This window comes from Mesorhizobium sp. P171375 (genome assembly GCF_057786075.1).
The window spans coordinates 5234805-5291473 of record NZ_JBYNWF010000001.1 but is presented as its reverse complement, the minus strand read 5'-3'; the positions used below and the strand labels follow the sequence as shown (position 1 = coordinate 5291473).

The 56669-nt window shown below is 63.1% G+C and carries 53 protein-coding genes, 1 pseudogene and 1 riboswitch (2 of these 55 cut by a window edge); of the genes and pseudogenes, 26 read left to right on the top strand and 28 right to left on the bottom strand.

The features are described from left to right. Together ACYHH6_RS25780 and ACYHH6_RS25775 are read left to right on the top strand one after the other, a co-directional pair. Positions 1–96: the final stretch of a GNAT family N-acetyltransferase gene (locus ACYHH6_RS25780; protein ID WP_352584259.1), read on the top strand. Its footprint begins 336 nt before the window's first position; the window shows 96 of its 432 coding nt (coding positions 337–432); the start codon falls outside the window, past its left edge; it ends in the stop codon at positions 94–96. A 256-nt stretch (positions 97–352) separates the two neighbouring features. Further along, positions 353–763, top strand: a complete 411-nt coding sequence (locus tag ACYHH6_RS25775) for a DUF427 domain-containing protein (protein ID WP_352584261.1) — start codon at positions 353–355, stop codon at positions 761–763. Between the two features lie 148 nt (positions 764–911). On the opposite strand, the gene ACYHH6_RS25770 is transcribed toward ACYHH6_RS25775, so the two are convergent. Then, entirely contained in the window at positions 912–1331 is a 420-nt protein-coding gene (locus tag ACYHH6_RS25770) for an HD domain-containing protein (protein ID WP_352584263.1), read from the bottom strand. A gap of 127 nt (positions 1332–1458) precedes the next feature. Continuing rightward, positions 1459–1911: a GFA family protein gene (locus tag ACYHH6_RS25765; protein ID WP_352584264.1), complete on the bottom strand. Its 453-nt coding sequence runs from the start codon at positions 1909–1911 to the stop codon at positions 1459–1461. A gap of 93 nt (positions 1912–2004) precedes the next feature. Here ACYHH6_RS25765 and ACYHH6_RS25760 point away from each other — a divergent pair. After that, positions 2005–2221, top strand: a pseudogene (locus ACYHH6_RS25760) (cysteine hydrolase family protein); the annotation flags it as partial. Between the two features lie 118 nt (positions 2222–2339). On the opposite strand, the gene ACYHH6_RS25755 reads toward ACYHH6_RS25760, so the two are convergent. The 3 genes from ACYHH6_RS25755 to ACYHH6_RS25745 all read right to left on the bottom strand — a co-directional run bounded on the left by ACYHH6_RS25755 (position 2340) and on the right by ACYHH6_RS25745 (position 3856). Then, positions 2340–2783, bottom strand: coding sequence for a PPC domain-containing DNA-binding protein (locus ACYHH6_RS25755; protein WP_352584266.1), 444 nt, complete (start codon positions 2781–2783; stop codon positions 2340–2342). A gap of 29 nt (positions 2784–2812) precedes the next feature. Then, positions 2813–3130: a plasmid stabilization protein gene (locus ACYHH6_RS25750; RefSeq protein ID WP_352584267.1), complete on the bottom strand. Its 318-nt coding sequence runs from the start codon at positions 3128–3130 to the stop codon at positions 2813–2815. A gap of 552 nt (positions 3131–3682) precedes the next feature. Further along, positions 3683–3856, bottom strand: a complete 174-nt coding sequence (locus tag ACYHH6_RS25745) for a hypothetical protein (RefSeq protein ID WP_352584269.1) — start codon at positions 3854–3856, stop codon at positions 3683–3685. 164 nt (positions 3857–4020) lie between these two features. Between ACYHH6_RS25745 and ACYHH6_RS25740 the strand changes: the two genes are divergently transcribed. Genes ACYHH6_RS25740 through ACYHH6_RS25730 form a run of 3 tightly spaced genes read left to right on the top strand, consistent with a single transcriptional unit; the run spans position 4021 to position 7945 of the window. Continuing rightward, on the top strand, positions 4021–4638 hold the full coding sequence (locus ACYHH6_RS25740) for a (2Fe-2S)-binding protein (RefSeq protein ID WP_352584270.1): 618 nt from the start codon (positions 4021–4023) through the stop codon (positions 4636–4638). A gap of 1 nt (position 4639) precedes the next feature. Continuing rightward, positions 4640–5662, top strand: coding sequence for an FAD binding domain-containing protein (locus tag ACYHH6_RS25735; protein ID WP_352584272.1), 1023 nt, complete (start codon positions 4640–4642; stop codon positions 5660–5662). Between the two features lie 3 nt (positions 5663–5665). Next, a complete protein-coding gene (locus ACYHH6_RS25730; RefSeq protein WP_352584274.1) occupies positions 5666–7945 on the top strand; it encodes a xanthine dehydrogenase family protein molybdopterin-binding subunit in 2280 nt (759 codons plus the stop codon). A gap of 45 nt (positions 7946–7990) precedes the next feature. On the opposite strand, the gene ACYHH6_RS25725 is transcribed toward ACYHH6_RS25730, so the two are convergent. Continuing rightward, on the bottom strand, positions 7991–9700 hold the full coding sequence (locus tag ACYHH6_RS25725; RefSeq protein ID WP_352584275.1) for an HAD family hydrolase: 1710 nt from the start codon (positions 9698–9700) through the stop codon (positions 7991–7993). 314 nt (positions 9701–10014) lie between these two features. On the opposite strand from ACYHH6_RS25725, the gene ACYHH6_RS25720 reads away from it, so the two are divergent. The 3 genes from ACYHH6_RS25720 (at position 10015) to ACYHH6_RS25710 (ending at position 15231) form a co-directional block, all read left to right on the top strand. Beyond that, complete coding sequence (locus ACYHH6_RS25720) at positions 10015–10521, top strand: YciE/YciF ferroxidase family protein (protein ID WP_352584277.1); 507 nt, start codon at positions 10015–10017, stop codon at positions 10519–10521. A gap of 1111 nt (positions 10522–11632) precedes the next feature. Then, a complete protein-coding gene (locus ACYHH6_RS25715) occupies positions 11633–12565 on the top strand; it encodes a TauD/TfdA dioxygenase family protein (RefSeq protein WP_352584279.1) in 933 nt (310 codons plus the stop codon). A gap of 227 nt (positions 12566–12792) precedes the next feature. Beyond that, positions 12793–15231 carry a GcvT family protein gene (locus ACYHH6_RS25710; RefSeq protein ID WP_352584281.1) on the top strand — a complete coding sequence of 813 codons (2439 nt, stop codon included), beginning with the start codon at positions 12793–12795 and terminating at the stop codon, positions 15229–15231. A gap of 147 nt (positions 15232–15378) precedes the next feature. Here ACYHH6_RS25710 and ACYHH6_RS25705 read toward each other — a convergent pair whose 3' ends face one another. From ACYHH6_RS25705 to ACYHH6_RS25675, 7 genes are all read right to left on the bottom strand, one after another. Further along, on the bottom strand, positions 15379–18054 hold the full coding sequence (locus tag ACYHH6_RS25705) for a phosphoenolpyruvate carboxylase (RefSeq protein WP_352584283.1): 2676 nt from the start codon (positions 18052–18054) through the stop codon (positions 15379–15381). 37 nt (positions 18055–18091) lie between these two features. Then, a complete protein-coding gene (locus ACYHH6_RS25700; RefSeq protein ID WP_352584285.1) occupies positions 18092–19060 on the bottom strand; it encodes a 2-hydroxyacid dehydrogenase in 969 nt (322 codons plus the stop codon). A gap of 87 nt (positions 19061–19147) precedes the next feature. Beyond that, the gene (gene sucD / locus ACYHH6_RS25695; protein ID WP_352584287.1) at positions 19148–20047 is read right to left on the bottom strand and encodes a succinate--CoA ligase subunit alpha; all 900 of its coding nucleotides are present in this window, start codon (positions 20045–20047) and stop codon (positions 19148–19150) included. Between the two features lie 14 nt (positions 20048–20061). Continuing rightward, on the bottom strand, positions 20062–21246 hold the full coding sequence (locus ACYHH6_RS25690) for a malate--CoA ligase subunit beta (RefSeq protein ID WP_352560151.1): 1185 nt from the start codon (positions 21244–21246) through the stop codon (positions 20062–20064). A 76-nt stretch (positions 21247–21322) separates the two neighbouring features. After that, the gene (locus ACYHH6_RS25685; protein ID WP_112565161.1) at positions 21323–22288 is read right to left on the bottom strand and encodes an HpcH/HpaI aldolase/citrate lyase family protein; all 966 of its coding nucleotides are present in this window, start codon (positions 22286–22288) and stop codon (positions 21323–21325) included. Between the two features lie 10 nt (positions 22289–22298). Next, positions 22299–23489, bottom strand: coding sequence for an aminotransferase class V-fold PLP-dependent enzyme (locus ACYHH6_RS25680; protein ID WP_352584289.1), 1191 nt, complete (start codon positions 23487–23489; stop codon positions 22299–22301). A 146-nt stretch (positions 23490–23635) separates the two neighbouring features. After that, positions 23636–24256 carry a LuxR C-terminal-related transcriptional regulator gene (locus ACYHH6_RS25675; RefSeq protein WP_488500482.1) on the bottom strand — a complete coding sequence of 207 codons (621 nt, stop codon included), beginning with the start codon at positions 24254–24256 and terminating at the stop codon, positions 23636–23638. A gap of 441 nt (positions 24257–24697) precedes the next feature. Between ACYHH6_RS25675 and mgtE the strand changes: the two genes are divergently transcribed. Together mgtE and ACYHH6_RS25665 are read left to right on the top strand one after the other, a co-directional pair. Next, entirely contained in the window at positions 24698–26116 is a 1419-nt protein-coding gene (gene mgtE / locus ACYHH6_RS25670) for a magnesium transporter (RefSeq protein WP_352584293.1), read from the top strand. A 158-nt stretch (positions 26117–26274) separates the two neighbouring features. Further along, positions 26275–26661, top strand: coding sequence for a MerR family transcriptional regulator (locus ACYHH6_RS25665; protein ID WP_112565167.1), 387 nt, complete (start codon positions 26275–26277; stop codon positions 26659–26661). Between the two features lie 285 nt (positions 26662–26946). On the opposite strand, the gene ACYHH6_RS25660 is transcribed toward ACYHH6_RS25665, so the two are convergent. The 3 genes from ACYHH6_RS25660 to ACYHH6_RS25650 form a co-directional block, all read right to left on the bottom strand. Beyond that, a complete protein-coding gene (locus tag ACYHH6_RS25660) occupies positions 26947–27441 on the bottom strand; it encodes a methyltransferase family protein (protein WP_192257611.1) in 495 nt (164 codons plus the stop codon). Further along, the gene (locus ACYHH6_RS25655) at positions 27438–28439 is read right to left on the bottom strand and encodes an acetyltransferase domain-containing protein (protein ID WP_352584295.1); all 1002 of its coding nucleotides are present in this window, start codon (positions 28437–28439) and stop codon (positions 27438–27440) included. The genes ACYHH6_RS25660 and ACYHH6_RS25655 overlap by 4 nt, the downstream gene beginning before the upstream one ends. Positions 28440–28714: 275 nt before the next feature. Then, positions 28715–29878: an aromatic ring-hydroxylating oxygenase subunit alpha gene (locus tag ACYHH6_RS25650; protein WP_352584297.1), complete on the bottom strand. Its 1164-nt coding sequence runs from the start codon at positions 29876–29878 to the stop codon at positions 28715–28717. Positions 29879–29997: 119 nt separating this feature from the next. Here ACYHH6_RS25650 and ACYHH6_RS25645 point away from each other — a divergent pair, with 119 nt between their 5' ends. The 5 genes from ACYHH6_RS25645 to cobO all read left to right on the top strand — a co-directional run bounded on the left by ACYHH6_RS25645 (position 29998) and on the right by cobO (position 33082). Next, complete coding sequence (locus ACYHH6_RS25645; protein ID WP_352584299.1) at positions 29998–30690, top strand: gamma-glutamylcyclotransferase; 693 nt, start codon at positions 29998–30000, stop codon at positions 30688–30690. Positions 30691–30757: 67 nt separating this feature from the next. After that, positions 30758–30952, top strand: a riboswitch (cobalamin riboswitch). Between the two features lie 36 nt (positions 30953–30988). Then, the gene (locus ACYHH6_RS25640) at positions 30989–31168 is read left to right on the top strand and encodes a CbtB domain-containing protein (protein ID WP_112565177.1); all 180 of its coding nucleotides are present in this window, start codon (positions 30989–30991) and stop codon (positions 31166–31168) included. Positions 31169–31183: 15 nt separating this feature from the next. Further along, complete coding sequence (locus tag ACYHH6_RS25635; RefSeq protein ID WP_352584300.1) at positions 31184–31963, top strand: CbtA family protein; 780 nt, start codon at positions 31184–31186, stop codon at positions 31961–31963. Further along, entirely contained in the window at positions 31956–32468 is a 513-nt protein-coding gene (gene cobU / locus ACYHH6_RS25630) for a bifunctional adenosylcobinamide kinase/adenosylcobinamide-phosphate guanylyltransferase (protein WP_488500481.1), read from the top strand. The genes ACYHH6_RS25635 and cobU overlap by 8 nt, the downstream gene beginning before the upstream one ends. Continuing rightward, positions 32468–33082 (top strand): cob(I)yrinic acid a,c-diamide adenosyltransferase, encoded by a 615-nt coding sequence (gene cobO, locus ACYHH6_RS25625; protein ID WP_352593314.1) that lies wholly within the window; start codon positions 32468–32470, stop codon positions 33080–33082. Before cobU ends, cobO begins: the two co-directional genes overlap by 1 nt. A gap of 167 nt (positions 33083–33249) precedes the next feature. Here cobO and cbiB read toward each other — a convergent pair whose 3' ends face one another. Continuing rightward, on the bottom strand, positions 33250–34227 hold the full coding sequence (gene cbiB / locus ACYHH6_RS25620) for an adenosylcobinamide-phosphate synthase CbiB (protein WP_352593317.1): 978 nt from the start codon (positions 34225–34227) through the stop codon (positions 33250–33252). Here cbiB and cobD point away from each other — a divergent pair. Both cobD and ACYHH6_RS25610 read left to right on the top strand, forming a co-directional pair. Further along, positions 34226–35281 (top strand): threonine-phosphate decarboxylase CobD, encoded by a 1056-nt coding sequence (cobD, locus tag ACYHH6_RS25615; RefSeq protein ID WP_352593367.1) that lies wholly within the window; start codon positions 34226–34228, stop codon positions 35279–35281. The genes cbiB and cobD overlap by 2 nt on opposite strands. Beyond that, positions 35278–35787 (top strand): tyrosine phosphatase family protein, encoded by a 510-nt coding sequence (locus tag ACYHH6_RS25610; RefSeq protein ID WP_352593320.1) that lies wholly within the window; start codon positions 35278–35280, stop codon positions 35785–35787. Before cobD ends, ACYHH6_RS25610 begins: the two co-directional genes overlap by 4 nt. Positions 35788–35796: 9 nt before the next feature. On the opposite strand, the gene ACYHH6_RS25605 is transcribed toward ACYHH6_RS25610, so the two are convergent. Both ACYHH6_RS25605 and ACYHH6_RS25600 read right to left on the bottom strand, forming a co-directional pair. Next, entirely contained in the window at positions 35797–36600 is an 804-nt protein-coding gene (locus tag ACYHH6_RS25605) for a creatininase family protein (protein WP_352593323.1), read from the bottom strand. Between the two features lie 216 nt (positions 36601–36816). Continuing rightward, positions 36817–37200, bottom strand: a complete 384-nt coding sequence (locus ACYHH6_RS25600; RefSeq protein ID WP_352593326.1) for a RidA family protein — start codon at positions 37198–37200, stop codon at positions 36817–36819. Between the two features lie 254 nt (positions 37201–37454). On the opposite strand from ACYHH6_RS25600, the gene ACYHH6_RS25595 reads away from it, so the two are divergent. The 7 genes from ACYHH6_RS25595 to ACYHH6_RS25565 all read left to right on the top strand — a co-directional run bounded on the left by ACYHH6_RS25595 (position 37455) and on the right by ACYHH6_RS25565 (position 44419). Continuing rightward, positions 37455–38459 (top strand): ABC transporter substrate-binding protein, encoded by a 1005-nt coding sequence (locus ACYHH6_RS25595; protein WP_352560181.1) that lies wholly within the window; start codon positions 37455–37457, stop codon positions 38457–38459. Between the two features lie 17 nt (positions 38460–38476). Continuing rightward, positions 38477–39286 (top strand): ABC transporter ATP-binding protein, encoded by an 810-nt coding sequence (locus tag ACYHH6_RS25590; RefSeq protein ID WP_435053493.1) that lies wholly within the window; start codon positions 38477–38479, stop codon positions 39284–39286. Beyond that, on the top strand, positions 39273–40124 hold the full coding sequence (locus ACYHH6_RS25585; RefSeq protein WP_352593331.1) for an ABC transporter permease: 852 nt from the start codon (positions 39273–39275) through the stop codon (positions 40122–40124). The genes ACYHH6_RS25590 and ACYHH6_RS25585 overlap by 14 nt, the downstream gene beginning before the upstream one ends. Before the next feature lie 195 nt (positions 40125–40319). Further along, the gene (locus ACYHH6_RS25580) at positions 40320–41621 is read left to right on the top strand and encodes a cytosine deaminase (RefSeq protein WP_352593334.1); all 1302 of its coding nucleotides are present in this window, start codon (positions 40320–40322) and stop codon (positions 41619–41621) included. Further along, positions 41621–43024 carry an FAD-binding oxidoreductase gene (locus tag ACYHH6_RS25575; protein WP_352593337.1) on the top strand — a complete coding sequence of 468 codons (1404 nt, stop codon included), beginning with the start codon at positions 41621–41623 and terminating at the stop codon, positions 43022–43024. The genes ACYHH6_RS25580 and ACYHH6_RS25575 overlap by 1 nt, the downstream gene beginning before the upstream one ends. Before the next feature lie 226 nt (positions 43025–43250). Continuing rightward, positions 43251–43832: an NAD(P)H-dependent oxidoreductase gene (locus ACYHH6_RS25570; RefSeq protein ID WP_352593340.1), complete on the top strand. Its 582-nt coding sequence runs from the start codon at positions 43251–43253 to the stop codon at positions 43830–43832. Next, entirely contained in the window at positions 43832–44419 is a 588-nt protein-coding gene (locus ACYHH6_RS25565) for an NAD(P)H-dependent oxidoreductase (RefSeq protein ID WP_352593343.1), read from the top strand. The genes ACYHH6_RS25570 and ACYHH6_RS25565 overlap by 1 nt, the downstream gene beginning before the upstream one ends. A gap of 64 nt (positions 44420–44483) precedes the next feature. On the opposite strand, the gene ACYHH6_RS25560 is transcribed toward ACYHH6_RS25565, so the two are convergent. The 6 genes from ACYHH6_RS25560 to ACYHH6_RS25535 form a co-directional block, all read right to left on the bottom strand. Next, positions 44484–45425 (bottom strand): IS110 family RNA-guided transposase, encoded by a 942-nt coding sequence (locus ACYHH6_RS25560; protein ID WP_352593346.1) that lies wholly within the window; start codon positions 45423–45425, stop codon positions 44484–44486. A 300-nt stretch (positions 45426–45725) separates the two neighbouring features. Continuing rightward, a complete protein-coding gene (locus ACYHH6_RS25555) occupies positions 45726–48173 on the bottom strand; it encodes a GcvT family protein (protein ID WP_352587895.1) in 2448 nt (815 codons plus the stop codon). Next, complete coding sequence (locus tag ACYHH6_RS25550) at positions 48170–49351, bottom strand: pyridoxal phosphate-dependent aminotransferase (protein WP_352587898.1); 1182 nt, start codon at positions 49349–49351, stop codon at positions 48170–48172. The genes ACYHH6_RS25555 and ACYHH6_RS25550 overlap by 4 nt, the downstream gene beginning before the upstream one ends. Further along, on the bottom strand, positions 49351–50250 hold the full coding sequence (locus ACYHH6_RS25545) for a homocysteine S-methyltransferase family protein (RefSeq protein ID WP_352587901.1): 900 nt from the start codon (positions 50248–50250) through the stop codon (positions 49351–49353). The genes ACYHH6_RS25550 and ACYHH6_RS25545 overlap by 1 nt, the downstream gene beginning before the upstream one ends. Beyond that, a complete protein-coding gene (locus tag ACYHH6_RS25540) occupies positions 50247–52700 on the bottom strand; it encodes a GcvT family protein (protein ID WP_352587904.1) in 2454 nt (817 codons plus the stop codon). Before ACYHH6_RS25540 ends, ACYHH6_RS25545 begins: the two co-directional genes overlap by 4 nt. A 19-nt stretch (positions 52701–52719) precedes the next feature. Further along, on the bottom strand, positions 52720–53262 hold the full coding sequence (locus tag ACYHH6_RS25535; RefSeq protein ID WP_435053389.1) for a helix-turn-helix domain-containing protein: 543 nt from the start codon (positions 53260–53262) through the stop codon (positions 52720–52722). 282 nt (positions 53263–53544) lie between these two features. Between ACYHH6_RS25535 and ACYHH6_RS25530 the strand changes: the two genes are divergently transcribed. Beyond that, entirely contained in the window at positions 53545–54249 is a 705-nt protein-coding gene (locus tag ACYHH6_RS25530) for a nitroreductase (RefSeq protein WP_192257567.1), read from the top strand. Positions 54250–54271: 22 nt separating this feature from the next. Here the strand turns inward: ACYHH6_RS25530 and ACYHH6_RS25525 are convergent, their stop codons facing one another. From ACYHH6_RS25525 to ACYHH6_RS25515, 3 genes are all read right to left on the bottom strand, one after another. Continuing rightward, positions 54272–55714 (bottom strand): MFS transporter, encoded by a 1443-nt coding sequence (locus ACYHH6_RS25525; protein WP_352587910.1) that lies wholly within the window; start codon positions 55712–55714, stop codon positions 54272–54274. Positions 55715–55872: 158 nt separating this feature from the next. Next, positions 55873–56475 carry a sarcosine oxidase subunit gamma gene (locus tag ACYHH6_RS25520; protein WP_352587913.1) on the bottom strand — a complete coding sequence of 201 codons (603 nt, stop codon included), beginning with the start codon at positions 56473–56475 and terminating at the stop codon, positions 55873–55875. Further along, positions 56468–56669 carry the 3' portion of a sarcosine oxidase subunit alpha gene (locus ACYHH6_RS25515; protein WP_352587916.1) on the bottom strand. Its footprint extends 2795 nt past the window's final position, so only the last 202 of its 2997 coding nucleotides appear in the window; its start codon lies off the right edge, out of view; it ends in the stop codon at positions 56468–56470. The genes ACYHH6_RS25520 and ACYHH6_RS25515 overlap by 8 nt, the downstream gene beginning before the upstream one ends.

Below are 56669 nucleotides of genomic sequence, written 5' to 3'. Positions count from 1 at the left end.
CAATTTTACATGCATCACGGGTTTGAGGAATTCGGCAAGGTCGAATTCGGAATTCCAGGACATGCCCGCATCTTCCTTCGCAAGGATTTGCCTTAATCGTTGCCGACCGACGCGGCAGTTGACGACGGCTCGAACAAGCTATCTCCAATCAGGCAACCAAATACGTGAGCCTCGTTTGCATTGCTGCGTATCGGCTTTCTCAGTGACGGGCCGCAGAATGGTGTGCTGCAGCCCTGTCGCCATCCGCTTCATCGGACAAGTCGGAACCTGAAGCACCGCTGTGCATTTCGTCTGCATGCATGACGGATCGAAACGGCGTTTTGCAGTCAATCGCCAGCTAGGGAGAATCTGAATGCAAACCTCAGGCGCAACTTCACAACACCACCTCGGCCGATTGGCCGTAGAGCGGTTTGCCGGCACGGTGACGGTGCGATTTTCCGACGCCATAGTCGCTGCCACGGAAAGAGCGAAGATATTGCGGGAAGATGGACACGAGCCCGTGTTCTATATCCCTTTCGAGGACATCTATTTCGATCTTTTCGAAAAGACCAACACGACAAGCAAGTCTGCGTTGAAGGGGACAGCGAGCTATTGGCGTGTCCATGCCGTCGGTAGCTCGGCCGACGACTTCATGTGGGCATACGAGACGCCGGATGCGGCGGCACGGGCCATCGCACGTCATGGCGCTTTTGATCCGGAAAAGGCGCGCATCGATGTCGACCCGTTGGAGGACAAACGGCACACGCCACATGTCATGGAATAGGGGCTGTCTTCGGACAGCTATATCATTGGATCTCTGGCAGCCATTCGCTAGAGCATGATCCCAAAAAGTGGGCACCGGTTTTTGGAAAAAGATCATGCTCCAACAAAGGGCTAGATCATGATGAGATTTCACGAAATCTCATCATGATCTAGCGCACGGAGAATTCCTCATCGAGAATGTGCAGGGCTTCTTCGTATTTGGCTGCCGAGGCCCCTAATTGCCGTGATTGCCAGATGTTGTCTTCGAGGTCGGCGCGCTTTACGGGCAGCGCCAAGGGGTTCGATGCAGCCCGCCGCACGAACGTGAAATAGTCCTCGCCATCTCTGCGCGACATGGCGTCGACTGCAGAGGCAATCGACGGTCCAAAGCCGCTCTCTTCAAGCTTGGTTCGAGACCAGCCGTCGCCTTTTTCCAGGACATCATGCAGATAGGCGACGACCTTCTGATCCATCGTCTCGACAGCGTCGACGACACGACGGCAATGCTCGATATAGGGCTGCCCGGTCTTGTCGAGCTGCGCTGCGTGAACCTCCTCCGCAATCTTGGCCGCTCGATAGAAAATGCTCATCGTTGCCATCCCGGCCGCTTGTCGAAATGCCAAGGAATGGCGGCCATCGGAACCTCCTTTCATTTCATCTCCAAGTCGCTGCCGAAGCTATTGTTCCTTGCCGCAAGGATTTCCTCACCATGGAGGTTCACCAGCGTTCTTCGGTATCGTGATGCGGCAGGTCTATCCCGCAGCAAACCCAGCCAAGCCGCTGCTTTGCCCCATAGTTGTATGCAGGCTCAAGGCGAGCTGGATCGTCGAAGGTTCCGACATGCAGCGCGATTTCGCCAGGCGATGCGTCATAGATGAGACTGAGAGGGGATCCGCAGTCCGAGCAGAAACCTCTTCGGGCAATTGGCGACGACCTGCGATAGGTTGGCGTCGCGGTGGTCCAGACGAGGGCCTGGGAAGGCACCCACGCCAGGACCGCGAATGCACTGCCGGTCGCTCGCCGGCACATATCACAATGGCAGTAATGCACTCTCGGTTCGCGTTCGACGCGAAAGCGGATTTTTCCACAAAGGCATCCGCCGCTTACCGTATTGGCCATGGCCATGCCGATTTTGCGGTCCGGTCGTGTTTCTGATGGCATCGGATCCATGAGGCGGAAACGCCGATGGCCGATCTCGGTTCCTGAAGCGATGAGGAGCGAGTGCCGGCACAAGACGTTCTGATCTATGCCTTTGAAGGCAAGGAAGGGCGGCTCAGGGCTTTTCTGGCGGTGCGCGAAATCGATACGCTGGTCATCACTGGTGGCGAAACCGACGTATGCGTTCTGGCCACGGTGCTCGGGGCGATCGATTTCGGCTATCCCGTGGTTCCCGTCACGGATGCACTTTGCAGTTCTTCCGACGCGACGCGTGACGCGCTTCTGACCGTTTTATCACCAGAGGTTTGGGCAGCAAGTGGAGATGAGAGGGTTCTCTCAAGCTGGAGTTGGTGTCGCCGGTCATCAGCCGGTCGGGAAGCATAATGCCTGCAATGCCTGCCGCGAAAATAGCAGAGTGGTAGAAATTCTGATGGCCAACTTCAAGCATCCAGATCGATCAAAGCGACACCGAGTTCCGGACGCTTGCTGCGACGCAGGTGACCGGGCGCTTCCACCAAGGTGACTTCGAGCGTCGGTCGCACGATGCCATCAAGCAGATGCCCGCCCCGCGTGGTGCCGTCGCTCAATCCCAGCACCGCATGGACATGAAGGCTGGGCTTGCCATTGTCGCCCAGCGCCACATCGCCGAGCGCACTCAGGACTTCGCATTGTTCGTCGATCGGAATCTTGCGACAGGTCTTCGCATTCGGATCAAACCAGCCCACGGTGGCTTTTTCGAAAGCCCCAATGGCGGTCACGGACGCACTGCCGACATTCTGGTCGACCGCGAAGGCGGTCAGCGTGGCGAACGCTTCTTCGCCGGGGTCGAGCACCACGACGAATGTCCTTTGTCCGCCGACCTCGCTGACCAGCTGCGACTTCATGCTTGTGCTCCGATCACTATTCTGATCAGTCAATGGGCGTGGTGTTCGGCATTCCGCTTGCGGGTTGCCGCGGCTTTCTTTGCCGATTCAGACCGGCTCGTGGCCGACCGTGAGGCCGATGCCTTGCCACCGCTTTTGCCGCCCTTGTGCGCCGCCGGGTTACCGGTGTGCTTACCGCGACCGGAGCCACCTTCTTTCTTGCCGCCGCCGTCGTCCTTGTTGACGGTCGCCCATGCCCGTCGTTCGGCCTCTTTGTCGGAGACGCCGCGCTTCTCGTAGCCTTCGGCGATGTGATCGGCTTTGCGTTCCTGCTTGTCGGTGTATTTCGTCTTCTCACCTCTCGGCATGATCGTTCCTCCTGTGGGATAGGGTCTGAACGAAAAGCTGGCGCGTGAGTTCCGCCCGAACTCCAGAAACAACCAGAGACAACCTGACCCGGCATTGGGATTTTGTTGGCAGGGAGCCGCTTTTTCGGCTGACCCTTGTCGGGCTTTGGAGATCGCAACAGCAAGGCGAGGGGGACAAACAAAGCGGTCACGATCGCGCAGTAGCGAAAGACGTCGACATAGGCGAGCAAGGAAGCCTGGCGTGCAATCAACTGCCCGATCCAGCAGATCGCCTGCTGCTTCGCTTCGACCATCGGTGAGCCTTGAGCGACGAACTGCTCGGTCACCTGACGCAACACCTGTTGATAGGTCGGTGATGGTTTGCCTGATGGAGCTGCGCGTTTTGAGCGATCACGGTTGTTGGACAATGACACGCCGATGCTGCCGCCGATGTTGCGGGCAAAGCGCCGACCGCTTTTACGAACCCGAGTCAACGACAGCTCTTCACAAAGGTTCCTGACGGACAGGCTGGCGGAGATAGTTCGCATCGTCAGGGATCGCAGCCAAAGTCATTCAGTGGAGGGTGAATCCGACCACCGCAATGAGGATCACGATGCCGACCAGGCCGACGATGAAGACGATCTGGTGCGTGCGGGTTCGAAGGACGATCTCACCTTGCCGCGCCTGCTCAGCCGAAAAGACAGCGCCTTCATCACCATTCTGATCGCTGCGCCGATCGCTGCTCATGATGGTCTCCTTCCTTGGAACCTCTCGAGGACAACCACAGCCTTGCGGCTGAAGTTCCGCATGGCTGCCATGCAAAAGAAGCGATCACAGCGATGTGAGGAGGGAACTTTGTTTCCCGCGAGCAGTTTGGTCCCCTTGAGACCCCAGCCAGCCGGAAGCCAGCCATGTCTAATTCCACAAGTCCCAACGGCCTGAGCAGACGCACCTTCATGACGGGCTCTGTTTCGGCAGCAGCGGCAATGCCGCTCATAGCCGCGTCGACAAAGGCCGCCGAGCCGCCGACTGCCAAAGCGGCCGAGCCGCGCGATCTGTCGACGATTTCGATGCGGATCAACAAGCAGGCCTACACCCTCGCGCTCGACAATCGCACGAGCCTGCTTGACGCACTGCGTGATCATGTTGGCCTGACCGGCACCAAGAAAGGTTGCGACCACGGTCAGTGCGGCGCCTGCACCGTTCTTGTCGATGGGAAGCGGGTGCTCTCCTGCCTGAGCTTCGCCGTCATGAACCAAGGCCGCGAGGTCACGACTGTGGAAGGCCTGGTTTCAGCTGACGGCGAGCTGCATCCGGTGCAGCAGGCCTTCGTCGACCATGATGGCTTTCAATGCGGCTACTGCACGCCGGGCCAGATCATGTCCGCCATCGGTTGCATCGATGAAGGCCATGCCGGGTCGGACGATGACATCCGCGAGTATATGAGCGGCAATCTGTGCCGATGCGCGGCCTATCCCAACATCGTCGCGGCGATCATCCAGGCGCGCGACGAGATCAGGAGGGCGTAGGATGCGTCCCTTCGTCTATGAAAGACCAACGAGCGTTTCCGTGGCGATCGCCATGGCGTCCCACCTTGACGCCAGGCATGTAGCGCCAACACAGGCCAATACCCAGTTCATCGCCGGCGGAACCAATCTGGCCGACTACATGAAGCTTGGCGTCGCGCAGCCTGAGCGACTGCTCGACCTCAACAATCTTGCCGAGCCTGCCCTTCGGCAGATCAGAGTAAGCGATGATACCATCCGGTTCGGTGCACTGGTCCGGATGGGCGAAGCAGCGGATAACAATGACGTCAGGCATCGTTGTCCGCTCCTGGCCGATAGCCTGAAATTTGCCGCCAGCGGCCAGCTTCGCAACATGGCGAGCCTTGCCGGCAACGTGTTGCAGCGAACGCGATGCGAATATTTTCGCGAAACCTCCTGGCCATGCAATAAGCGGGAGCCCGGTTCCGGCTGCGCCGCGATGGAAGGGTTCAACCGCCAGCATGCCGTGCTCGGCACCAGCGATGCCTGCATTGCTACCTATCACGGCGATTTCGCCCAAGCCCTGATTGCTCTCGATGCGGTCGTCGAAGTGGAGGGACGGCATGGTCCGCGCAAGATCCCGTTCGCCAGACTGCATCGGCTTCCCGGCGACACGCCCGACATCGAGACGGATTTGGCCGCCGATGAAGTCATCGTCGCCATCGATGTTCCGCTCGGAGTATGGAGCAAGCGCTCGCGCTACCTGAAGATACGCGATCGCGAATCCTATGCGTTCGCGCTGGCATCGGCGGCGGTTGCGCTGGATTTGGATGGGGAGACGGTCAGGCAAGCGCGCATAGGGCTGGGCGGCGTCGCGACCGTGCCATGGCGCGCACGGGTGGCGGAGGCGGCGCTCCAAGACAAGGTGCTCGACGAAGATGTGGCCGAAAAGGCCGCCGACGCCGCTTTCGCCGATGCCAAGCCGCGAGAGTACAACGCATTCAAGATACCGCTCGGCAAGCGCACGCTCGTGCGGGCTCTGCTCGAAACACGCGACATGAAGGTCTGAGCCATGAACCAAGCCGCGCCAGTTCCAAAGGAAAATCAAGGCGAACCGGTTGTCCGCATCGACGCCAGATTGAAAGTTACAGGACAGGCCAGCTATCCGGCCGACATCGCAACAGCCAACGTCGCTTATGGTGCTCTTGCCACCAGCAGCATCGCTCGGGGCAAGGTTTCCAAACTCCATACGGATGACGCCAGAGCCGTGCCCGGGGTGCTGGACATCTTGATCTACGGCGACATGGACAAGACCGATACGCCGAAATTTGGCAACACCGGTGCAAGCTCCGTCGCACCCCTGCACGACAAGACAATTTTCCACGACGGCCAGATCGTCGCACTGGTCGTTGCCGAGACATTCGAGGCGGCGGAAGAAGCGGCGATGCTGATTCGCGCCGACTACGAGCACGAAACGCCCAGCGCCAGCTTCGATTCCAAAGGCGTGAAGGCGGAGCCGGCGGCCGGCAAGAGCCCGATGTTGAAGGAAGATGTCAAAGCCGGCGATTTCGACACCGCCTATGCATCCGCTGCAGTGAAGATCGATCAGAAATACTCGACGCCGACCCAGCATCACAATCCGATCGAATTGTTTTCGACCACGGCGATATGGCAAGGCGATCAACTTACCGTGCATGAGCCAAGCCAGAACGTCACCGGGTGGAAAATCGAACTCGCCCGGCAGTTGAAGATCGATCCTGCCAATGTGCGGATTGTCAGCCCCTATGTCGGCGGCGCCTTCGGCTCCAAGGGACCTATGACCGCTCGCACGGCAATTGTCGCCGTTGCCGCGCGTCGTGTTGGACGGCCGGTGCGCTGCGTCGTCAGCCGCATGCAGGCTTTCAACACCCAGACGTATCGCGCCGAGACGCGACATCGAATCCGCATAGGCGCCGGCAAGGACGGCCGCATCACGGCGTTCGGACATGAGGGCTGGGAGGTCACATCACGCCCTGACCCTTATGTCGTCGGTGGCACGTCAGCGACGAGCCGCATGTACAACTATGGTTCGGTGCTCACTCACGTCTCGATCGTCCATGCCGATCGCAACACGCCGGGCTACATGCGCTCGCCGCCCGAGACGCCCTATGTCTACGCGCTCGAAAACGCCATGGACGAAATGGCCGTGGCGCTCGGGATGGATCCGGTCGAGTTCCGGCGTGTCAACGAGCCTGAAAAAGAGCCTATCGGCGGCAAGCGATTCTCCAGCCGGTCACTGGTCAAATGCTACGACCAGGCTGCGCAAGCGTTCGGTTGGTCGAAGCGCGATGCGGCGGTTGGGTCGATGCGCGATGGCGACTGGCTGGTCGGCATGGGTTGCGCGACGGCCATCTATCCAACGGCTAGCGCGCCATGCGCGGCCCGTGTCCGCCTGACCGCCGATGGCCAGGTTCGCGTTCAGTGCGGCTCGCATGAGATTGGCACCGGTGTGCGCACCGTGGCAGGGCAGATGGCGGCCGAACGTCTGGGAATAGGGATGGACAAGGTCAGCGTCGAGATGGGCGACAGCGCCCTGCCGCCGGCACCGGTCTCGGGCGGCTCGATTTCGACGGCGAGCGTTTGCTCGGCGGTTCTGAAGTCCTGTGACGCGGTGCGCGAGAAGCTGTTTGCAGCAGCGGCGGGCAAGGATGGTCCTCTTGCCGGTTCGGGCAATGCGAAGCTGGAAATGACGAACGAAAAAATCGTCACCGAAACCGGCAAATCGGCAAAGCTTGCCGATGTCTTCAAGGCGATGCAGATCGGCGCCATCGAAGAATATGCGGAGTTCACGCCGAAAGGTTCGTCGCCGGAAGCCCTCAAGAAACTTTACGCCGGACAGCCGGAATTCCATGGTGGAGAGAACGACGAGGATTCGGTGAAATATGCCTTTGGCGCCGAGTTCGTCGAAGTCCGCATCAACAGTTACACACGCGAAATCCGGGTCCCGCGCATCGTCGGCGCCTTTGCTGCGGGGCGCATCATGAACACCCGCACCGCGCGCAGCCAGCTGATGGGCGGCATGATCTGGGGTATTGGCCAAGCCCTTCACGAGGCGACGGAAATCGACCGGCGCTACGCCCGCTATGTCAATCGTGACCTGCAGGATTATCTGGTGCCGGTCAACGCGGACATCAAAGAGGTCGAGGTCATCCTAGTCCCAGAGGTCGATCTGGACGTCAATCCAGCCGGTGTCAAAGGATTGGGGGAACTTGGCAATGTCGGGACGGCGGCCGCCGTCGCGAGCGCCGTGTATCATGCCACTGGCAAGCGCATTCGCGATCTGCCGATCAGAATAGACGATTTGATAGCCTGACGATCGGGGGTGCAGCGCTTGCGCAAGCCGACATCGCGCTCCACCTCATTCCGGCGCCGTGGCGGGTGCCGTATATCGCCGCCGAACCGCGTCGATTACGCGCTTGCGGCTCTCCTCGGCTGAAAGCTTTTTATCCTTTTCCGCCTCGGCGGTTTCGCGCGCGAGATCCTTGTCGCGGATCTGATGGCGAAACCATTCGGAATAGTCGCCGGCGCGCAGATGGAACTCCCAGGTCTTGTCGTCGATACCTTCCGCGATCTGGGCGAAAATCATCAGATTGTGCGCCCTGAGGTTCATCGCATTGTCGGGACCTCGGAAATAGAAGCTGCCGGCCTCATCGAGTTGGCCCTCGGCATATTTGCGGCTGTGCCGTTTAAGCGACTGGCGCGGCTCGATCACCTTGACGGTTTTCAATTTCTTGCCTGCCTGCGGCCGCCAGAACAGCACCCGCGCGCCCTTCGGCGCGGGCATATCCTTGGGCGGCTCAATGCTGGTTTGACGGCAGAAGGCCTTCACGACATCCTTCGCCTTGGGGCCAAGGGCAATAATGGCCGTCACCAGCCGCAACGCGTCCGTCGAGATCGCCTCAGGGTGAACGGTGATCAGAATGGTGCCCGGCAATTCCAGTGACAGGATTGCGCGCGTATCGTCGCGCCGCTTGGGAAGAAGGTGGTGGGCTTCATCGATGATCAGCCAATGCGGTCTTGCCGTGCGGCGGCGGAAACTGCCGAGGCCCGGCAGCAGGTCGGCGAAGAAATCCGGCCGCTCGTGGACACGCAGCGCCAGTCCATTGATGACGACATTGCCGTCGGCCTTCTCGATCAGGTCAAGCACTTGCGCCTTCGTCGGTGCGCTGGAACCATCACCCAGCCGAACGGCGCCTTCGAGACCATCATAGTCGCCTTCAGGGTCGAAGACACAGAACTGAAACTGGCCTTCGACAAAGCGTTCCGTCAGCGCGGTGGCCAAGGTGGACTTGCCGATGCCCGAACTGCCGGCGATCAGCACCGTGTCGGTCGGCGATAGATAGATGTCATCGCCGCCGGCTGACCCCAGAACGACGCCGTCATGGCGCCTCGACACAATTCCATGATCGCGCTTGACCAATCTGTCGATCAATTGCTCGACACCTTTTCCGCGTGCGCCGCGCATGACCAGATCGGCGGTATCCTTGACGGCGGGAATTGCATTGTCCACGGCGACGCTGCAGCCGCAAACCTTGAGGAAGGCGTGGTCGTTCTCGGCGTCGCCGACACCGACGACATTGTGTGGCGACAGCCGAAGGTCCTGAAGTGCGGCAGTCAGTCCGGTGGCTTTGTTGATGCCGCTCGGCAGGATCATCACCGCGCCCTTGTTGAAGATGATTTCCAGCTCCAGCCCCAGTTTCTTGATGACTTCGAGCACGGTGGCCTGATGGGGCTCCCAGGTGGCGACAATCGACCGTCCAACCGACAACGGCTTGACGCGCTGTTTCTTCAGTCTGGCGACGAATTTTGGCTCAGGCGGTGGGGCAATCACCCGTTCTTCCTCACTCGCCGGCGTGTAGATCAGCGCTCCATTCTCGGCGACGACCTTGTCGAAGAGGCTAACCTTGGGAAAGACGCGCTTCAAATCGGGCAGTTCGCGACCGGTGACGAGAACCAGCTTGCGGCCACTTTTCTTGAACCGCTCAAGGGCGGCGAGCGTCTTCCTGGCGACGAACCCATCATGAGCCAGCGTGCCGTCATAGTCCGTCGCCAACGCAATGAAATACATTCTGCCGACCTTTCCTCGGTGACCAGTTCCCTTTGTGTCTGGGGCAGAACGTGTGATCGAGGCAAAGGCTCCCGATTGAGGTCTTCCGTTTGCCCGGTGGTTCGCATTGTTCGAGACATTGGGGACGGTGTCGCGGCGCAAGTGTGCAGGCTGGGGCCACCGATTTATCGCATCAGCATGCCGCCGTTGGAAAATTAGGAACCCCTCCGGCATCGGCACGTTGACCAAGCAAGCCGGGATCCAGTCCCGGCTCAAGCTGGTGACGGCCAATCCGCCCCCAAAATTCATCTTCAAGCACTATGAAAGGTAAGGCCATGGGTTTCTTTTCGAAGGACATCAAGACACTCGACGATCTCTTCGTGCACACGCTGCGCGACATCTACTATGCCGAAAAGCAGATCGAGAAAGCGCTGCCGAAGATGATCGACAAAGCAACCGACCCGCAACTGAAAGCCGGATTCGAGAAACACCTCGACCAGACCAAGGGCCATATCGAGCGCGTCGAGCAGGTGTTCGAGCTCCATGGCGTCAAGGCCAAGGAGGTGAACTGCCCGGCGATCGACGGCATTCTGGAGGAAGCAGACGACGTGAGCGGCGACGTCGACGACAAAGAGGTTCTCGACGCGGCGCTGATAGCCTCGGCACAGGCCGTCGAGCACTACGAGATGACCCGCTATGGCACGCTCATCGCCTGGGCCAAGCAGCTTGGCCGCACTGACTGCGCCAACGTGCTGGCCAAGAACCTGAAGGAAGAACAGGCGACCGATCGAAAGCTCACCGAAATGGCGGAAAGCAAGATCAACCTGCAGGCAGCCGAATAAGGCTACTCGGTTCGGCTGGCCGGCGCATTGGCCAGCCGGCCGAGCCGAACATCTCCGCAGCGGCATGATGCGCGGCGCAGCGTGTCGATCTCGGCATCGATCTCGGCGTCTCGCGCGCCACGGTCAGGTCTTGACTGCGATTGCGGTTGATGGATGGGACGGGGCTTTTCTCGAAGCCCTGGGATTCGTAGAAAGCCACGGACGCCTTCAGTTAGCGAGTGGTGCCTCTCGAAGACGGTTGACCGCCCGCAGACCGACATAGCATCTCAACTTTTTATCGCCAGCGCGGTCCTTAGGTTCGCCAGCCCAGACGACCGGGCCTACCATTTCGCTAGAGTGCCAAAGACAAGATGCGGCATAGTTTTCTCAAATCGCCACGATCAGCGAAATCGGTATCGGTGGTTGCGCGTCCGCGCAACCACCGACACTTGCAACACCTCAGGGGGCGATCTGAGAGGGTCGCGCCCCCCAGCTCGAAACGAGTCCGCCCTCAGGGAGGCCGCGCGGCGAGCGACATTGTACGTGGAATGCACTACAAATTGCACTACATACTGATCAAATACACTGCCATATATTGTTGATTTTATTGTATAAAATAGGATGATTGATGCATCTCGACCGCACCAAACATCCCGATCCATCGCGATCGGAATCGCCTAAATCCAAGTATGATCAGGTTGCGACGTCCTGCTGCTGGCGGCAGTCGTCGGTCGCTGTTGCGCGCCCTTTTGGGCTCGGCAGTGCGATAGGCGAGCACAGCGAAGCCTTGCCCGCAGCCCTCCCCAGCAACGTTCGCAAGATTAGCATCTGTCGTTGCCAACATGCTCCTCGCCGTCGACATCCCGGAGAACGAGCTCGGGCAGAAGTCATTTTTCCCCGCGTTGCCGAACTTTGAAACACTTTTTCTATGGAATTTGTAGAATTACGTTTTGAATGGGATCTCGGTAGTGCTCGCTAAGTCCTGGCGGCCTTCGCCTCCTGAGTTGCGATCAGCGCTTTCGTAAGCAAGCAAGACAGCTCCCTGTGAAGGGGGTGTTCCGCCGATCGCTGTGCGGCCAGTGACGGCGGAGCATTGCCAGCAGCCCGCGGTTCCAGAGGATAGAGGTTTTTCATGCCCAAACTTGCCCCAGTAGAGCAGATCATCCCGGAAGCCGACGTAGTCCCGCTTACGGGACGTGTCGGCGCAGAGATCCGGAACATACGGCTTTCCGGCGACCTGCCGCAGCAGACGGTAGCAGCGATCAATCAGATCCTGTTGCGGCACAAGGTGGTGTTCTTCCGCGACCAGGCGCATCTCGACGATGTCGAGCAGGAGCGCTTTGCGCATCGTCTCGGCGACCTTGTTCCGCATCCGACCCAGGGTCCCGTCAAGGGGACGGCGTCCATTCTCGAGCTCGATTCAAGCCGTGGCGGAGGTCGCGCCGATCAGTGGCATACCGACGTCACCTTCGTTGACGCCTATCCGAAATTCTCCGTTCTTCGCGGCGTCGTCATACCGCCGGCCGGCGGCGACACCATTTGGTCGAACACGGCCGCAGCCTACCAGGACCTGCCCGAGCCGTTGAAGCTGCTCGCGGACAATCTCTGGGCGGTTCACAGCAATGTCTACGACTATGCGGCGGTGAGGCCGCGTGCGAGCGCCGCGGAAAGGAAACACTTCGAGGAGGTCTTCACCTCGACGGTCTACGAGACCGAGCATCCCGTTGTCCGCGTCCATCCCGAAACAGGCGAACGCACGTTGCTGCTCGGCAATTTCGTGCAAAGGCTGGTCGGTCTTTCCAAAAGCGATTCAGCGCGGCTCTATGAGGTGTTCCAGTCCTATGTCACCGCGCCGGAGAACACCGTCCGGTGGCGCTGGAAAGCCGGCGATGTGGCGATCTGGGATAACCGGGCCACCCAGCACTACGCAGTCAACGACTATGGCGATCAACACCGGGTCGTGCGTCGCGCCACGGTCGACGGCGACGTTCCGGTCAGCGTCGACGGCCGCCGCAGCGCCACCCCCACCAAGGTTGCGAAGCCCGCGACCGACAAGGCTGCCTGAGGTCTGGGCTGCCTAAAGCCTGGGCTGCTTGACGTCTGGGCCGCCTGAGGCGCGGTTGAACTCGAGGGCCGCCGTTCAGGCGGCCTTCTTCATCCGCGACAGCGTATCGGCCACCACCCACCGAAGGAAGGATACCAACCGCCACGCTGGCGTCGCAAATGGCGTGACCGACGGTGTCGCGCTTACCTATAGTGCCCATGACAATTTCATCCAGGGGCATCGCGCGTATGTTGGGTAATTTTCGTGCGGTGGTCGTCGGTGGCGGCTGTGTCGGCGCAGGTATTCTTTACGGCTTGGCGAAGCGCGGCTGGAGCGATGTCGCGTTGCTCGAGCGGACGCAGCTCACTGCCGGGTCGACATGGCATGCGGCGGGGTTGATACCCTCCTACGCCCGCAGTCTCAACGTCGGCCGGATGATCGCCAAATCCATTGAGATCTATGAGGGTCTCGAAGCCGAAACCGGCCAGAAGGTCGGCTGGCACAAATGCGGCCAGCTGCGCATCGCCAACACGCGCGACCGGCTCGACGAATACCGCAGCTATATCGATGTCGCCGAAGTCCAGGGCGTAAGGGCGCGGATCGTATCGCCCGCCGAGGCGCGAGAAATCTGGCCGCTGCTCAACAATAGCGGCATGCTGGGCGCGCTCTATCATCCTGATGACGGTCACATCGCGCCCGCTGACGTAACCCAGGCCATGGCCAAGGGTGCACGCGACCTCCGCGCGAAGATCCATCTCGGCACCGAAGTGACGGGGTTCGAGCGGATGCCGGGCGGCGAGTGGAAGGTCAGAACCTCCCGCGGCGACATGATCTGCGAACACGTAATCCTCGCCACCGGCAATTATGCACGCCAGACCGGCGCCATGCTGGGCCTCGACATTCCGGCAATTCCGATCGTGCATCAGTACTGGATCACCGACGCGGTGCCCGAAGTGGTGGAGCGCAAGCGGCAGGGCCTTCCGGAAATGCCGATCCTGAGGGACGAGGGTTACGAGGGCTACCTGCGTGAAGAAGGGGACGGGTTGCTGTTCGGCCCCTACGAGCGCACCGAACAGCTCAAGCTGTTCGCCGAGAACGGCGTGCCGGAGTGGTTCGGCGCCGACCTGCTCGATGAGGATTTCGACGCCGTGTCCTGGAACTGGGAACGGGCGACGGAACTCGTGCCCGCGCTCGGGCGCGCCGGCATCAAGAGAAATGTACGCGGACCGTTCCAGATGACGGCCGATGAGCTGCCGTTGATGGGGCCGGCCTGGGGGCTCCAGAATGTCTGGCTCGCCGAAGGCGTTCCGGGCGGCATCCTGTGGGGCGGAACGATCGGCCATTACCTTTCCGAGCGGATTGTCGAAGGCGGCAACAGCATCGACACGGCGGAACTGGATCCGCGGCGCTTTGGCGACCATGCCAACAAGAACTGGACCCGGGAGAAGGTGCGGGAAGCCTGGGGCACCCATGCAACACAGCACTATCCGGGCCAGGACATGCCGGCGGCACGACCGCAGAAAACAGCTCCGTCCTACGAGCGTCTGAGTCAGCTCGGTGCTGTGTGGGATGTGCTGAACGGCTGGGAAATGCCAAGCTGGTTCGCACCTTCGGGCGTCGAGGCACGCAATTCATACAGCTGGCGCTGGACCGCCAAGGGCACCTATGTCGGCGAGGAGGTCCAGGCTGTCCGGCAAGCCGTCGGCCTGGTCGAAATGACGCCGATGACGAAGTTCGAGGTCGGCGGCCCGGGTGCCGAGCGCTGGCTCGACGGGATCCTCGCCAATCGCTTGCCGCGCCTCGGTCGCATCGCGCTCGCCCACCATCTCACGCCGGCCGGTGGTGTGCAGGCCGAGTATGTCGTGGCGCGGCTACGGAGCGACCTGTTCTACCTCGTCTCGACGCCGCGCGCCGAGCGCTGGAACTACGACGACCTCAACCGGCTGCTGCCGAAGGACGGCAGTGTGTACCTGCGCAATGTCACCAACGATCGCGGCAGCTTCACCATTGTCGGGCCCAAGGCGCGCGACGTTCTGCAGCCGCTGACGGAGGTCGATCTGTCGAACGAGGCTTTTCCCTGGTTCAGCGTGCAGTCGGCGACCGTCGGCCTGGCCAGCGACGTGCGACTGATGCGCGTCAACTATTCGGGCGAACTCGGCTGGGAGCTTTATCATCCGCTCTGCTACCAGCGGCATTTGCTGGACGCGCTTCTGGCATCAGGTGAGGCGCACGGGCTCAGGCTGGTCGGGCTGCAGGCGCTGGAATCGCTGCGTCTCGACAAGTCTTTTCGCGCCATGTACCGCGACATGAACGTCGAACTGTCGGCCTGGGAGAGCGGTCTCGACCGCTTCGTGAGGCTCGACAAGGGCGACTTCATCGGCAGCACCGCCTTGGCTGCGAAGCAGAAGCAGGGCCCGGCCCGCCGGATCGTGACGCTGTCCATCGACACGGACGGAGCGAGCGCCTTTGCCTATGAGGGCGTCTATCGCGACGGCAGCCTTGTCGGCCGCGTCACGTCAGCGGGCTACTCCTACACGTTTGGCCACGACCTAGCGTTGGCGCTGCTGCCGCTGGAGTTCGGCACGCCCGGGACGGTTCTGGAGGTTTCAGTTCTTGGCGAGCGGCGCCCGGCACGGGTGATCGCCGACTCCCCCTATGACCCGGAAGGCGCGCGCGGGCGCATGTGAGGGATCAGTGCGCAGTCGTTCAGGCCGCCTGCCGTCTGAAACTGACGACCGAGGCGCTGGGATCACGCCGCCTTCTCGTCCGGGCCGTGGTCGATCAGCCTCGGACGATGACGCCACGTGACGTCGACAGCTCGGCGAAAACGGAACCTATCCCGTCCACCCAAGGCCAGACGAGATGCAATTGATCGATACGAGCAGGGCGTCGGTCGCCCGCTTTTGATACGCCGCGCCGGATTTTGCCCTGACATCACGCAGCAGATCGACCTGCAGCCGGTGAATGTCGTCCATCTGACGCCGCAGACTGTCGAAACGCCGCTTGAACATCGGGAAGCGCACGGAGAGGTCGCCTCCGGTGAGGTCGCGGATCAGGCGTCGAGTCAGTTCGTATTCCGCCAGGATGCGGGTGTAGATGCGTTGCGACGCATCGCTGTCGGACACCAGGCCGGCATAGAGCCGGGCGACCTCCATGTCGGACTGGTAGAGCGTCTTTTCCGCCTCGTCGACGATCAGGCGGAAGAAGCGCGACTGTTCGAACATGCGCGCCAGAAGGTCTCGCCCGGCATCGCCACGCACCGTGACGAAGGAACTCAGCGCGCTGCCGATGCCATACCAGCCGGTCAGCAGATGGCGGTTCTGGCTCCAGGCGAACACCCATGGAATGGCGCGCAGGTCGGCAATGCCGTTGGCGCCGAAACGGCGCTCCGGCCGTGAGCCCATTTTCAGCAATCCCAGTTCCGCGACCGGGCTCGCCTGGTTGAAATAGTCGAGGAAGCCGGGCTCCGCCATCAGTCTGGCATAGGAAGCCTGCGACATGCCGGCCAGCGCTTCCAGCGCTTCGTCGAACTCGGGTGTCTGCCTGGTTTCGGCGTCGCCCGGCGCTCCGGCACTGTGAGCCAGCACGGCGGCGGCGAGGATTTCGAGCTGGTTGAGGCCGGTGCCGCGATTGGCGAATTTCGACGATACGACCTCGCCCTGTTCCGTCACCCGCATGGCTCCGGCGACAGTACCTGCCGGTTGTGCCGCGATCGCCCGGCCGGTCGGCGCGCCGCCACGGCTGACGGAGCCGCCACGGCCGTGAAAGAAGCTGATCCTGACCTTGTGCTTGCGGCCGACGGCAGCGAGGCGCTTTTGCGCCTTGGCCAGTTCCCAATTGGAGGCGAGGAAACCGCCGTCCTTGTTGGAATCCGAATAGCCGAGCATGATTTCCTGGCGCGCGCCGAAATCCCGCACCGTGCGCCGCACCAGGGCAATGTCGAGCAATGCGTTCAGGATGCCGGGGGCTGCTTGCAGGTCGGCGATGGTCTCGAACAAGGGCACGATCCGCAGCCTGATCGTGCCGTCGCCACCGGGCGCGGTCGAAAGCCCGCAATATTGCGCCAAGAGATAGACCGCGAGCAGATCGTCGGCCGAGCGCGTCATGCTGAGGATGAAACAGCCCACCGCATCGCTATCGGCGCCGGCGATCTGGTTCGCAATGACAGAGAATGTCGCAAGCAGTTCCCTTGCCTCGGGCGACAGCCGGTCCGCGTCGATCTGCAACCCCGCGCTTTGGCCAAGGGCCGCTCGGATGCGCGCCGACCATTGCGGCGTGCCTGGCATGATCGGGTCTTCCAGCGCAAAAAGCTCGGCCAGCACCCGGTTGACGACAGTCGAGTTCTGCCTGATGTCGAGCGAGACCGTACGGAAGCCGAAGCTTGCGACCTGCCAGAGCAGCGGCTGGACGAAACGTCGGGCTACCGCGCGCCCTCCGATCGCTTCGAGGACGAGAGCCAGTCCGCGGAGATCAGCACCAAACGCCTCCGCGGAGGGGTAGGCGGCGGCTCCGCCGTCGCGTGTGGCCACGAGTCTGGCCAACAAGGCCGAAGCGAACTGGCGAAGCGGCTCGTCAGGGTTGCGGGCGGCGATGTCGTGCCCCTGTCCACTTTTGTCGAGTGCCCTTTGCAGAATCGGCGCGAAGCTGGCCGGAAGGTCGACGACGTTCGAACTGGCGCTGAGCACCGTCACCAGCCGCTGCATTTGCGTCAGGTACCAGCCAATGGCGGTGTTTCGGTATTCGGCCAGGGCATGGGCGGTCATGGCGGCGGTCACGTTCGGATTGCCGTCGCGATCGCCGCCGATCCACGAGGCATAGCGCATGAAGGAGGGGATCCTGACCGGCTCTCCGGGATAGTGACGCTGGAAGGCGTCCTGCAGCTTGCCGTAGAGCTGCGGCGTCGCCTCGAAAATGACTTCACGGAAGAAATGCAGGCCCCAGGCGATTTCGCGTTCGACCGTTGGGCGCTCCAGCCTGAGCTCGCCCGTCATCCACAGAAGCTCGATCTCGCTTTCAAGATCGGCGACCAACAGCTCGCGTTCGCGCGGCGCCCAGCGCGGCTGGTCGAGCTCGGTCAGCTTGCGGTAGATGCGGCGGTGGATCTCCAGAACCGTGACGCGTTTGGCCTCCGTTGGGTGTGCGGTCATGGTCGGGCCGACGCAGAGTTCATTGAGCGCGGCCTGCGCGTCCGCTGCCGAGCGCCCGTTCGCCGCCATCTGCGCGATCACGCTGGCGAAGGAGCCCGGCACGTCGTTGACGCCCGCGCCCTGTTCGAGTTCGCGGCGCGTGCGCATGGCCAGCAACTCATCGGCTATCGCCAGCAACTGGAACCATACGCCGCTCGCCTGCAATGCCGGAATGCGCTGTTGCGGGGCAAGCGAGACAAGCGACCTGCGCCCGCTCAGAACGGCGGCGATTTCGGGCTCGCGCGCGCTGGCGACCTTGAGCAGCAGCCGCAACAGCAGGCTGCGCTCGTCCTCGCGAAACTTTATGGGTTTGCTCTGTTCCAAAACGCTTTCCTCCCGGGCCGAGGGCTGCGCCCGGCTTTCAAGCAACCCGGTTGGGGACCGGGCGACCCTCGAAGAAGGCGGTCAGGTTCTCCACCACCTTCATGCCCATCGCCACACGCGTTTCCTCGGTCGCGCTGCCGAGATGCGGCAAGAGCACGACGTTCTCCAACCGCTTCAGCGCCTCCGGAACGGCCGGTTCCTCGGCAAAGACGTCGAGGCCGGCGCCGGCGATCTCACGCCTTTCCAGCGCGCCGATCAGGGCGTCCTGGTCGACGACATCGCCGCGCGCCGTGTTGATCAGGAAGGCGCCTGGTTTCATCAACCGCAGGCTGCGGGCATCGATGAGATGGCGGTTTTCCGCGCCGCCCGGACAGTGCAGCGACACGAAGTCGGATGCGGTGAGCAGCCCTTCGAGCGTCTGCATCTGCACCGCGCCCATGGCGCGCGTTTCCTCATCGTCGACAGCTGAGCGATTGAAGAAAACGATCTTCATGCCGAAGCCGAAATGGGCGCGCCTGGCCGTTGCCTTGCCGATGCGGCCCATGCCGACAATGCCAAGAGTTTTGCCCGACACTTTCGCGCCGGCCATGTGCGTCGGCGACCAGCCGCGCCATTCTCCAGCCCGCAACTGGCGCTCGCCTTCACCGGTCCGGCGCGCGACAGCCAATATCAGGCTCAGCGCCAGATCGGCGGTGCAATCGGTCAGCACGCCCGGCGTGTTGGTCACCACGATGGAGCGGTTGCGGGCGGCCTCGACATCGATATGGCTGAAGCCGACGCCGAAATTGGCGATGATCCGGGTGCGGGCAGCACTGCCGGGGAACACCGCGTCAGGCAAGCGGTCGCTGACCGTCGCCAGGATCGCGTCATAATCGGCGAAGGCGGACGTCATCGCGGCCGGGCTCAATGGCGTATCGCTGGTGTTGAACGTCGTGTCGAAGCGTTCGGCAAGGACCGCTTCGACAGGGGCCGGCCATTTGCGGGTAACAATCAAACGCGGTTTCATCTGACATCCTGCCGATCGCTGGGCTGGCGATCCCTGACGCCAACCCCGATTTCACATTGCTCTGTGCGGGGTTAGCCCGGCCGAGTCTCAAGCTGCCTTCTTCATCCGCGACAGCGTGTCGGCCACCACCTCGCCGAAGGAGGAGGGTGTCGGCACGATGACGACGCCTGCGTCTTTCAGGATCTCCACCTTTTCCTGCGCCGACTCGCCGAAGGCCGAGATGATGGCGCCGGCGTGGCCCATGCGGCGGCCTTTCGGGGCGGAGAGGCCGGCGATATAGGCGATCAGCGGCTTCCTCATATTGTCGCGCGCCCAGATCGCGGCTTCGGCTTCCTGCGGGCCGCCGATCTCGCCGATCATGACAACGGCGTCAGTCTCATCGTCCTGTTCGAACAGCTTCAGCATGTCCTTGAACGAAGAGCCGTTGATCGGATCGCCGCCGATGCCAACGCTGGTCGACACGCCGATTCCGAGCGCCTTCATCTGCGAGGCCGCCTCGTAGCCGAGCGTGCCGGAGCGGCCGACAATGCCGACGCGGCCGGGGAGGTAGATGCTTCCGGGCATGATGCCCATCAGCGCCTGTCCCGGCGTGATGACGCCGGCGCAGTTCGGGCCGATCAGGCGCATGCGGTCTTCGTAGCGGTAGCGCATCATGTAGCGCTTGACCTGCATCATGTCCTGCGACGGGATGCCGTCGGTGATGCAGACGCAGAGTTTTATCCCGGCGTCCGCCGCTTCCATGATCGAATCGGCGGCAAAGGGCGGCGGCACGAAGACGATGCTTGCCTCGGCGCGGGTTTCGCGCACCGCGCCCTTGACCGTGTTGAAGACGGGCAGGCCGAGATGCTTCTGGCCGCCTTTGCCGGGGGTAACGCCGCCGACCAGCTTGGTGCCGTAGCGCTTCATGTCGTCGGCATGAAAACTGCCGATCTTGCCGGTGAACCCTTGCACGATCACGCGGGTGCTGCGGTTGAGCAGAATTGCCATTGTCTCGACCTCCCTCAGGCTGCTTTTTTCTTGGTGGCCGCGCGCCAGGCGGCGACGGCTTTTTCGGCGGCTTCGGCGAGCGTGTCGGCAACGATCACCGCCTCGCCGGAATCGGCCAGGATGCGGCGTCCTTCCTCGGCCTTGGTGCCGGAAAGCCGGACCACCAGCGGCACGTTGACACCGACCTCGCGGATCGCCTTGATGACGCCTTCGGCGACCCAGTCGCAGCGGTTGATGCCGGCAAAGATGTTGACCAGTATGGTCTCGACATTCTTGTCGCCGAGCACGGCGCGGAAGGATTTCGCCACCCGCTCGGGCGAGGCGCCGCCGCCGATGTCGAGGAAGTTGGCCGGCTCGCCGCCGGCGATCTTGATCATGTCCATGGTCGCCATGGCGAGACCGGCGCCATTGATGATGCAGCCTATATTGCCGTCGAGGCCGACATAGGAGAGGCCGCGGTCGCTTGCAAAAGTTTCGCGCGGGTCTTCCTGGCTCTTGTCGCGCAGTTCGGAAATTTCCGGCCGACGGAACAGCGCGTTTTCGTCGAACGACATTTTGGCGTCGAGCGCGATCAGGTTGCCGTCGCGGGTCACCACCAGCGGATTGATCTCAAGCATCGAGGCGTCGTAGTCGCGAAACACCTGGTAGCAACTGAAGATGGTTTCGGTCGCCTTGCCGATCAGATTGTGGTCGAGGCCGAGCCCGAAGGCGATTTCGCGCGCCTGAAAACGCTGCATGCCGACGCCGGGATCGACGGAGGTGCGCAGGATGGAATTGGGCGCCTTCTCGACGATGTCCTCGATCTCCATGCCGCCGGCGGCCGAGGCCACGATCATGACGCGCTCTTCCTTGCGGTCGAGGACGAAGCCGACATAGAGCTCCTGCGCGATGTCGACGGCTTCCTCGAGATAGAGCCTTGAGATCAGCTTGCCGCGCGGGCCGGTCTGCTGGGTCACCAGCTTGCGGCCGAGCATGGCTTCGGCGGCGTTGGAGATCTCCTCGTCATTGGCGCAGAGCTTTATGCCGCCGGCCTTGCCGCGCGCGCCGGAATGCACCTGCGCCTTCAGCACCCATTTGGCGCCGCCGATCTCGCGCGCTCTGTAAGTCGCCTGCTCGGGGCTGTAGGCCAGCCCGCCGCGCGGCACATGCACGCCGTGCCGTGCCAGCAGTTCCTTGGCCTGATATTCGTGGATGTCCATTTTGTCCTCCCGGTATTTCGCTTTGTTTTTCCGCAAGTCCGGACGGAAAACCGCTCACACTTTTCCTGGAATTGCTCTATTGCGCGGCGGCGACGTGCGCCTGGCCGGCGCGTTCGATGGCCTCGTTGACCACCAATACGTTCCTGGCCATGCGCTCCGATGCGGCGTCGATCATCTTGCCGTCGAGTGCCGCCGCTCCCTTGCCCTGCGCCTCGGCCTCCTTCAGCACTTCGAGGATGCGACGGGCGCGGGTGACCTCTTTTTCCGGTGGCGAGAAAACGTCGTTGGCGAGCGCGATCTGCGAGGGATGGATCGCCCATTTGCCTTCGATGCCGAGGGCCGCCGCGCGCCTGGCGCCGGCGATGTAGCCTTCCGGATCGGAGAAGTCGCCGAACGGCCCGTCAATGGCGCGCAAGCCGTAGGCGCGGCAGGCGACGGTCATGCGCGACAAAGCGAAGTGCCACTGGTCGCCGGGATAGTCGGGGTTCAGCCCGCCAATGTTGACGGTGCGCGCCTTGCAGCTTGCCGCATAGTCGGCGACGCCGAAATGCATGGCTTCCAGCCGGCCGGGGGTCGCGGCAATCGCCTCGACATTGGCCATGCCGAGCGCTGTCTCGATCAGCGCTTCGAGGCCGACGCGGGTCTTGAACCCCTTGGCCATCTCGATCTGGTTGACCATGGCCTCGACCATATAGAGATCGGCCGGCACGCCGACCTTCGGCACCAAAATCGTGTCCAGCCGGTCGCCGGCCTGTTCCATGACGTCGACCACGTCGCGGTACATGTAATGGGTGTCGAGGCCGTTGATGCGTACCGAGACGGTCTTGCCCTTGGCGCGCCAGTCAATGTCGTTCAGCGCCTGGATGATGTTCTTGCGGGCGCGTTCCTTGTCGGGCGGGGCGACCGCGTCCTCGATGTCGAGGAAGATGAAGTCGGCCGCGCTGTTGGCCGCCTTGTCGATCATCTCCGGGCTGGAGCCGGGAACGGCGAGTTCGCTGCGCTGCAGCCGCAGCTTCTTCAGATGGTTGATGGTGTGGCTCATCGTCGGTTCCTCACGCCGCTTCGGCGACCGGCACGGCGGCCGAGGCACGGAAATGCTGGATGGCGGCGCCGACGCCGGAGCCGGGCGCCAGCCTCACGCCGCAGTCGAGCAGCGTGAGTTCAGCCGCGGACAGCGAGGCCAGCACCATCACCTCGTTCAGCCAGCCGAGATGGCCTATGCGGAACACCTTGCCGGCCACCTTGTTGAGGCCGCCGCCGAGCGACGTCTGATAGGCCCCGTATGCGCGTTTGACGACATTGGCGCTGTCGATGCCTTCCGGCACCAGAATGGCGCTGACCGTATCGGAGTGCCATTTCGGCGCCTTGGCGCAGAGCTTCAGGCCCCAGGCGTCGACGGCCTTGCGCACGCCTTCAGCGAGGCGGTGGTGACGGGCGAAGATGTTCTCCAGCCCTTCCTCGGCGATCAGGTCGAGCGAGGCGCGCAGGCCGCGCAACAACTGTGTAGCCGGCGTATAAGGGAAATAGCCCGTGTCGTTGACGCGGATCATGTCCTCGAAGGAGAAGAAGCAACGCCGGTGCGTGGCAGTCTTCGAAGCTGCCAGCGCCTTCTGGCTGACGGAGAGGAAGCCGAGGCCGGCGGGCAGCATGAAGCCTTTCTGCGAGCCGCTGACGGCGCAGTCGACGCCCCATTCCTCCTGGCGGAAGTCGATCGAGCCGATCGACGACACGCCGTCGACGAACAGCAGAGCAGGGTGTTTGGCGTCGTCGAGCGCGGCGCGGCAGCCGGCGACGTCGCTGGTCACGCCGGTCGCCGTCTCGTTCTGGGTGCAGAAGACCGCCTTGATGCGGTGCGCCTTGTCGTCCCTAAGCCGCTCGGCATAGAGCTCCAGCGGCACGCCGGTTCCCCATTCGCAGTCGATGACATCGACCTCGAAGCCGAGGCGTTCGGCCATGTCGACCCACAGATGCGAGAACTGGCCGAAGCGCGACATCAGCACGCGGTCGCCGGGGCTGAGCACATTGGTCATCGCCGCTTCCCAGGCGCCGGTGCCGGAGGAGGGGTAGATGAAGACGCGGCCGGTCTCGTTCTTGAAGACCTTCTTGATGTCTTCGAACAGCGGCAGCGTGAGATCAGGGAAGGATGCGGCGCGCATATCCTCCATGGGCAGGTTCATCGCCTGCCGGACCTGTTCGGGAATGTTGGTCGGTCCGGGAATGAAAAGATGGGTGAAACCGGCCATGATGCGAACTCCTCCTGATCCAGCAAAGCGGTGATGGGGAGTTTCGTTTCGACGGTTAAAAGCAACAACACCTTGCCGGGTAACATCTCGCCGCGTGCGGGTGGGGGAAGCCTACCCGGTTGGCCTACCCGCGGCCTGTCGCTTGCCTACCCGAAAGGCTGTTTCTGGGTGCGCTTTTCCCTGGCATAGAGCGCCACGGCCATCGCCCGGTTGCGGACGTCAAGCTTGTCGTAGAGATTCTTGAGGTGGTATTTCACGGTGTTTTCGGAAATCCCCGTCCGCGTCGCGATCTGCAGGTTCGTCCAGCCATCGGACAGCACTGCCAGCAGCTCGCGCTCGCGCACGGTGAGCTGCGCCAAGGGCGTGTCGTTGACCTTGTTGATGTCGATATAGGGGATGCAGATGCGGCCATGCGCGACGGCCAGGATGGTCTCGAAGATGATCGACGGATCATCGAACTGGAAGCAGTAGCCCTGGGCTCCAAGCCGCACGCACTGCTTCAGGATGCCGATGTCATGGTCGTTGGAAAACACCGCGATGCGCACGCCGAGCTTGCGGCTGTGAACTTCGGCCAGCACATCGGCGCCGTCCATGTCGGCGAGCTTCCAGCCGATGACGGCGACGTCGAATTCGCCTTCCGCTGCCAGGTCCAGGAAATGCCTGCCGCTTTGCACGCAGGCGAGGAGATCGAAACGGCCGTCGCAGTCCAGCATTTCGCGCAAGGCCGATATCACGAGCGGATTGCGTTCGGCGACGACCACGCGCACGCGCCGTTCCGCTGATACCTTGGCTTCTGTCTGCGACCTGATCTTCAAGGGCTTCCGGCTGTTCTGGTTGCAATCCGAGCGGTCCGGCAGTTGCCTGGACCTGCATCATGACAATTCTGCCCCAACCGTGCGGGGGTGCTCTTTCCCCAGCGACATGCGCTGTCGCGCTGCCTTAAGCCGCAACGCGTGCTGTTTCGATGGCAACGACAGGGTTCCGGTGTGGCCGGCACCGTCACTTCACGGCAAAAAGGCGCCAACCGCCAAGCGGGCATTTCGCTTGAAATTCCCGTGCGTTAGAGCGACAGCTTGCGTTGTCGAATCGTGTTGCGGCCCTATCTACTTTTGTTTGAGCGCCGGACCCAAAACCGGTTTCCAGTTTTCAAGATCATGGTCTAGACCTGACGGACACCTTTTCCCAAGGGATGATGGCGGGAGGCGCTTGTGGAAAGCCAGGACGAACAAACGAGCGGCGCCAAAGCCGCTGACGACGCCCACGCCGACATCTATGGCGAGGACGGCGCCGTGCTGTCGTCGTTCCTGGCCCAGATCGGTGCTGCCATTGCCGATCGCGACACGCTGACGCTGAAGCGCGAAGTCGACGACCTGCACCAGTCCGAACTCGGCGACCTGCTCGAAGCGCTGCATCCCGAACAGCGCCGCGCTTTGGTCGAGCTGCTCGGGGTCGATTTCGACTTTTCGGCGCTGACCGAGGTCGACGAGGCGATCCGCCGCGATATCGTCGACAATATGCCCAATGAGCAAATTGCCCAGGGCATGCAGGACCTCGATTCCGACGACGCGGTCTACATTCTCGAAGACCTCGAGAAGGAAGACCAGGACGAGATCCTGTCGCAACTGCCGTTCACAGAGCGGATCAGGCTGCGCCGTTCGCTCGACTATCCTGAAGAGACAGCCGGGCGCCGCATGCAGACCGAGTTTGTCGCGGTGCCGCCGTTCTGGACCATCGGCCAGACCATCGACTACATGCGCGAAGACAAGAACCTGCCCGAGCGCTTCAGCCAGATCTTCGTCATCGATCCGAGCTTCAAGCTGCTCGGCGCCATCGACCTCGACCAGATCCTGCGCACCAAGCGCGCGACCAAGGTCGACGAGGTGATGCACGAGACAAGGCATGCCATTCCGGCCACAATGGACCAGGAAGAGGCGGCACGGGAATTCGAGCAATACGATCTTCTCTCCGCCGCCGTCGTCGACGAGAACGAGCGGCTGGTCGGCGTGCTGACCATCGACGACGTCGTCGACGTCATCCAGCAGGAGGCCGAGGAAGATCTGCTGCGCATGGGCGGCGTCGGCGACGAAGAATTGTCCGACAGCATTCTGTCGACTTCGCGCTCGCGCGTTCCCTGGCTGCTGGTCAATTTGTTGACGGCGTTCCTGGCAGCGTCGGTGATCGGCCTGTTCGACCGCACCATCGAGCATATCGTGGCGCTGGCCGTGCTGATGCCGATCGTAGCCGGCATGGGCGGCAATGCGGGGTCGCAGACCATGACCGTCACGGTGCGGGCGCTGGCGACGAAAGACCTCGACATCTACAATGCCAGCCGCATCATCCGCCGCGAGATGGGCGTGGGTTCCATCAACGGCATCATCTTCGCCGTGCTGATCGGCATCGTGGCGGCGGCGTGGTTCCGCGACCCCAATCTGGGCGGCATCATTGCGGCCGCGATGATCATCAACATGTTCGTGGCAGCCCTTGCCGGTATCCTGATCCCGTTGCTGCTCGACCGGTTCAAGATCGATCCGGCGGTGGCGTCAGCGGTGTTCGTCACCACGGTCACCGATGTTGTCGGCTTCTTTGCGTTTCTGGGGCTGGCCACCTGGTGGTTCGCCGTCCCCTGACGAAACAGGGCATGGTGCTGTCAATTGACTTTTACGTAAATGCCGTGCGACGCTGCGTCGGGGCTTCCTGCCGAGTCCGGTATGGAGCGGGTTGATCGGAATTGGGGGAGGTGGCGCGCAGGCGGCCGCTGACTCACGTTCCGGCATTTGGAGCAATGATGCGGGAATATTATACGATCACCGAGCTGACGCGCGAATTCGATGTGTCGACGCGCACACTGCGCTTTTACGAGGATGAGGGGCTGGTGCAACCGGTGCGGCGCGGCCGCACCAGGCTGTTTCGCCCTTCGGACCGGCATCTGATCCGCCAGATCATGCGCGGAAAACGGCTCGGCTTCTCGATCAACGAGATCCGCGAAATCATCCAGATGTACAAGGAGCCGCCCGGCGAGGTCGGTCAACTCAACCTGATGATCAAGCGCATCGAGGAAAAGCGCGAGGATTTGCGCCAGAAGCGGCGCGACCTTGAGGAGACGCTGGCGGAGCTCGACCAGGCGGAGGAGTCTTGTGTCGAGCGGTTGGTGGAACTGGGGGTTAATACCTGAGGGTCGCTGCGCAGGCTATTGGTTCAAACTTCCGAAGGTCGGTGCTGCCCCTCATCCCCCTGCCGGGACCTTCTCCCCGTATAGTGACGGGGAGAAGGGGCTGAACGAGGCGCCGGCGCTTTTCTGCAACGCAGACAATTGGCGAAACCTTCAGCCAAAGGGCCCTTTCTCCCCGTCACTATACGGGGAGAAATGTCCGGCAGGACAATGAGGGGCAGCGCTAACGTTCGCTGAATTATCAATCCGAACTCGAGCGATCGCCTTTGGTCCGCGAGCTGCTCCGTCTCAGATCCAGCGCCTGACTCGCTTGGCGTAGTCGCGGTACTTCTTGCCGAATTTGGCGGCCAGAACTTTTTCCTCTTTTTCGATCGCGACCTTTTGGGTGGCGAAGGCTGCGATCAGGGCCAGCGGCAGGAACCATACGATCCCTGAAACGAAGGCGACGCCGATGAGCATCAGCGTGTTGGCGAGATACATCGGGTTGCGGGTGACGCCGAACGGGCCTGACGTCACCAGATGCTCCGGCACGCCATTGGGATTCATCGTGGTCCTGGCGCGCATCATGGCGCGGATGGCGGTGAACCAGAGCGCGGCGACGGCAAACAGCACCACAAAGCCGGCCGCGAACAGGAGGTCGCCGAGGAGGTCGCCGATCCAGGGCAGGGGATAGAAGAGGCCAAGCACGATGCTGATGGCGATGGCGGCGCAGTAGATCAGCGGCGGCCAGGGAATCAGCCCTGATTTCGATGGCCCAGCTTTTGCCGGCAGCTTGTCGGTCATTGTTGCCCTCCCTGCGTCATCGGGCTCTCCTCCGTCTTGGCGGTGCAGATGCCGGCGAGGTCGCTCAGATGCGCCTTGAACTCCGGTGTCTGGTCGCCATTGTAGAGCCGGTCGAATGCTGCCTCGCTCTGCAGCGTGTCCAGCATGCACACACAATAGCTGGCGCAGAACTCCGTGTCGCGCTGCTGTTCGCAGGATACCTGGCATTCCTTGAGGAAGACCACTTCCCTTGTCTCGACCGGCGCCGGCGAGATTTGCGAGAACAGCCAGACACAGCCGAACAGCAGCGGCTGGTGGATCAGGTAGAACGCCAGGCTGTGGCGGCCGATGAAGGTGAACGGCTTGGCCCAGCTTCCAGGCGTCAGCGTCGCCAGCCGCGCCAGAACGCCGGTGGTGGAGGCTAGTTTTGCCGTGGCGATACCGACAAGCACGGCGCCGAACCAGGGAAACAGCGGCACATAGTCGTTGGAGCGCGGGTTGATTGCCGACAGGCCGACCCACCATAACACCGGATGATCGAAGGCTTCGGATCGGAGATAGAGGGGTGCTGCGATCACCACTGCCGCCACGACCAGCGTCAAAAATGACGGCAGCCGCAGGAACAGAAGGCCAAGCAGGCTGGCCAGCGCTATCTCATGCAGGATGCCGAAGAAGATGAAGCTGCCCGGCGTGACGAAGTATGTGACCGCAGATATGGCGGCGGCCGCCACGGCGACCATGGCAAAGCGTTTCCAGAAACTGTTCCAGCGGATCTGCCTGCCATGGGCGAGAAACAGGCTGACGCCGACCAGGAACAGGAAGGTCGAAGCGATGCAGCGCGCATAGATCTTCCACCAGCCGACGGCGGTAAGGCCGGGATCGGTGTAGTGGAAATTTTCGAGATCCCAGGTGAAGTGGTAGCTGGCCATGGCGATCAACGCGATGCCGCGTAGGACGTCGATGGCGACGATGCGCTTCGGTTGATCCGGAACAGGTGCGATCGGCGTTTGGATGCTCATGGTCTCGTAATCTGATTCAGCCCCTGAAGACGACTATCACGGTTGCACCGGACAAAAGAAGGCCGTGCGCGCTCGCATCGCTCGCGTCGCGGCTGCATGAGGCGGCGCTTTAGGTCAGAGCCGGAAAGGCTTTGGCCGAATTCGCTTTTTGCCGCCACTGGTTTATTCGGTGGTGCTGGCGTTTTTCGGCCTGGGCTCGGTTTTCGTCACGCTCGGCCTGCAGGCCGCGGCCTGCGGCTTTCGTCACCTGGCGCTATCTGCCGAAGTCGCTTTGATCAGAGCGCTGCGTGGCGCTCGCGCACCCAGTTGTGGAAGCGATGCAGATCGTATTCCTCAGGCATCAGCACGCCCGCTTGGTGGCGCATCGAGCGCAGGCCTTTCTGGTTGACCTCGCAGATCGCTGCATCCTCCTCCAGCACCTGGGTGCCGAAGGCGACGACATTGTCGATGTCGGTCTCAGCGAGCGCCTCCGGCGCGAACAGCCATTCCGCGGTGAGTTCGGTCTGCTCGGGGCCGAGCGGTGTGAGCCGTACGGTCCTGACATAGTCGACATGGCCGACGATGAACATCGACGGCAGGCTGGTGGCATAGGTCTGGCCGGCTGCACGCTCGGCCAGCGTCAGGCCGGAGAAGACCGGGCCATGGACATGGCCGTCGCGCGACCAGGTCTCGGCGCCGGCGCGCAAGCCGCCGGAAAACTCCGGCGCGTCATTGTCGGCATGGCGGACCCAGTCGGGGTCGTCGTGCCGGCTCATCAGGCCGCGGCCGTAGATCGGCACTAGCCGCGACAGGTCCTTGTGGACGCCAGGGCAGTGCAGGCACTCGTTGAAGTTCTCCCAAAAGATCTTCCAGTTGCAATTCATCACCTTGCGCAGGACATGGCCTGATACCAGCGTTTCCAGCGGCCAGTTGCCGAGGTTGCCGGAAGCCGGATCGAAGGATGACGCAGCCGTACCGTCGACGCTTTCAGCAAGGTTGATGAAGACAAAGCCGCGCCAGACCGACAGCGCCACCCGATAGAGCGGATGATCGGCCTTGTCGAAACCGTCGGGCAGCGATTTCGAGGGAACGCGCACGAGATCGCCGCGCAGCGAATAGGACCAGGCGTGGTAGGGGCACGTGATCAGCCGCGCCTTCAGCCGGCCCTCGCTCTCCTGGCAAAGCTGCGAGCCGCGATGCCGGCAAGTGTTGTGGAAGGCGCGCAGTTCGCCGGTGTCGTCGCGTAGCACGACAATTTCCTGCGTGCCGACACGAAATGTCCTGAACGCCAAAGGCTGGGCAAGGTCAGCCTCGCGGCAGACGAGCAGCCAGTTTTTGTACCAGATGGCGTCGAGATCGCGCTGGTAGGCGCCGGCGTCCCAATAGGCCGAGGACGCCAGCGTCGGCTCGGCCTTCGTCAGGCCGTTATAGGGGTCGCGCTGGCTCGGGCTGGGTTGCATGGCTGGCTTCCTCCGGTATACGCCAGCCGACACCCCGGCAAATCGTTTGTCAATCAGGGTGCGGCATTGCCGGTTTGGGGCGCGGCGCATAATCATATCGGCACATTGGGGGGTGGAAATTGGCCGCACGACAGATGTCGCTTACGCCGGAGCTGGTCGCGCGCTGCTGGCGCGAGATCAGGGACCCCGGGCCGGATCCGGACTCGATGCATTTGGATGACAGCGACTATGATTCGCTGCTGGATGAATTGCAGGCCGAGCTTCCGGACACCGAGCCGATGTGGCTGTTCGGCTATGGCTCGCTGATCTGGAAACCGGAAATTGATTATGTCGAGGACCGTGTCGCCCTGGCGCGCGGCTGGCACCGCTCCTTTTGCATGAACATGACGCGCTGGCGGGGCACCAAGGAAAGCCCCGGCCTGATGATGGCACTCGACAGCGGCGGACAGTGCAAAGGCGTTGCCTTCCGGCTGGCCGACGACAACAGGCGCCAGCAACTGGGCCGGCTGTTCCGACGCGAAGTCACGCTGAAGCCGACAAGCTACCGGCCGCGCATGCTGAAGCTTGCAAGCGAGGCCGGTCCGCTCAGGGCGCTGGCTTTCGTCATCAATCGCAACGGCCTGACCTATTCCGGTCCGCTCGACGAGGCGAAGGTCGTCGAGCGGCTGGCCACATCCTGCGGGCACTGGGGGTCGGGCGCCGACTATCTCTACAACACGGTGAAGAATCTGGAGGAGCGCGGCATTCACGACCGCCATCTGTGGCGGCTGCAGCGGCTGGTTGCCGAGCGGATCACCGCCTTGAACCCGTAACGCCGCATGGCGCATTCGCGCTGTTGGCCGGCGGAATTTGGTTTGCCGGATGCGGCTGTTTCAGCCTATAGTCACGCATGTCGTCGGTTCCGTTAGGGACCAAGAGGGAATGCGGTGAGGGCTGACTTGTTGCCCAATGCCGTGGCTGCCCCCGCAACTGTGTGCGGTAGTCCTCTCCAAGCCACTGAGGATTTTTCTTCGGGAAGGTGGGGAAGGGCGCTGATCCGCGAGCCAGGAGACCTGCCGGCGACAGGGAACTGACTTCGATGCCCTCGGGTGGAGGGCGAAAGGACAAGATATGAATACCGCTTCCGTCTCCCTCGGCGCTTCCGTCTCCTCGCAGTCGCGCTTCATGCAGCTCGTGCTTAGCGCGTTTCTGGGCATTTTCGTCATCGGCGTTGTCGGCTTCTCGCATATCGATGCGGTCCACAATGCCGCGCACGACTATCGCCATTCGATGGCGTTTCCCTGCCACTGACGAGGACCTGACATCATGAATCTGTTTCGCAACGTCGTGTTCGTCGCGGCGATCGCCGGGCTCGTGGCCGGCGTCGTTCTCGCGTGCATGCAGGCCTATGCCACCGTGCCGCTCATCCTGAAGGCGGAAGTCTTCGAACAGGCCGGCGGTGGCCATCAACATGAGCATGCCGCAGCGCCCGCCGCCAACGCTACGGACACCAATGCCATGAGCAGCGCAGCACCCGCACCGGCTGAAGCAGCCGCACCGGCGGAGGACGAAGGCTGGGCACCGGCCGACGGCTTCGAGCGCTTCGCCTTCAGCGTGCTGGCCAATATCGTCACCGGCATCGGTTTCGCGCTGGTCCTGGTGGCGGTTTCCGAATTCGCCGGCGGCATCGGCAACTGGCGCCAGGGCGTGTTCTGGGGTCTGGCCGGCTTTGCCGTGTTCACGCTGGCGCCGGGCCTCGGCCTGCCGCCGGAACTGCCGGCGATGCCGGCGGCCGACCTCACCCAGCGCCAGATCTGGTGGTGGGCAACGGTGGCGGCGACCGCGGCCGGTCTCGGCCTGATCGCCTTCCGCAAATCGCTGCCGCTGGCGATCCTGGCCGTGGCCCTGATCGTGGCGCCGCATATTGTCGGCGCGCCGCAGCCGGACAGCTTCGAGACGCCGATCCCCGAAGGCCTGCATCACCAGTTCGTGGTGGCGGTGACAGTAACCAATCTGGTGTTCTGGCTGGTGCTCGGCGCCGTTATCGGCGTGGTGCGCGGGCGCTTCACCGGCACCGCGACCAGCCTGCGCGACAGCTTTGCCTGATCGCAGTTTGACCTTCATCATCGGCGGTGCGCGCTCCGGCAAGAGCGCGCACGCCGAAACCCTGGTGACGGCGTTGCCGCCGTCATGGGCCTATATCGCCACCGCTGAAGCCTATGACGATGAGATGCGTGCGCGCATTGCGCTGCATCGGTCGCGACGCGGCGAGGGCTGGACGACCATCGATGCGCCGCTCGATCTTGCCGGCGCGCTCGAGGCCTTGCCCGACAACCAGCCGGTGCTCGTCGATTGCCTGACGCTGTGGCTGACCAATCATATGCTGGCCGATCATGATCTCGAGGCGCAATGCCGGCGGTTGGCCGATGTGCTTTCGCAGCCGCGCGGACTGTGGTTCGTTGTCTCAAACGAAGTCGGACAAGGCATCGTGCCGGACAATGCGCTGGCACGCCGGTTCCGCGATGCCGCCGGCCGGCTCAACCAGCAGGTCGCGGCAATTGCCGATACGGTGCTATTGATGGTGGCCGGGCTGCCACTCAAGGTGAAATGATGACCGACATCGACGCAACAGACGAGGAACGCCACCGCGCCAAGATGGCCAAGCGCAAGGCGGTGCAGGACGCCGAGGTTGCCGAAAAGACGGTCGAGAAGGGACTGCTCATCGTCAACACCGGACCCGGCAAGGGCAAAACCACAGCTGCCTTCGGCCTGGCGCTGCGCATGCTCGGCTATGGCAAGCGCGTCGGCGTCGTGCAGTTCATCAAGGGCAAATGGCACACCGGCGAAAAGGATGGCTTCGCCGCGTTCGGCGACCGCGTCGTCTGGCACACGATGGGCGAAGGTTTCACCTGGGAAACGCAGGATCTGAAGCGCGACATCGCTGCGGCAGAAGCGGCCTGGGCCAAGGCACAGGAACTGATCGCCGATCCGTCGATCAGCCTTGTGGTGCTCGACGAACTGAACATTGCGCTGCGCTACGACTATCTCGATCTCGACAAGGTCGTGGCGGCCCTAAAGGCCCGGCGCGGAGGCCTGCATGTCGTCGTCACCGGCCGCAACGCCAAGCCGGCGCTGGTCGAGGCAGCGGATCTTGTCACGGAAATGAGCGTGACCAAGCATCATTTTTCTGCGGGCGTGAAAGCGCAGCAGGGGATCGAGTTTTAGGGGTTTATCCTTCCGCCTTGTGCGGTTTCTTACCCTCCCCCCTTGTGGGGAGGTCGATCCGCGAAGCGGATCGGGGTGGGGGTTCTCGTAGGGCACTGTCCCCCACTCCGGCGCTTCGCGCCGACCCTCCCCAAGGGGGAGGGTGAAGGAAGGGGAGGGTGAAGCTCTCAGAACGTCATCGCGATCAGCGCCGCCGAGAGCAACCCGAACAGCGCGATCAGCAGATAGTCGGCGACCTGGTAGAGTTTCAACGCCCGCCTGATGTCCAGGCTCTCCGCCTCGCGACGGCCGCCTTCGCCCATGAACGCATCCTCGACGACAACGCCGCCGTAGCTGCGCGGTCCCGCCAATGCCAGGCCGAGCGCGCCGGCCATCGCCGCCTCCGGCCAACCGGCATTGGGCGAGCGGTGCTTTTTGGCGTCGCGCCGCACCGCTTCCCAGGCGTTGCGGGGATCGGCGCCGTCGACAAGAAAGGCCGCGGCAACGATCAGCAGTGCGGCCAGCCGGGAGGCCGGCAGGTTGATCCAGTCGTCGAAGCGTGCCGCTGCCCGGCCGAAGGCCTCGTGGCGCGGCGTGCGATGGCCGATCATCGAATCGGCGGTGTTGGCGGCTTTGTAGGCGACGCCGCCGGCCAAGCCGCAGACGCCGGTCCAGAAGGCGGGTGCGACGATGCCGTCGGAAAAATTCTCGGCCAGGCTTTCGATCGCGGCGCGGCTGACGCCGGCGTGGTCGAGCTTTTCCGGATCGCGGCCGACAATGCGGGCGACCGCAATGCGGCCGAGCGCCAGCCCGCCGGTGTCCAGCGCGTCGGCCACCGCTTCGACATGTTCGGTGAGGCTCTTTTGCGACAGCAGCGACGAGGCCAGAATTGCCGTGATGATCATCCCGGCAGGAAAGAGCTGCCAGAGCAGGATTTGCACCGCGAAGGCGATCAGCGCAGGCACCAGCACGATCACCAGCAGCGCCTGCATGCCGCGGCGACGACGCTGCGCGTCGGAATCAGTGTCGCGGTTGAGCCGGAGGTCGAGAAAGGCTATCAGCCTGCCGAACCAGGTGACGGGATGGCCAACGGCACGGAACAGCCAGTCCGGGTAGCCCAGGATGCGTTCGATGGCCAGCGACAGGAAAGCGATCAGGACCGACATGAAGCTTTCTGATGGAGCGATTGCTGCGGTGGATCACGGTGGATCCCTTGGCCGGGCGAGCGCGCTCTTCCCCCACGCGCCACAGCCTTTCGTCGATCTCTCGACAGGTATCAATCCGCACTCCTACCCGCTTTTCGATCTGCCCGCCACCGCTCTGTCGCGATTGCCGGAAGCGGCGCGTCTGCATGAGCTGGCTAAGGTCGCCGCCGATGCCTATGGCGCGCCGTCGGCGGTGCATGTTGCAGCAGCCCCGGGCACGCAGATCCTGTTGCCGCGCGTCGCCTCGCTGGTGAGCCCCGGCCGGGCGTTGGTGCTGGGGCCGACCTATGCCGAGCATGCCAGGGCAGCCGCGATCGCCGGCCATGCGGTGGCGGAGGTCGAGGATGTCGAGGCGCTTGCCGGTGCCGACCTTGCCATTGTCGTCAATCCCAACAATCCGGACGGGCGGGTCGTTTCGCGGGAAAGGCTGCTTCGGCTTGCTGGGGCATTGCGCGCCAAGGGCGGGCTGCTGGTGGTCGACGAAGCCTTCATGGATGTCGGCCCGCGCGTGGAAAGCCTGGCCGGCGATGTCGGGCAGGGCGGCATCGTCGTGCTGCGCTCCTTCGGCAAGTTCTTTGGCCTTGCCGGCCTGCGGCTCGGTTTTGCGCTTTCCGACACGCTGACGGTCGAAAGGCTGGAGACGCAATTCGGACCTTGGGCCGTCGCCGGTCCGGCACTGGAGTACGGCATCCGCGCGCTTGCCGACAGCGGCTGGCAGGCCGACATGCGCCGCCGGCTGGCCGAGGATGCCGCGCGACTCGATGCGCTGTTCGGTCGGTTTGGCATTCCCGTCGCCGGCGGCACGACGCTGTTTCGCTATCTGCGATTTGGCGATGCGCCCGGTCTGTTTTCGGCGCTTGGCGAGTGCGGCATCCTGCTCCGGCATTTTTCCGACCGCCCGCAGGTGCTACGCGCGGGATTGCCGGGCTCTGACGAGGAATGGCAGCGGCTTGAATCGGCGCTTGCCGGCTGGGACGCACGGCGCGACGATAGCGCCAGGGAGATCGCGCGATGATCCATGTCTGTTCGCTGTCCAAGCTCGAGGAGACGGTGGCCAGAAGCGGCGCCGAGCGCGTGCTGTCGCTGCTTGCCGCCGGCACCGAGGTGATGCGGCCGGCCTCGATTGCGCGGGAAAACCACCTGCATCTGGTCATGCACGATATCGCGGTGGCGCAGGACGGCATGACCATGCCGGGTGAAGACCATGTGCGCAATCTGCTCGATTTTGCCCGCAAATGGGATCGCGCCAAGCCGATGGTCGTGCACTGCTACGCCGGCATCAGCCGCTCGACCGCCTCAGCCTACATCATCGCGGCGGCGCTCGCCCCGAAGCGCGACGAGGCGGAATTGGCGCAGACATTGCGGAAGCTGTCGCCATCGGCAACGCCCAATCCAAGGCTGATCGCGGTAGCCGATGCGTTGCTCTCACGCCAAGGTCGCATGATTGATGCGATCGAGGCGATCGGGCGTGGCGCTGATGCTTTTGAGGGCACGCCTTTCGTGTTGAAGATCGACGGCTAAGGCGGCCCGCTACGCCAGCCAGTCGGCAAGCTTCGCCTTGCGCACATCCCTGAGCAGGCTGATGAAGCCGTCGGCCTGATGCTCCGCGGTCAGCCGGCCTTTTTCTGCTGTGGCGATCGAGGCATCGCCGACCACGCCGTTCGGGTTGAGATCGCTGGCGATCCAGGCGAAGGCGTGCGTTCCGGTGTGGCGCAGCAGCGCAAATTCGGTCTCGGCGCGGGCGACCTTGGAGACGAAATTGTCGGCCTTGCCCATGTCGACCAGCTCCGGGCGGAAATGCAGCATTAGTGAAGTCTCGACATCGCCACCATGAATGCCGTGGCGATCTTCCAGCTCGGTGTACATGCCGGCCGGGCGGCCGAAGCGCTGCCAGCTGGTCTTCACCGCCAGCATCCTTTCACGCACGCGCAGCTCGCGCGTGACGATGCCCATGATCTCTTCATTGCCGCCATGCGAGTTGACGACGATCAGTTTTCTCACCCCGGCACGGGCGATGGACAGGCCAAGTTCTGTCCAGGCATCGACCAGGGTCGTCGCAGGCAAAGTGAGCGTGCCCGGTGCATGCAGATGCTCGTTCGACTTGCCGACCGCCTGGACCGGCAGAATGCGGATGTCGAGATCGCCTGGCAGGCGGGCGATCACCGTCTCCAGCATGCCGTTCATGATCGATGTGTCGGTTGATACGGGCAGATGCGGGCCGTGCTGCTCGATCGCCGCCACCGGCAGGACGGCAATGGTCGCCTCCGGGTCGATCGTGGCGTATTCGGTGGTCCGGTAATCGCCCCACCACACGCGTCTGTTTGCAACGGTCATGTCATGCCTCAACGGAATTCATCTGGCGTTTGCGCTGCCACTCACCCTTACCCTCCCCCCGTGAAGAACAGGGAGAGGGGTCGCCAGCGTTTGAGCTAGACCCTTCTCCCCGTCACGATACGGGGAGAAGGTGCCGGCAGGCGGATGAGGGGCAGCGCTAACTTTGCGTGACTTTAGACTATTGGCCGGCCGATTCGTAGATTTCTCCGACACTTCTCATCGAGCCGCGATCACCTCGACCTCGACCTTGAATTCGGGCCGCGCGAAGCCCGACACGATCATCAGTGTCGAGGCCGGCGCCGGGCTGGCAAACAGCCGATCGCGGACATCCATATAGGGCCGCAGATGCGCGCGGTCGGTGACGTAGGCGTTGATGCGTACAATGTCGGCAAGCCCGAGCCCGGCTTCAGCCAGAATCGCCGCTATGTTTTGAAAGCAGAGTTCGGCCTGGGCGCCGGCATCCTCCGGAATCTGGTCATCCGCCGTTATAGCGACCTGACCCGAGCACAGCACCAGCCGCTTGCCCGCCGGCACTTCGACGCCGTGGCTGTAGCGGGCGAAAGGCGGCTTGATCGACTTCGGGGCGAGGAATCTGAACATGGCAATCTCCGGTTCTGCGGCCAGCCTAGGGCCGGACGGCTTGCCCCTCAAGATGTGGTGCATGTCGCCCGGGCGATTGTGGACAGGCGTCCAAAAAATAGGCACGATGCCTCCCGCACAGCATGACCCGTCCGGTCTTGGCAATGACTGCCGCGTGAAGCAGGCAGTCCGGGCGGTGGCATGTGTCTTGCTTCTTGGACCAATGGTGTCGAGCCCGGCGCGTGACGCTCCGGAGCCAACAGAGGGTGGTGTTGATGTACGGAAAACAGAAGATTTCAGCGGTCGCGTTCGCGCTGCTTGGAGCCAGCACGCTAGGGGCTGCGGCGAACGAGAAGGTCACCTTCGGCACCAACTGGCTGGCCGAGCCCGAACATGGCGGCTACTACCAGGCCGTGGCCGACGGCACCTATGCCGCATGCGGCCTCGATGTCACCATTTCGCAGGGTGGCCCGCAGGTCAGCGGCCGGCCGCTGCTGCTCGCCGGCAAGCTCGATTTCTATATGGGCGGAAACCTCTTGTCGGCCTTCGACGCCGTGCAACAAGGCATTCCAATGCGCGTGGTGGCGGCCGATTTCCAGAAGGACCCGCAGGTCATCATGTCCCAACCGGGGCAGGGGCTGGACAAATGGGAAGACCTGAAGAACGCCGACCAGTACATTCTGGGTGACGAGGGCGCGCAGACCTTCTTCCAGTGGATGGTCACCGAACTCGGCTTCGATGCCGCCAAGCGCGTGCCTTACACTTTCAACCCGGCGCCCTTCATCGCCAACAAGAAGTCGATCCAGCAGGGCTATGTCACCTCTGAGCCGTTCGCGGTGCAGAAAGCGGGCGGCTTCCTGCCCAACCAGTTCCTGCTCGCCGACTATGGCTGGGAGACCTATGCGACCACCGTCGAGGTCATGCAGGATACGATCGACAAGCGGCCGGAGGTGGTGCAGTGCTTCGTCGATGGCTCGGCCAAAGGCTGGTACAACTACCTCTACGGCGACAACAAGGCCGCCAACGACATGATCAAGAAGGACAATCCTGACATGACGGATGAGCAGATCGCCTTCTCGATCGAGCAGCTCAAAAAATTCGGCGTGGTCGATTCCGGCGATACGGAAAAGCTCGGCATCGGCGCCATGACCGACGCACGCATTCAGAGTTTTTACGACAAGATGGTCAAGGCCAAGGTCGCGCAGCCCGGCATCGACATCAAGAAGGCCTATACGCTGGCCTTCATCAACAAGGGCGTCGGGCTCGAGCTGAAGAAGTAATCGTGAGACTGGAGACAATGGCGCAGGCGCCAATGGCGGCATCGGGTGAAAGCCCGATGCTTTTGGCGCTGCGCCACGTCGGCAAGGTATTTTCCAACGGCGTCACGGCGCTGAGCGATGTCGATCTGACAATCCGCGAAGGCGATTTTCTCAGCCTGCTCGGGCCGTCCGGCTGCGGCAAGTCGACGGCACTCAGGCTGATCGCCGGCCTGTCGACGCCGACCTCTGGCGTGCTCGACTGGCGCGGTTCGATCGACCGCGCCAACATCGGCTTCGTCTTCCAGGAACCGACGCTGCTGCCTTGGGCCAATGTGTTCGACAATGTCTGGCTGCCGTTGCGGCTAAAAGGCATCTCGCGCGCCAAGGCAGAACCTGCGGTGACGGAGATGCTGGCGCGGGTGCACCTGACCGGATTCGAGAATGCCGTGCCGCGCGAGCTTTCCGGCGGCATGAAGATGCGCGTCTCAATCGCGCGCGCCATGGTGACCAAGCCGCGCATCCTGTTGATGGACGAGCCGTTCGCTGCACTCGACGAGATTACCCGCTTCAAGCTCAACAACGATCTGCTGGAGCTGTGGCAGGACGAACGCTTCACCGTCGTCTTCGTCACCCACAGCGTCTTCGAAAGCGTGTTCTTGTCCAACCGCGTCGTCGTCATGGCGGCGCGGCCGGGCCGTGTCCACGCCGAGCTGGCAATCGATGCCGCCTATCCGCGCGACGAGGTGTTCCGCACCTCGCCCGACTACGCCGCGCTCTGCCGTCAAGCCTCGGATATTCTGGTCAATGCCATCAACACATCAGCCGGACCGCACCATGACGGCCATTGAGCAACCCGTGCTGACCCTCGATCCGGAGGAGGCGGGCCGCGTGCGTCAGGAGCGGCTGGAGCGAATCGGCCGGTGGGTGCTGCCGCTGGCAATCATGATCCTGGCGATCTGGTTCTGGGATCGCATCTGCGTCTGGAACGAGATCCCGAAATACATTCTGCCGCGTCCGGGCGTCGTGCTGCAGACGCTTTACGACGATGCCGGGCTGCTGCTCTCCTCGCTGCTGGTGACGCTCCGGATCACCTTCCTCAGCCTGCTTCTCGCCGTCATCGGCGGCGTCGGGCTGGCGGTGCTGTTTGCGCAATCGAAATGGGTGGAGATGTCGTTCTTCCCCTTCGCCATCGTGCTGCAGGTGACGCCGATCGTGGCGATCTTCCCTCTGATCAACATCTATGTGAACAACCAGACGGTGAAGCTTCTGCTGTGCGCCTGGATCGTCGCCTTCTTCCCGATCCTGTCTAACACCACGCTCGGCCTCAACTCGGTCGATCGCAATCTGCGCGACATGTTCAAGCTCAATGGCGCGACGCGCTGGCAGCAATTGCGCTATCTCAGGTTGCCGGCGGCGATGCCCTATTTTCTCGGCGGGCTGAAGATCGCCGGCGGCCTGTCGCTGATCGGCGCCGTGGTGGCCGAGTTCGTTGCCGGCGCGCAGGGGCAATCGTCGGGGCTGGCGTCCCGCATCATCGAGGCCGGCTACCGGCTCAACGCGCCGCGGCTGTTTGCGGCGCTGATCCTGATTTCGCTCACCGGCATAGTGATCTTCCTGGTGCTATCGCTGGTGTCGCATCTCATCTTGCGGCGCTGGCACGAGAGCGCGCTGAAGCAGGAGCGGTAGGGTGCGTGAGGTGAGCGAGATGTCGACGCGGCGCACCCCCCTCTGGCCTGCCGGCCATCTCCCCCTCAAGGGGGGAGATTGGATGTCATTCGGGATTTCGCCAATCACCGAGGTTGCAAGATGGGCGCTGCCAGCGAAACTGCTAATCTCCCCCCTTGAGGGGGAGATGCCCGGCAGGGCAGAGGGGGGTGCGGCTTGATACCAACCTCTGGCTATTACCATCTTGCCAATGTCCGCGTTCATCGATCACTGACGCCAGGCTTCATTGCTACCTTCGATACTGACGGTTTCGCGCTAGCCGACATCGTCGTCGCCGATGGCAAGATCTCAGCCATCACGCCGCATAAGAAATCAAAAGCGCCGGCCGATGCCATCGACCTTGCCGGCCGCATCATCCTGCCGTGCTTCGTCGACTGCCATACCCATATAGACAAGGGCCATATCTGGCCGCGCAAGCCCAATCCGGATGGCACCTTCATGGGCGCACTCAATGCCACCGGCGCCGACCGCGCGGCGCGCTGGAGTGCCGAGGACGTAGCGAAGCGCATGGATTTCTCGCTGCGCTCGGCCTATGCGCACGGCACCAAGGCGTTGCGCACGCATCTCGACAGCGTGCCGCCGCAGGAAGAAATCTCCTGGCCGGTGTTCGAGTCGATGCGGGAGACATGGCGCGGCCGCATCGAGTTGCAGGCGGCCTGCCTGCTCGGTATCGAAGGCGTGCGCGACAAGGAATGGTTCGAGAGGCTGGCCAAGCGTGTCGCTGCCGCCAAGGGCGTGCTGGGCGTCGTCACCTATATGGTGCCGGATCTCGAAGAACTGCTCGACAAGGTGTTTTCTGAGGCGATCAAGCATGGGCTCGATCTCGATTTTCACGCCGACGAGACCGACGATGTCGCGGCGATCTCGCTGAAGAAGATCGCCGAGGCTGCCCTCTGGAACGGCTTCGAGGGTAACATCCTCGTGGGACATTGCTGCTCGCTGGCGCGCCAGCCGGACCTCGACGTGCTGGACACACTCGACAAGGTGGCCAAGGCCGGGCTGGCCGTGGTGTCGCTGCCACTGTGCAATCTCTATCTGCAGGACCGGCGCGCCGACCAGACCACGCCACGCTGGCGCGGGGTGACACTGCTGCACGAGATGAAGGCGAGGGGCATTCCGGTCGCCGTCGCCTCCGACAACACGCGCGACCCGTTCTATGCCTATGGCGATCTCGACATGCTGGAGGTCTACCGCATGGCGACGCGCACCCTGCATTTCGATCATCCGGTCGGCGATTGGCCGCAGACGGTGGCGACGACGCCGGCCAAGGTGATGCGGCTCGACGGTCTCGGCATGCTGGCTGCCGGCGGCAGCGCCGACTTCATCATCTTCAAGGGACGGAGCTGGACGGAATTGCTGTCGCGGCCCGAATCGGATCGCATCGTCGTGCGCGACGGCAAGGCGATCGACCGGCAATTGCCCGACTATGCCGAACTCGACGAACTGATGGTGGACTGATGGATGTTTCGGCGCTCAAACGCGATCTCGACGGGATAAAACTCGACGACAATCCGGCCATCGTCCAGCAGAAGAGCCGCGACTTCTACTGGTACAGCCCGGTGCTGAAGCAGCAGCTCGACCATGTCACCGGCGACCTGATCGTGACGCCGAAAAACGAGGCTGAACTGATCCGCGTGCTCGCCGCCTGCCACCGCCACGGCATACCGGTGACGCCGCGCGGCAGCGGCACCGGCAATTACGGCCAGGCGATGCCGTTGTCGGGCGGCGTGGTGCTCAACCTTGCTGAGATGAAAGAGGTGAAGGCCATCGCGCCGGGCCGCGTCGTGACCGGGCCGGGCGCGATCCTCGCCGACATCGACAGAGCGACGCGGGCGCATTCCGGGCAGGAGCTCAGGTTGTCGCCGTCGACCTACAACACCGCGTCGATCGGTGGCTTCATCGCCGGCGGCTCGGGCGGTGTCGGCTCGATCAATTTCGGTGGCTTGCGCGATTTCGGCAATGTGCTGCGCCTGCGCGTCGTCACCATGGAGGCCGAGCCGAAGGTTCTCGAACTCACCGGCGAGGATCTGCACAAGGTCACGCACGCCTATGGCACCAATGGCATCATCACCGAGGTCGAGATGCCGCTGACGGCGGCCTATGAGTGGATCGACGTGATCGTCGGCTTCGACGGCTTCATGCCGGCAGCCCGCTACGGCAATGCGCTGGCCTGCCAGGACGGCATTCTGACCAAACTGATCACGCCGATCGCCGCCCCGGTGCCCCAACTCTATTTCAAGCGGCACCAGAAGTTTTTCAGGGAAGGGCAGAGCATCTGCGTCGTGATGGTTGCCCGGCATGGGCTCGACGCTTTCCTCGCGTTCACCCGTCGCGCCGGCGGCGAAATCATCTTTAATGCGGCAACAGTGACGGACGAGGAGAAGAAAGGCCTGCCGCCGGGCTTCGAACTGGCGTGGAACCACACCACGCTGCGGGCGCTGCGCGTCGATCCCGCGATCACTTATCTGCAGTCGCTCTATCCGTTTCCCAACCAGCTGGCGCTGGTCGAGAAGATGGATGCGATGTTTCCGGGCGAGGTCTACTCGCATCTCGAATTCGTGCGGCTCGACGGCAACATCACTTGCTTCGGCTTGCCGCTGGTCAAATTCACCACAGAGGCGCGGCTCAACGAGATCATCCGGCTGCATGAGGAGAATGGCTGCCCGATCTTCAACCCGCATCGCTACACGCTGGAAGAAGGCGGCATGAAGCAGACCGACGAAATCCAGCTCGCCTTCAAGCGCGAGACCGATCCGCAAGGTCTGCTCAACCCCGGCAAAATGATCGCCTGGGAAAATCCGGATTATGACTATCGCTCGGGCCGGACCTTTTTGTTCAAGGGCCTGCAGAAGGCGGTGTGATGAGAGGTTTGCGCCCGTCCACCGGCTCCATTGGCGATTGGCGAAAGCCGCGGCGACGTCGGATCTCCCCCCTTGAGGGGGAGATGGCCGGCAGGCCAGAAGGGGTCGGTTCGGCTGGCGCGACGCGGTTCGGCCTTTCGAAGAAAGAGAAAGTTGGCGCTTCACGCGCGGCGACCCCCTCTGTCGCCCTCGGCGACATCTCCCCCTCAAGGGGGGAGATTCTCCCATGAAAGTCCTCGTCCTCTATGCGCATCCGGTGGAGACCAGCTTCAACGCCGGCATGCACCGGACGATCGTCGAGCGGCTGACGGCGGCCGGCCATGACGTCGACGACTGCGATCTCTATGCCGAGGATTTCGATCCCAGGCTGACGCGCGGGGAGAGGCTGGACTATCACAACCAGCGCAGCCCCGCGGACCCGGCCGCACCCTATGTCGAGCGTCTGCTTAAGGCCGAGGCGCTGGTGCTGTCCTACCCCGTCTGGAATTATGGCTTTCCGGCCATCCTGAAAGGCTTTTTCGACCGCGTGTTTCTGCCCGGAGTGTCGTTCAAGATGGTCGACGGCCAGGCGCAGCCATCGCTGCACAACATCCGTAAACTGGCGGCCGTCACCACCTATGGCGGCGGCCGGTTTCGCGCCATGCTGATGGGCGATCCGCCGCGCCGGCTGGTCAAACGGATGCTGCGGGCGACGATCAAGCCCGGCGCCTCCGTCTCCTACCTCGCGCATTATTCGATGAACCTGTCGACCGATGAGACGCGGGCGGCCTTCCTCGCCAAGGTCGCGGCCAGGATGGATGAATTCTGATGCGTGTGCTGGTGGTCTATTGCCATCCGGTGCCCGAAAGTTTTTGCGCCGCCATTCGCGACACAGCGGTCGACGTGCTGAAGGCACGGGGCTGGGATGTGCGCCTGCTCGACCTCTATGCGGAAAACTTCGACCCGGTGATGGGAAGCGATGAGCGGCGCGCCTACAATGAGCGCGCGCCGGAGGATCCGGCGCTGAAGGCGCATTTCGAGCATCTCGCCTGGGCGCAGGCGATCCTCTTCATCTATCCGACCTGGTGGTACGGGTTGCCGGCAATGCTGAAGGGCTGGCTCGATCGGGTGTGGGCGACCGATGTCGCCTTCAAGCTGCCGGCGGGCAAGGGGCGGATCACGTCGCTGATGACGCATGTCACCAAGGTCGGCGTCATCACCACCTGCGGCGCGCCGACCTGGTGGAGCGTCGTCGTCGGCCAGCCCGGCCGCAAGACTTTGCTGCGCGGCATGCGGGCGCTGTGCGCTCGCCGCTGCCGGACGTTCTTTCTGGCGCACTATCTGATGGATGCCTCGACGCCGAAAAGCCGAGCGGCGTTTCTGGGGAAGGTGCGGGCGAAGCTGGAGCGGTTTTGAGTGGCACGACTTCCCTTCTCCCCTTGTGGGAGAAGGTGCCGGCAGGCGGATGAGCAACCGTGTTTCAGATTGAAGCTGGGCTCCAGGGTTTGTTGTCTCGGACCATGGCGTTGAGGGTTGTGATGAGCTTTCGCATGACGGCGACGATGGCGACCTTTGCCAGCTTGCCGTTTTCACGCAGGCGCCGGCGGAAGGTGGCGAAGACGGGATTATGCACTCCGGCGCTGAGCGCAGCCATGTAGAGGACGTTGCGGACGGACTCTCGGCCGCCCCAGATGGATCGCTTGCCTTTGAGCTTGCCACTGTCGTGGTCATAGGGAGCAAGCCCGACCAAAGCGGCGATCTGCCGATTGGACAAGCGACCCAGTTCGGGTAGCAGCGCAATCAGAGTGGCACTTAAAACCGGGCCGACGCTGGGTGCGGAACGCAGCAGGCGGTCGCGATGTGCCAAGCTGCGGTCGCCCGCGATCGCCTGTGCGATCCGTTTGTCGAGCAGCAGGATATCGGCATGGAGCCGGGTCGCACGCCGCTTGGCCAGGCGCTGGAGAGCCGTATCGCGCACATGCTCAAGCTGGTTGTTGACGCGGCCGAGTTCGGCGTGGAGCTGGCGCCGTGCCGTGACCAGTTCGGTCACCAGCTCAAGGCGAGGGTCGAGATCGGTCGGGTGGACCGGCAGTGTCGCCAGGAAGCGAGCGATCAGACGTGCATCGATGCGATCATTCTTGGCGTTGATGCCGGCTGCCCGTGCGAACTGGCGCAGCCTGTGCGGGTTGATGCGACGCACCGGAAGGCCCTCCCGCCATAGCGCCTTGAGCGCGGCCCGTTCATAGCCGCCGCTCGCCTCGAGACCGATCGTGTCGATCGCGCTACCCGACAGCCGCTCGATCAAGGCCGCATGACCGGCTTCGTCATTGTCGAGCGTGAACAACTCCCCTGTTTCCAGAATGGCTATGTCCAGTCGATCCTTGGCTACATCGATGCCGACATGAAGCGCAATTTGTGTCATCTTCTGATCCCTTCCTTGCTGGTGCGGGGTCGAACCCCTTGCAACCGTTCGGGCTATGGAAGATGCGGCGGAGCTCCTTGCTCATCCACGGGCTTATACCAAGGGGTGTACGGGCTTCCGTCGCAGCGGGTGATCCGGTCGTGACCCGGATCACCCGCCAGCCCAATCCTGCATGATTCTTGAGACACAAGGGGTGTTCCAGGGAACGCTGACGTCTCACTCCGCTGGAGCACCCCTCAACCGTCTCGGCGCTGCGCGCCGATCCACCTTCTCCCACAAGGGGAGAAGGACAGGGCGGCGCTATATCTTCACCCGTTCCGCCTTCGGATCATACATCGGCTTCAGCGATGCTTCGGCGGTGAAACGCTCGCCGGCGATCTCGATCTCGTAGGATGAGGAAAGCACATCCGCCTCGCTCTCGCCCTTGCTTGGCACATAACCCAACCCAATCGCGCCACCAAGATGATGGCCGTAATTGCCTGAGGTGATCGGGCCGACGATCTTGCCGTCGCGCAGGATGGCCTCATTATGGAAGAGCAGGGGCTCAGGGTCTTTCAGCCGGAACTGGACCAGCCGGCGTGACAGGCCGGCCTCCTTTTTCTCGAGCACCGCGTCGCGACCGATGAAGTCGCCTTTTGCCGTCTTCACTGCGAAGCCGAGGCCGGCCTCCAGCACATTGTCCTCGTCGGTGATGTCGTGGCCGAAATGGCGGAAGGCCTTTTCGATGCGGCAGGAATCCAGCGTATGCAGGCCGCAGAGTTTCAGGCCGACATCCGCGCCGGCCTCGTCGATCTCTTCGAAGACATGCGCCGCCTGATCGGTCGAGACGTAAAGCTCCCAGCCGAGCTCGCCGACATAGGTGACGCGGTGGGCGCGGGCGAGGCCCATGCCGATCTCGATCTCCTGGAAAGTGCCGAACGGATTGTTCTCATTGGAAAAATCGTTGGGGCTGACCTTCTGGATCAGCTTCCGCGCATCCGGACCCATCAGGCAGAGCACGCTTTCAGCCGCTGTCACGTCGGTGATGACGACGAATTTCTCGCCGACATGCCGGCGCAGCCAAGCCAGGTCGCGCTGCAGCGTCGCGCCGGGAACGACGAGGAAATAGGCTGTCTCCGACAGGCGCGACACCGTCAGGTCGCTTTCGATGCCGCCGCGCTGGTTGAGCATCTGGGTGTAGACGATCTTGCCCGGCGCCACGTCCATATCGTTGGCGCAGAGTCTTTGCAGGAAGGCACAGGCATCGCGGCCCTCGACGCGGATCTTGCCAAACGAGGTCATGTCGAACAGACCGACCTTGTTGCGGACCGCCAGATGCTCCTCGCGCTGGTTGCCGAACCAGTTCTGCCGCTTCCAGGAATAGCGGTATTCGCGTTCCTGTCCTTCGCGGGCAAACCAGTTGGCGCGCTCCCAGCCGGCGACCTCGCCGAAGACCGCGCCGCGCGCCTTCAGATGCTCATGCAGCGGCGAGCGCCTGACATTCCTGGACGTTGCCATCTGCCGGTAAGGAAAATGGTCGGCATAGAGAAGGCCGAGCGTTTCGGAGACACGCTCCTTTAGATAGCGGCGGTTCTTCTGGAACGGCTGGGCGCGGCGGATGTCGACTTCCCAGAGGTCGAAGGGCGCTTCGCCATCGTTGATCCATTGTGCCAGCGCCATGCCGGCGCCGCCGGAGGAGACGATGCCGATCGAGTTGTAGCCGGTCGCCATCCAGTAACCGGACAGTTCTGGCGCCTCGCCGAGATAGTAGCGGTCGTCCGGGGTGAAGCTTTCGGGGCCGTTGAAGAAGGTGTGAATGCCGGCGGTGGCCAGCATCGGCATGCGGTTGACGCCCATTTCGAGGATCGGCTCGAAATGCTCCATGTCCTCGGGCAACTGGTCGAAGCAGAAATCCTCGCGGATACCGTCCATGCCCCAGGGTTTGGCCACCGGCTCGAAGGCGCCGAGCATCATCTTGCCGGCATCTTCCTTGTAGTAGGCGCATTCGTCGGGAACGCGCAGCACCGGCAGTCGGCCGAGGCCGGGGATGGGCTCGGTGACGAGGTAAAAATGCTCGCAGGCGTGCAGCGGGATGGTGACGCCGTTCTGTGCGCCGAGTTCACGCGCCCACATGCCGGCGCAGTTGACGACGATGTCGGCCTCGATGGTGCCCTTGTCCTCGCCTTGCGCCCACGACACACCGGTGACGCGGCCGGCCTTGGTGTGGACCTTGGTGACCTTCACATTCTCGACGATGGTGGCGCCGCGCTGGCGCGCACCCTTGGCCAGCGCCATGGCGATGTTGGCGGGATCGCACTGGCCGTCGAGCGGCAGATGCACCGCGCCGACGACGTCTGACACGTTGAGATGCGGATACATCTCTTTGACTTCCCTAGGTGAAATCTCGCGTACATCGACATCGAAGGCGCGGGCGAGCGAGGCCTGCCTATAGATTTCGTGCTTGCGCTCCTCGGTCAGCGCCACGGTGATCGAGCCGACCTGGCGCATGCCGGTGCCGACTTCGGTCTCGGCCTCCAGCTTGACGTAGAGGTCGGCCGAATATTTCGCCAGCCGCGTCATGTTCTGCGAGCCGCGCAGCTGGCCGATCAGGCCTGCGGCGTGCCATGTCGTGCCCGATGTCAGCTGCTTGCGTTCGAGCAGCACGATGTCGGTCCAGCCGAGCTTGGCCAGATGATAGGCGACCGAGCAGCCGGAGACGCCGCCGCCGATGATCACGGCGCGGGCTTTGGTGGGAATGGGTTTGGTCATGCGGCCTCGCGGCGATAGCTGGATGCAAAACGGCGCAGGCGTTTTGCGGCTTCCTGAAGCACCGGTTCCGGCTGGCACAGGCTGATGCGGATGTGGCCGGCGGCGGCATGGCCGAAGCTGGAGCCCGGCATGACGCCGACCTTTTCGGCATCGAGCAAAGCCCAGGCGAATTTCTCGTCGTCGGGCTCGACGGCAGAGATGTCGAGCATGACATACATGCCGCCCTCGGAGCCGTGCACGGTGACATTTTTCATGCCGCGCACCGCGTCGAGCAGAACGGTGCGGCGCGCCGCGTAGCGCTCGGCGATTTCCTTGACGCCGTAACGGTTCTCCAGTGCCTCGGCACAAGCGATCGAGATGAAGGCCGGCAGGCCGTAGGTCGTTACCAGATTGAGGTTGGTCAACAGCGTGATCATCTCAGTCGGGCCGGTCAGCCAGCCCATGCGCCAGCCGGTCATGCCGTGGCTCTTGGACATCGAGTTGATGACCAGCGTGCGCTCAGCCATGCCGGGCAGGCCGCGCGGCGAAATGTGCTCGCCGCCGCCCAGCGTCCAGTAGACCTCGTCCGACAGCAGCCAGAGGTCGTGCTCCCTGCAGATTGCGGCCAGCTCCTCCAGCCGCTCGCGCGAATAGACTGCGCCGGTCGGATTGTTGGGCGTGTTGATCAGGATGGCGCGCGTGTTGGGCTTGAGCGCCGCGCGGATCCTGTCGGCGCGCGGCTGGAAACCGTCCTCGGCCGGGGTCTCGACCACGGTGAAACTGGCGCCGGCGGCGCTGAACGTGTTGGGGTAGGTGGCGTAGTAGGGCGCCACCACAATGGCATGATCGCCCTGATCGAGCACAGCCTGCACCGCGGCATAAAGCGCTGCCTGGCCGCCGGGCGTGGCAATCACCTGGTCGGGGCTCGTCTCGATGCCGGTGCAGGCGGTCGAGGCCGCTGCCATCGCCCTGCGCAGGCGCGGAACGCCGGGAAGCGGGGTGTAATGGTGGTTACTGCCGCGAACCGCCGTCACGCAGGCTTCGATGGTTTGCGAAGGCGTGTCGAAATCATGGTCGCCGACCGACAGCATGATGATGTCCTGGCCGGCCTCCTTGCGGGCCCAGGCCTCGGTGTGGACCTCCCAGCCATCCTTGCCCGAAGGCACGATGCCGGAAATACGCGATGAAGGTCTGGGCATCATTGAACTCCCGAAATCTGGTAACCGGCCTGTTCGAGCCGGTCGCGCAAGGCAGCGATGTGGGCAGGGCCGACTTCGCAGCATCCGCCGACGATGCTGGCGCCGGCCTCGACCCAGCCGAGCGCCTGGTCGGCATAGGCATCCGGTCCAAGGTCGTGGCGTGCGTGCAGCACATCGACGGTGCCGCCATGCTTGAGCGCTTCGGTAGAGGTGAAGCCGTTGGCATAGGCGCCGACCGGGCCGCCGAGATCGATCAGCTCGGGCAGTGCCGCGGCGATCGCTTCGGGCCGACAGCAATTGACCAGCCGTGCCGCGAGCTGCCGGCCGTCGAGTGCACGCGAGGCCGCGGCGATCGCTTCGCCGCTCCGCAGACGCGGGGTGCCGTGGTCGGCCAGCGTCCATGACACCCAGACCGGCTTGCCGCTTTCTGACGCTGCCGTGACGGCCGCGCGCGCTTCATCGGCGGAGGCCATGGTTTCGCAGAGAAAGAGATCGACGCCGTCCGCCTGCTCGGCAACGATGCGGCGGTAGATGTCGAGTGTGTCCTGATAGGAAATGGTCAGTGCCGGCGCATAGCTGCCGAACAGCGGCGACAGGCAGCCGGCGATGGTTGCTTCTCCGGCTTGCTCGCAAGCTTGCCTTGCTAGCTCGATGCCGCGCTTCTGCAGCGGCTTGAACAGCTCCTCCGCGCCCTCGCGCGCCAGCCGCTCCGGCGTGGCCGAATAGGTGTTGATGGTGATGACGCGCGCGCCGGCACGGATGAATTCCGCATGCAGGTCGCGTACCAGATCCGGTTCGTCGATCAGCACCCTGGCCGACCACAGCGGCGTCGGTTCGGATTTGCTGCGGCGGACCAGCTCCTGGCCCATACCGCCATCGGTGAGGATAACAGTCTTCACGCCCGCAGCCTCTCGTTCTTCGGATCCCACAGCGGCTCGTCCTTCTGCACGACCGCCTTGAAGCGGTCGCCGAAGATTTCGATCTCGATGGCGGTATCGGGTTCAGCCAGGTCGGAGCGCAGCATGCCGAGCGCGATCGACTTGTCGATCCGGTGACCCCAGCCGCCTGATGTCGTTTCGCCGACGATCTTGCCGTCATGCCACAGTGTCGACACCGAGGGTGCGTCGCACTCACCGGGGTTTTCGACCACCAGCGTGACGAAGCGCTTCTTCACGCCTTGCTGCTTTTCGTTCTGCAGTGCGGCCTTGCCGCGGAAGTCCGGCTTGTCCCATTTGACGAAGCGTTCGAGCCCGCCCTGCAGGATCGTGTAGTCGGTCGAGAGGTCGCCCTTCCAGGTGCGGTAGCCTTTTTCAAGACGCAGCGAATCCAGCGCATACATGCCGAACGGCTTCAGTCCGTGTTTTTGTCCCGCCGCCCAGACGGCATCGAAGATGGCGGCGGTGTCTTCCACCTTGGTATGAATTTCCCAGCCGAGCTCGCCGGCGAAGGACACGCGCACCAGCTTCGTCCAGCGGCCGGCGATCGTGGTTTCCTGATGTGTCAGCCATGGCAGCGAGAGATCCGCATCGCAGACCTCGGCCAGGATCTTGCGCGCGTTGGGACCGGCGAGGATTTGCGTCGAGTAGTCTTCGGTCCTGTCGGTGAGGGTGAAAGCTGCGTCTTTCGGCATGCGCGACTTCAGCCATTCGAAATCGTGCCACTGCGCTACCGCCGCGGTGATCAGCGTCATCTGCTCTTCACCATGGCGCACCACCGACATCTCGGTGACGATGCGGCCCTTGTCGTCAGCGAAATAGACGAGGCCGATGCGGCCGGGCTTGGGCACCAGGCCGGTGACCTGCAGCGCCAGCCATTCGGCTGCGCCAGGGCCTTCGAGGTTGAAGCGCGAGAAGCCGGGCAGGTCCAGAATGCCGGCGGCATCGCGCACCGCCAGGCATTCTTCGCGCACGCGGTGGTGCCACGGCCCTTCGCGGCGGAAAGTGAGCGTCGCTTCTTCCGATGTGTCGTCGCCAGCCTGTGCGTACCAGGTGGCTCGCTCCCAGCCATTGTAGGCATCGAACTGGGCACCGAGCGCCTTGATGCGATCGTGGATCGGCGACAGCTTGCGGTCACGCGCCGCGGGCCAGGCATGGCGCGGGAACTGGATGGCGTATTCGTTGCCATAGATCTCCATGCCCTTGGCGACGCTATAGTCGGGCGCGGCGGCAAAGCTGGTAAAACGGCGCGGATCGCAGGACCACATGTCCCATTCGGTCTGGCCCTGCGTCACCCATTCGGCCAGCACCTTGCCGGCGCCGCCGCCCTGCGCGATGCCGAAGGTGAAGACGCAAGCCTCGAAGGCGTTGGGGACGCCGGGCATCGGACCGATCAGCGGGTTGCCGTCCGGCGCATAGGGGATCGGCCCGTTGATGACCTTGGAGAGGCCGGCAGTGCCGAGGATCGGCACGCGGGCGACGGCATCGGCCAGATAATGCTCGAGACGGTCGAGATCGTCGGGGAACAGCTGGAAGGAAAAATCCTCCGGCATCGGATCGTTGTGGGTCGCCCAGTGCGCGCGGCAATTGCGCTCATAGGGGCCGAGATTCATGCCGTTCTTTTCCTGGCGCAGATAGTAGGAGGTGTCGACATCGCGCAGCAGCGGCAGTTTCTTGCCCTGTTCCTTCGACCAGGCCATGAGTTCGGGGATTTCCTCGAACAAGATGTACTGATGGCTCATCACCATCATCGGCACGTCGCGGCCAAACATTTTGCCGACTTCGGCGGCACGGTAACCGGCGGCGTTGACGACGATCTCGCAGCGGATCTCGCCTTGTGGAGTTACAACCACCCATTCGTCGTTCTCGCGGCGCACGCCCGTGACCGGGCAGAAGCGGACGATCTTGGCGCCCATGTCGCGCGCGCCCTTGGCCAGCGCTTGCGTCAGCTGCGCCGGGTCGATGTCGCCATCGCTCGGGTCGTAGAGCGCGCCCTTGAGATCATGCGTCTCGATGAAGGGATAGCGGCGCTTGATCTCGTCGGGCTCGACAATGTCGATGTCCATGCCCTGGTAGCGGCCCATGCCCTTGGCGCGCTGGAATTCCTGCATGCGCTCCCTTGTATGGGCGAGGCGAAGCGAGCCGGTGACGTGATAGTTCATGGGATAGTCGACCGCTTCGGCGAGGCCGCGATAAAGCTCGGTCGAATAGCGCTGCATGTTCATTAGTGACCAGGAGGACGAGAAGGTCGGCACATTGCCGGCGGCATGCCAGGTCGAGCCCGATGTCAGTTCGTTCTTTTCAAGCAGCACGCAGTCGGTCCAGCCCGCCTTGCACAGGTGGTAGAGCGAGGAGGTGCCGACGACACCGCCTCCGATGATCACCACGCGTGCCGTGGTCGGCAAACCGGCCATGTTCTTCTCCCAGTTCAATTCAATATACGGGCGGGGAAACCACCCAGATGACCACGGCCGGCTCGCTGCCGGGATTGCGCCAGCGGTACGGCTTGCGCTCGAAGCGGAAGGAATCGCCTTCGACTAGACGGTGCCAGACACCCGCTATCTCGATCTCGAAAATGCCCGAAGCGATGTAGCCGGCTTCCTCGGTCGGCCGCAGCTGCTCGGTCTTCAGCTCCGCGCCCGGCGCGAAGATCGAGCGCACCATCTCGAAACTACCGCCGAGATCGGGCGATAGAAGCTCCTCCACCAGGCCGGATTCGCTTGTGCCAAGCGTGCGCCGGCTGCCGGCGCGCACGACGACGCCGCGCTCCTTCTCGATCGGCACGTCGTGGCTGAAGAACAGGCTGAGCGGCACGCCGAACAGGTCGGCGAAGGCCCTTAGGTCGCCGAGCGAAGGGATCGACAGGCCGCGCTCGACCTGGCTGACCCAGCCGACGGAGCGGCCGAGCTTCAGGGCGATCTCGGCCAGCGTCAGCCCACGCGCCTTGCGCAGCGCACGGATATCGCTCGCCAGCAGGCGTTCGTCAGGTCCCTGCAATGTTTTGGCGATAGCTGGGGACAAAACGCTCACTTTATGAAAATTCCGGAGTGAATTTCATGAGAGCCCACACCCGTGAAAAAATCAAGGGGATTTTCATGGGGCCACAAGATTTGCTTGCGCGATTTTGACGGTTCATGCAAAGGCTCGGCCACGAACGGCTGATGTGGGGGCGCCGGGTCGGCGACCAAGGTTTGGAATCTGCGCAAGGTCTCTCTGAACGCCGTTTCGGCTTTCCGGGTATGCGCAAAGGGACGGCCCATGCTGGAAAAAAACGCCCAAATCGCGCAGGACGCGGCTGTTGTCGACGAGGCGATTCTGTCGCGCCGTTCGGTGCGCGCCTTTCTGCCCGACATGGTCGATGACGAGACGATCCGCGCCATTCTCTCCGTTGCCGCGCGCGCGCCTTCCGGCACCAACATGCAGCCATGGCGGGTCTATGTGGTCAAGGGCGAGATCAAGCAGCAGATATCAGATGCCATCCTCAACTCCGGTATCCGCGCCGAAAAGGCCGATTGGGATGAGTATCGCTATTATCCCACCCAGTTCTTCGAACCTTATCTGACCCGCCGGCGTGCCAACGGTTTCGGGCTCTACGGGGCGCTTGGCATCGGTCGCCGCGAGGTCGACAAGATGCGCGCCCAGCACGACCGCAACTTCGTCTTCTTCGATGCGCCGGTCGGCATGATCTTCACCATCGACCGGCGGCTGAACCAGGGTTCGTGGATCGATTATGGGATGTTCTTGCAGAACATCATGGTGGCGGCGCGGGGCAGGGGCCTGCACACCTGCCCACAGGCAGCCTTCGCGCCTTATCACCGGCAGATCCGGCCGGTGCTCAACATTCCCGACGAGGAGATCGTCGTCTGCGGCATGGCGCTCGGCCATGAGGACACGTCCAAGCCCGAAAACGACTTCCGCACCGACCGCGTGCCGCTGGAAGAGTGGGTGACGTTCAGCGAATAGGGCGGGTCTTAGCTCGCCGGTTCTATTCCACGGTCATCTGCGCGCCGTGACCGCTGACATGGGCGCCGTCCTGCGGCGTCAGCTTGAGATAGGCGATCAGCGCGCATAGCGTGATGACGCCCTCGACCACGAACAGGATGCGGAAATCGTTGGTCACGGCAGGCCCGCCGCCAGCCAGGAAGGACAGCAGCGCCGCCGCCAGGCCGACGCTGATCGCCACCGCCAGCTGCCACAGAATGTAGTAGAGCGCGCTGAAGCGGGCGAGCTGGTCGGGTGCGATGTCGGAATAGGCGAGATTGCCGGTCGACGCCCACTGCGCCGAGCGCAGGACACCGAAGGCGAAGATATAGGCAAGCACGATCCAGACCGGTGTGGTGGCCTCTATCAAGGCGAAGCCGGCAACCATGGCGGCAACGATCGGCGTGTTGACGACCAGAACGCGGCGAAAGCCGAAGCGGTTGAGCAGGCGCGGCATGAAGACACGCATGATCAGCGATCCGATAGCGGCAACGAAGGTCAGCGATCCCGCCTGCACCGCGCTCATGCCGAAGCCGAGCTGGAACATCAGCGGCAGCAGGAAGACGACGGAGCTTAATCCGATCGTGTCCAGTCCGCCGCCGGTGAGGAAGGAGATGCGGAAGGTGCGGATGCGCAAGAGCTTCAGGTCAAGCAAGGGGTTGCGGGCACGCAGGCAGTAGAAGGAGGCGACCGTCAGGATGACGATCGCCAGCGCCAGCTCGGCCGCGATCATGCTGCCGGCGGCATCTTTCGCGGCAAGCGAGTCCATGCCGAAGACCAGCAGCACCATGCCGCTGCCGACCAGCAGGAAGCCTGGAAAATCAAACGGCGTGCGCACCGGTTTGGTCACCGTCGGAAACAGCGAAGCGGCAAGGACGGCGGCCGCCAGCGCGAACGGCACGTTGATGAAGAAGATCCAGCGCCAGGAAATGTAGGTGGTGAGCGCGCCACCGACGAGCGGCCCGACAAGCGGTCCGGACTGGCCGGCGAGCGAAATGTACATGTTGATCTTCAGCGTGCGGCTGCGCGGGAAGGTCGACAGGATGACGACCTGGCCGAGCGTGCCCATCAAGGCGCCGCCAAACCCTTGCAGGGCGCGGGCGCCGACCAGCGTCCAGATGTCGTTGGACAGCCCGCAGAGCGCCGATGACGCCGCAAACACCAGCAAGGCGAAGCAGTAGACATTGCGCAGGCCGAAGCGGTCGGCGGCCCAGCCGCCGAGCGGCATCGAGATGATCAAACTGGCGACATAGACGGTGATCAACAGGCCAAGCTGGCTCGGCGGGCGGCCGAGGCTCTCGCTGATACCGGGCAGGGCGGTGACCACGACATTCTGGTCGAGACTGGTCATGAACACGCCGCAGGCGACCGTCAGCGGCAGCAGGAGCAAGGCTCTGGCCGACACATCGGCGCGACCCGTGGCGCCGGCGGATAGTTCTGCGGTCATGGGGATGTTCGAACCAAACGACGATGCCGACCCTGAGACGGGATCTTTTGACCCCTTGGACCGGTTGGACGGCCACATCTTCCATCATGGGCGTCTGCAGCAGGATTCTCTAGCGGCAGAACCGGCTGGCCTTGATGCCAGAACGGCTATTCGGCCACCTACTGCACCTCGTAGCCGACTTCCTCACTGGCGTGACAAAGCGCCTTCCAGAACGAACGGGCGAAGGAGCGGAAGACATAGATGTCGAACTGGTCGGCGCCGGTGCGCTGGATCTGGGCGAAGATATCGTGATGGGTGGTTGAGCGGCCGGCGCCGATGGGGAAGGCGGGCAAAGCGAAGTCAATGGCGAAGAATTTCGCCAGCACCCATTCGGCCTTCGGCCCGGCGATGCGGATGGCGGTGCGGCCATGCGACAGGTCGGTGACGGTGCCGATGGCCGGGGTGACGGCCTTGGCAAAGGCCGATGCCAGGCCCTCGGCACCGTCAACGACCGTGAACTTTCCCGGCGCGAAGCCGAATACGGCCTTGCCGTCCCTGGCAACGCCGCCGCCGGCGCCATCAGGCAGCGCGAGGCCGGTGACCTTGCGGATCGCATCGATCAGCTGCTTCTCCGCGCCCGGCCATGCGGCAAGCTGCAGGATCGAGCCCGGCCGGGTCTCGGTCAGGATGACATCGACGCCATGTTCGAAATTGCCGTGCGAACCCGGATGGAATACCGGCTCGAGCGGCGAAAGGCGTTCGGGTGATTGGCGCTCAGCCATGCATGCGGCTCCCGTCCGGGTCGTAGAAGTGGTTGGAGACGATCTCGACCGGCCCGAAACGCTTGCGCAGCGGATCGGAGACGAACGCACGGGTCCCATGCCTCGCCTTGCCGCCCTCGATCAGGGCCAGCGCGATATGCTTGCCGAGTGCCGGCGAATAGCAGCAGGCGGTGATGTGGCCGAGCGAATCGTGC

Coding starts and splice junctions, on each gene's coding strand:
- ACYHH6_RS25775 (WP_352584261.1), top strand. CDS start 353: ATGCAAACCTCAGGCGCAACTTCACAACACCACCTCGGCCGATTGGCC.
- ACYHH6_RS25770 (WP_352584263.1), bottom strand. CDS start 1,331: ATGAGCATTTTCTATCGAGCGGCCAAGATTGCGGAGGAGGTTCACGCA.
- ACYHH6_RS25765 (WP_352584264.1), bottom strand. CDS start 1,911: ATGGATCCGATGCCATCAGAAACACGACCGGACCGCAAAATCGGCATG.
- ACYHH6_RS25755 (WP_352584266.1), bottom strand. CDS start 2,783: ATGAAGTCGCAGCTGGTCAGCGAGGTCGGCGGACAAAGGACATTCGTC.
- ACYHH6_RS25750 (WP_352584267.1), bottom strand. CDS start 3,130: ATGCCGAGAGGTGAGAAGACGAAATACACCGACAAGCAGGAACGCAAA.
- ACYHH6_RS25745 (WP_352584269.1), bottom strand. CDS start 3,856: ATGAGCAGCGATCGGCGCAGCGATCAGAATGGTGATGAAGGCGCTGTC.
- ACYHH6_RS25740 (WP_352584270.1), top strand. CDS start 4,021: ATGTCTAATTCCACAAGTCCCAACGGCCTGAGCAGACGCACCTTCATG.
- ACYHH6_RS25735 (WP_352584272.1), top strand. CDS start 4,640: ATGCGTCCCTTCGTCTATGAAAGACCAACGAGCGTTTCCGTGGCGATC.
- ACYHH6_RS25730 (WP_352584274.1), top strand. CDS start 5,666: ATGAACCAAGCCGCGCCAGTTCCAAAGGAAAATCAAGGCGAACCGGTT.
- ACYHH6_RS25725 (WP_352584275.1), bottom strand. CDS start 9,700: ATGTATTTCATTGCGTTGGCGACGGACTATGACGGCACGCTGGCTCAT.
- ACYHH6_RS25720 (WP_352584277.1), top strand. CDS start 10,015: ATGGGTTTCTTTTCGAAGGACATCAAGACACTCGACGATCTCTTCGTG.
- ACYHH6_RS25715 (WP_352584279.1), top strand. CDS start 11,633: ATGCCCAAACTTGCCCCAGTAGAGCAGATCATCCCGGAAGCCGACGTA.
- ACYHH6_RS25710 (WP_352584281.1), top strand. CDS start 12,793: ATGTTGGGTAATTTTCGTGCGGTGGTCGTCGGTGGCGGCTGTGTCGGC.
- ACYHH6_RS25700 (WP_352584285.1), bottom strand. CDS start 19,060: ATGAAACCGCGTTTGATTGTTACCCGCAAATGGCCGGCCCCTGTCGAA.
- sucD (WP_352584287.1), bottom strand. CDS start 20,047: ATGGCAATTCTGCTCAACCGCAGCACCCGCGTGATCGTGCAAGGGTTC.
- ACYHH6_RS25690 (WP_352560151.1), bottom strand. CDS start 21,246: ATGGACATCCACGAATATCAGGCCAAGGAACTGCTGGCACGGCACGGC.
- ACYHH6_RS25685 (WP_112565161.1), bottom strand. CDS start 22,288: ATGAGCCACACCATCAACCATCTGAAGAAGCTGCGGCTGCAGCGCAGC.
- ACYHH6_RS25680 (WP_352584289.1), bottom strand. CDS start 23,489: ATGGCCGGTTTCACCCATCTTTTCATTCCCGGACCGACCAACATTCCC.
- ACYHH6_RS25665 (WP_112565167.1), top strand. CDS start 26,275: ATGCGGGAATATTATACGATCACCGAGCTGACGCGCGAATTCGATGTG.
- ACYHH6_RS25660 (WP_192257611.1), bottom strand. CDS start 27,441: ATGACCGACAAGCTGCCGGCAAAAGCTGGGCCATCGAAATCAGGGCTG.
- ACYHH6_RS25655 (WP_352584295.1), bottom strand. CDS start 28,439: ATGAGCATCCAAACGCCGATCGCACCTGTTCCGGATCAACCGAAGCGC.
- ACYHH6_RS25650 (WP_352584297.1), bottom strand. CDS start 29,878: ATGCAACCCAGCCCGAGCCAGCGCGACCCCTATAACGGCCTGACGAAG.
- ACYHH6_RS25640 (WP_112565177.1), top strand. CDS start 30,989: ATGAATACCGCTTCCGTCTCCCTCGGCGCTTCCGTCTCCTCGCAGTCG.
- ACYHH6_RS25635 (WP_352584300.1), top strand. CDS start 31,184: ATGAATCTGTTTCGCAACGTCGTGTTCGTCGCGGCGATCGCCGGGCTC.
- cobO (WP_352593314.1), top strand. CDS start 32,468: ATGACCGACATCGACGCAACAGACGAGGAACGCCACCGCGCCAAGATG.
- cobD (WP_352593367.1), top strand. CDS start 34,226: ATGAAGCTTTCTGATGGAGCGATTGCTGCGGTGGATCACGGTGGATCC.
- cbiB (WP_352593317.1), bottom strand. CDS start 34,227: ATGTCGGTCCTGATCGCTTTCCTGTCGCTGGCCATCGAACGCATCCTG.
- ACYHH6_RS25610 (WP_352593320.1), top strand. CDS start 35,278: ATGATCCATGTCTGTTCGCTGTCCAAGCTCGAGGAGACGGTGGCCAGA.
- ACYHH6_RS25605 (WP_352593323.1), bottom strand. CDS start 36,600: ATGACCGTTGCAAACAGACGCGTGTGGTGGGGCGATTACCGGACCACC.
- ACYHH6_RS25600 (WP_352593326.1), bottom strand. CDS start 37,200: ATGTTCAGATTCCTCGCCCCGAAGTCGATCAAGCCGCCTTTCGCCCGC.
- ACYHH6_RS25595 (WP_352560181.1), top strand. CDS start 37,455: ATGTACGGAAAACAGAAGATTTCAGCGGTCGCGTTCGCGCTGCTTGGA.
- ACYHH6_RS25590 (WP_435053493.1), top strand. CDS start 38,477: ATGGCGCAGGCGCCAATGGCGGCATCGGGTGAAAGCCCGATGCTTTTG.
- ACYHH6_RS25585 (WP_352593331.1), top strand. CDS start 39,273: ATGACGGCCATTGAGCAACCCGTGCTGACCCTCGATCCGGAGGAGGCG.
- ACYHH6_RS25575 (WP_352593337.1), top strand. CDS start 41,621: ATGGATGTTTCGGCGCTCAAACGCGATCTCGACGGGATAAAACTCGAC.
- ACYHH6_RS25570 (WP_352593340.1), top strand. CDS start 43,251: ATGAAAGTCCTCGTCCTCTATGCGCATCCGGTGGAGACCAGCTTCAAC.
- ACYHH6_RS25565 (WP_352593343.1), top strand. CDS start 43,832: ATGCGTGTGCTGGTGGTCTATTGCCATCCGGTGCCCGAAAGTTTTTGC.
- ACYHH6_RS25560 (WP_352593346.1), bottom strand. CDS start 45,425: ATGACACAAATTGCGCTTCATGTCGGCATCGATGTAGCCAAGGATCGA.
- ACYHH6_RS25555 (WP_352587895.1), bottom strand. CDS start 48,173: ATGACCAAACCCATTCCCACCAAAGCCCGCGCCGTGATCATCGGCGGC.
- ACYHH6_RS25550 (WP_352587898.1), bottom strand. CDS start 49,351: ATGCCCAGACCTTCATCGCGTATTTCCGGCATCGTGCCTTCGGGCAAG.
- ACYHH6_RS25540 (WP_352587904.1), bottom strand. CDS start 52,700: ATGGCCGGTTTGCCGACCACGGCACGCGTGGTGATCATCGGAGGCGGT.
- ACYHH6_RS25530 (WP_192257567.1), top strand. CDS start 53,545: ATGCTGGAAAAAAACGCCCAAATCGCGCAGGACGCGGCTGTTGTCGAC.
- ACYHH6_RS25525 (WP_352587910.1), bottom strand. CDS start 55,714: ATGACCGCAGAACTATCCGCCGGCGCCACGGGTCGCGCCGATGTGTCG.
- ACYHH6_RS25520 (WP_352587913.1), bottom strand. CDS start 56,475: ATGGCTGAGCGCCAATCACCCGAACGCCTTTCGCCGCTCGAGCCGGTA.